The organism is Sphingobium yanoikuyae, from assembly GCF_013001025.1.
Lineage (GTDB): Bacteria > Pseudomonadota > Alphaproteobacteria > Sphingomonadales > Sphingomonadaceae > Sphingobium > Sphingobium yanoikuyae_A.
Genome location: NZ_CP053021.1, coordinates 2,420,086 through 2,476,950, shown reverse-complemented (window position 1 = coordinate 2,476,950; position 56,865 = coordinate 2,420,086). Strand labels below are relative to the sequence as shown.

Here is a 56,865-nt window from a genome sequence, read left to right as displayed (position 1 = left end):
CCGATCAGCGCCAGCAGCGTTGCCGCGATCGCGGACAGGTCTACCGAGTAGGTCGCGAACAAGGCGAGCCGAACGGTCTCGCCGCGCTCTGGCCGCAGTTCGTCGAGATAGGGCTGCCCAGGCCAGGCTGGCGGCCGCTCCTTCACGCGACGCCCTCCAGATCCCGAAGCAGGCGTTTCACATTGCCCCAGCGATAGTGCAGCGGCTCGGCATAGCCATGCTTGTCGGCTTGCCATTCCATGCGCCGATCGACCCCGAACTGGTTGTTGGCGAGGCGGGCCCGGTCGCCCTTGCGACTATATTCGGCCTTCTCATAGACGCCGAGCAATGGGAGGGGATCCTTGGCCTTAGAGCGGACCCACGCATGCGTTTCGCGAAGCGCTGCCTCGACGGGGGCCGGTAGGTGACCGACGTCGTCGAGAAACTGGGCGAAATCGAGGGCGGCGGCCGGGGCGCCCCATTCCGCTATGATTTTGGCGAGATCCTCTCGATGTGCCCTCTCTTGCGGACGCTTGTCACGCTCCTCCTTCAGGGTCTCGACCAAGGCGGCATAAATGGCACGGCCGATCGCTGAGAGTGCGGCGGCCTGTCCTGCGCGCTTCAGGCGTACCGTTTCATTGCCTGCCACGCCGAGGATCTCGTCGTTCCAACAATGTGACACGTCTGAGAGGGGGCGCCCGACCAGCCTGGACAGGAGCGAAGGTTCGCGTGGATCGGTTGGCGAGCGTACCGCGCGCAGCTTGCGCGCCAGGAACTCCCGCTCAGGGTCGGAGAGTTCGAGAGTCAGCTTGCCGGTGCCGTTCCATTCAGGAGGCGCTTCGATCATCCCGGTGATCGGCCACGCCACCGTTTCTAGCGGCTTATCGTCATCGTCGAGGAGGGATTTCTTGGTTCCGGCAGCGAGAAGCCTCGCCATGTCCGACCGGCTCCAGGGGCGCCCGTCGGGCCGCGTGCTGATCAGTCCCCATTTGGCGAGCGCGGTCCAATACACATAGGCCGGTGGCTGGCTGATGGCGCGGGGGAAGACGTCACCACCGATCACACCGTCCGGCTCGCCGGCACCTTCCTTGAATTGAAGGCGGCCGATCAGGGCATGTTCGAGATCGACGAAGGCCTGCGCGAAATCCTTCGGCACGGGTCGCTTGGCGCGCAGGCTTTGATACAGCCAAGGAATGAGGAGCGCGTAGCGCAATCGGGTGTGCAGGACGGACGTGCCTGGAAAAAGATGATCCGAGTAGCGTTGGTGGACGATGAGGAAGCCGACCTCGTCGCGCACACCGGCGTTGGCACCGAACATCATCTGCTCTGCTTGCCCAAGCGCCTTGCGCGATAGGAACGTAAAACCAAAAGACGACAAGCTTACGGTTCCCCCCGGAACGCGACGAATCGGGTCGCTGTTCGACCGCGGTCAGGACGACCAAGCCTACTAGGTACAGTCTGGCCCCCGGAAGGAGGGCCGATCAAGTCCTTCGTCGGAATGGCGCCGCCTAGCCGAGGGCGACGTGGGCTTTGTCCAAGCTCCTCCTGAACCAATCCGTACGCGCAACGGCTGTTTGAGATAGGCAACGGTCCCTAAAATGGGAGGATGATGGCGCTTATTACAAATGTCCCTCAAATTCAGCCGCCATGCTTCCGGGTTTGTCCGCACGCGAATCAGCGTGTGGATCAGCATTAGAGTGGGACCCGGTTCTCACGGAAGCTATTGCGTTGATTGTTAGGCTTAAACTGGCGCATTCCGGGGTCCCGAACGGCGCCTATCGGGACCCCGGCCAACGCCGTTTTTTACGACAATTCAAGATGATAGATCGTCAAAGATAAAGGACCAGCCCCAGCGCCGGTCCACACATCACAGCCAAGCTGATCGGCATCCATCGACAGACCGTAGTGTTGAGGCCGCACCAATGGGCCTCAGGACGTCAGATCTTCGAGGCGCGGGGCTGCATGTCGACCCATTGATTAGCGATGCTGCGCTCAACGATGAGCCAGCCTGTGGGATAACGGCGGCAGGTGTCGCGGTACTGGACGCCGGCGATGATTTCGTCTCGTTCGTCACCCTTTGCGACCTTGTGGTGCGCAACACCATAGCTCCAGACGGTCGCCTGGTCGCCGTTTAGCGCGACGTGCTGGTTCGCTATGAGGTGCTGCGTAGCCTTGAAGCTAGAGGCAACCGCGTACGTTGCTGGCAGGCTTTCATCGACCGGTTCAAGCCCGACCTTCCCCTGAATCTTCGCCTCGTCGGCGAACGCGCTGCGCGCCAAGTCATAGTCGCGCAGGTCCATTCCCAGCGCGTAGATCTTGCAGAGCTGTCCAGCCGCGTAATGATCGGCAAGCTCCTCAGGGGTTAGGGGCAGGGCCGGTCCCCGCCAGCATGCGACATCAAATTCCATTTCTCATTCCTCCCGTGAAGGTAATCGGCCGTTTCAAAAACCCACAAAGCGAACTTGCTGGTCCAAGGGGACGCGAGGCCGTTCGAAGTTGTTGACCGGTGCTGTTCGGTCGGCATGGCCTATGGCGAGCCCGCAGAAGAAGATGTGGGTTTCATCGCTGACGCCGATGTGGTCCTTGATGACCCGGGCGTAGAGCGACAGGAACTCTTGGGGACAGCTATCCAGCCCTTCCTCTCGCAAAAGCAGCATCACGGTTTGGAGCCACATGCCGATGTCCGACCACTGCGGCGGTCCCATGACGCGAGGGAAATAACACAGCAGCAGAACTGGGGCGCCAAACCCGCAGTAATTGCGCATTACCGAAGCCTGACGACCTGCCGCATCGTCCCGGGCAATACCTTCGGCCGTGTACTGTCGATCACCGTTCTCGGCCAGGCGTGCGAGATAGTCGGCGCCGATGTCGGCGGGCTGGATCACGTATTCCACAGGATCCTGCGGCGGCAATTGCCGCATCTTCGCTTGCAGGTCGCCAAGCGCCGCGCCGGTGAGGACGGTCGCTTCCCATGGCTGGAAGTTGCATCCCGACGGCGCAAAGCGGGCCTTTTCCAGCACGCGTTTCAACACATCGAGCGCGACCGGCCGGTTCGTGAACGCGCGGGTAGCGCGCCGGCTCATGACCGCAGCGGTGACGGTCAGGCTTGCCGCAGGCGCCTTTGCGTCGCCCCTCGTTGAGACCGATCGATTTGCCTCAATTTCCTGTTTCATCGCTTATCCTTGATGCCGCGCGGCGCGGCCAAATGAGAGGTCGTGATCCGGGGCGACTTCATGCCGGTTCGCCCGCATCGGCCAACTTGTCCTTCGAGCCGACCCCGGCGAGGTAGGTTTCAAGGCGTTCGAGATAATCGGGGTTCAGCATCAGAGCGCTGTTCGCCATCCGCTCGACATGCGCCGCTGAATCGCGACCCAGCTCGGCAGCAAGTTCGACGGCCACTTTGGCGGCGCCCATTTGCTCGCCGTTTTGCCTTGCGAGGTGCCGGCAGAATTCCATCAGGTCCTGCTCGAACGACTCATCGGGAAAGACCTGGTGGACGAGGCCGATCGTGAGTGCGAGATCCGCGGATGCCGATTTGTTGGCCATGATCAGCCAGCGTGCCCAGTGCGGTCCGCACAGACGCGTCAAGCGGCTTACACCGTTGGATGCGGGAAGAACGCCGAAGAGGCCTTCGGGGAAAGCATAGGACGCGCTCTCCGCCGCGAAACGAAAATCGCATGCCAGCGAGAGCTCCAGTCCGCCGCCGACGCACTTGGCATGATGGCCGATGACGATCGGCTTTTCGATGTGCTCCATCTCATCGTAGATCGCGCGAACGCCATAGACGCCGAGCCGATGATTTTCCCGGATTCCGCGAGCCGTCATCGAGGCCGGCTTCTTCCCGCCCTTGAGATCGGCCCCTGCGCAGAAATAACGTCCGGTCGCCCGGATCAGCATGACCTTCAATTCATCGCTGTCCCGCAGGAGCGTGAGGGCCTCCCGGAAGATGTCCATCATCCCCTGGGTCATTGCATTGAGCTTCTCGGGCCGATTGAGCGTGCAGATGACGATCGGTCCCTGGATCTCGACAAGCATGTGAGGTGCGTCAGCCATGGTCATCTCCCATCAGCGGCTTCGGGGAAGGCCAAGCGCGCGCTCGGCGATCATGCTGCGGTGAACTTCGCTTGTGCCGCCGTAGATGGTCGTGCCGTGGGCATGCCGATAGCTGAGGTTGATGAAGCCGGCCGGTCCGTCCCGTTTGGATAGCGACGCGGGCGCCGTCAGCTCGAGCAGGTCGTTAGCGTCCTCCAGGAACTTCTCGGAAGAGAACATTTTCGCCATCGGCCCCGCACCTGGAATGGGCTGCTTTTCCTCGGTTGCCCACAGCGAGCGCAGGCCCAGCATCTCTGAAATCAGGCAGTGTGCCGTCGCCCGCGCAAGGCGGCGCTGTGCCGAAGGCTCCTGAATCAGCGGGCCACCTTCTGCGCCCTGCAATTCCCGGCATAAAGCCTCTGCCGCGCGCAGGAGTGCGAACTGCGACTTGAAGAAGCCTCCGCCATGCTCAAGCTCAAGACCGGCGCTCATGGTTTTAACCCCGCCGTCGATTTCCCCAAGCCGGTAGCTGTCGGGCACGAAAACGCCGTCGTAGAAGGTGACGTTCGTGCGCTCGTCCTGGAAAGTGAAGACCGGTTGCACGCTCACCCCGTCGCTCTTGAGCGGCAGGATGAACATCGTCAGGCCCTTATGCTTCGCCACCTGCGGGTTGGTGCGCGTCAGCATCAGCACGTAGTCGGACAGATTGGCACCGCTGGTGAACATCTTGGTGCCGTCGATACGCCAACCGTTGCCCTCGGGCACTGCCCGGCATTGTGCGGCAAAGACGTCCGATCCCGACCCCGGTTCCGAATAGCCGAGACTACAGATCACGTCTCCTGCAAGGATCGGCTCCAGCACGTCTCGCTTCAGATCCTCGCTGCCGAAGCGCTCGATGATCGCAGCGACCATCTGCGTTGTCCCTTTGGCATGGCTGGACCAACCATGTTCTTCCCAAACCTGGGCGGCGGCGTGACTGGCATAAGGCGAAACGCCGCGCCCGCCTTTGGCCTTGGGCCATGCTGGGAACAGGAGGTTCGCCTCGGCAAGCTTCTTGTGAACCGCAGGATGATGACCGTCCCACGAGTAATGGGCATGGGCTCTCAGGTCCGGCGTCAAGGTCTCCTGGAAGAACGCATCAAGCTCTGCAGCCAGCTCTGCCGCTTCGGACCCCAGATCGAAATCGATGGAAATCTCGCCCACATCGGGAAGCGCCGAGCCCGTGTTCGCATAAAGCCGCGCCCCAGCCTCGCCAAGCAAGCGATCGGGATCGCCGGCGATGAGCTGCAGCGCCTTTGCGCGCAGGTTGTAGAGATGAATATCGTACTCTGTGGTGAGCCCATACCCGCCGAATGTTCGAAGGCCTTGCACGACGGCCATGGTCGCGACCCGGCCGTTCCACCACAGTGCCAGAGGGATGAGGGCTCCGGCTTTCGGCGTGCGATGAGCCACCTCGTGGAGCACTTTCCAGACGAAATATTTGCCGCCATCGATCTCCGTAATGAAATTGGCGAGGGGATGCGATATCGCCTGAAACGTTCCGATCGGAACGCCGAACGCCTGTCGCTCGCAGGCATAGTCAGCCGCCAGATGCACGGCCTGCCTGGCAAGGCCCGATAACATTGCGCTGGTGAGCAGGCGCCACTCCTCGATGGCGGCGGCAAAGCGAGTGACAGCTTCCTGACCCGATGCGAGATCGACCCGCGCGGCGCGGGAAAGGTCGACCTCGCCGATGCCGTTGGACGCGAGGTTGCCCTCTGCTTTGCGGTTTTCAGGCGTGAGGGACAGCAGGACCACCTCATTACCGTCGCGGGCGATGACAAGGTCTGCGACAGCTCCGCCCGCCAGCCACTGAACAGACCGCTTCGCAATGTCATGGAAGGCCAGAGTCGCGATGCGAGTGCCACCCAGAACTTGCCCCAGCACAGGCTCTGCGCTCGGCTCGCCAAGCTCGCCAAGCAAGGCAGCGGCAACGATCGTCTCGGCAAGTGGACCTGATGCCAGGGTCCGTCCCGCTTCTTCGAGCACCAAGGCGGCATCGAGCGTGCTGAGGCCTAGTCCCCCGGCCGCTTCCGAAACCCGCATGGCGAAAGTGCCAAGGTTTGCGAGGCCCTGCCATAACGCCAGATCGAAGCCGCCGGCTTCCCCGGCTTGCCGCACCCGCGCCATGGAGCTGTGCTCGTCGAAGAAGCGAGCAAAGGTATCGCGCAGCAGCTCCTGCTCATCGTTCAATCCGAAGTTCATCGTCTCAGTCCGGTTATCTGGGATTGGGATGGGCGTCGTGCACCGCATTTATGGCCTTCGCGAGATCCTTGGGGACGGCGAGATCGATCGCGCCCAGATTGCTCTCGAGCTGGGAGACGGAACTCGCTGCCATCAGCACACTGGTCATGAATGGCTGGGAGCGGGCAAATGCCAGAGCCATATGCGCGGGCTCCATACCGTGATCACGCGCCAGCTGCGTGTAAGCGGCGATCGCCTTTTGCCTCTCCGGTGTAAACCGGGACAGGAATGCCGCGGAATCGCTTGAGCGACTGCCCGCTATGGGGCCAGGGTCGCTGCCGTATTTTCCGGTCAACGTGCCGCCGGCCAGCGGCGAGTAAGCGATCAAGCCGAGCTGCTCGCGCATGGAAACTTCGGCCAGTCCCAGCTCGAATGAGCGGTCCAGCAGGCTGTAGCCGTTCTGGATCGATGCGACACGGGGGGCGGCTCCTTGGTCGGCCGCTTTCAGGTAGCGCATCACGCCCCACGGAGATTCATTGCAGACGCCGACCGCGCGAACCTTGCCGGCGCGCACCCATTCGCCAAGCGCATCCAAGGTCTCTTCGATCGAGATCTGTACTGGATCTTCGGCAACCTGCGAGAAACGCGATCGTCCGAGCGTGGTGATCGCGCGCTCGGGCCAATGGACCTGATAAAGATCGATGCAATCGGTTCCGAGGCGCTTCAGACTGGCGTCAATAGCCATAGCTATGTTGGTTCGGTCGAGCCGCCGGTTTGGCCCGCGAAGGTAATCCAGAGACATTCCGGCGCCGTTCGGCCCCGCGACTTTGGTGGCGATAACGACTTTTCCGCGCAGCCCCCGGGTTGCGATCCAACTGCCTAGAATTTCCTCGGATCGCCCCTGCGTCTCAGCTTTGAGCGGTGTCGGGTAATTCTCTGCCGTGTCGAACAAGGTGATGCCCGAAGCGAATGCCAGATCCAGCTGGCGCATGGCATCGTCTTGCGGTGTTTGTCCGCCATAGGTCATCACGCCGAGCCCGAATGCGCTCACCGTAATGCCTGTTGTGCCTAGTTGGCGATATTCCAAACATCCCCCTTCGGGCCAGATCACCCTGAGAACTTGCGAAGCGTGCTCTATTGAGCAGCGCCCAACGTAAATGGCGGCATTCCCTTGGCGACCTGCCGTCGGCCGGCTCGCTTGAGGATGCTGTCAGTCTTTTCGCGCGGATTATAGAACTGGCTGTACCAGATGCGGGATTGTCGGAACGGCCCATCGCCTGGCATCTGCATGACATTGATGGCCGGGCGCTTCGTGGCCCAAACCTCGCCGTCGCGCATCAGCCCGTTGCCCATCGAGGCGCTGAGGCGCCCTCGGGCAATCTCTGCCTGCTCGGCCGTCAGGCCCTGCGGAATCTTCAGCATCGCCGCTTGCCAAAGACGGCATGTGCCGTCTTCGATCGGAGTGACGCAGATAATCTGCTTGGCATCGATCTCGACGAAATGACCGAATGCGATGCCGGGTCCGACGTAACCGGCCAGTGTGGTCAGGGTCGATGCGTAAATGCCTTCGCCCTGCTCGGTCGTGTTCCCGCTTTGACGCTGATGGAGAATATGGCCGTCGTACTCGTTTTCGTACGAAGTGACACTGCCGCCGTGGAGATGATCCAGGTGCGTGACATCCGACATGTTATCGAAAATCTCGATTGGGTGCTGGAGATCGCACAGAAGCTCGAGTTCGGTCCAACTCGCCCAGTCGGGCTGCCCCCATTCGTAAAATTCGGCGATTTCGAAATCGGGCGCCAATCCCTCCGGATCGTGCCAGCAGAAGACGATTCCGTACCGTTCCTCGACCGTCCAGCTGTTTACCCTTGCAGCGGGCGGGATGGGGCCGTCGTGATAGGGAATGTGGTTGCAGACACCGTCGGCACCGAACCTCCAAGCATGAAAGGGACAACGGATGTTGTCGCCCTCCATGAAGGTATCTGACGTGGTCGTCGCTGAATGGGGGCCGCTACCAATATGGGTGCCCATGTGCGGGCAATATGCATCGAGCATGACCACTCGCCCGCTGGTGCCCCGGTAAAGGATCATGTCCTGACCGAAGTAACGGACATTTTTGGGTTTGCGACCGACTTCGGCGCTTTGCGCGACGGCGAACCAACCTCGCGGAAAAGCGTAATCGCCCAGCCGATACTCGGCGCTCGTCGCCATGCTCGCCTCCCATCAAACGGCCCGTTCCGAGCCCGCTTCTCTTGTTAGGTGGCGATGGGTACATGCCACCACTACAATATTCGTGCCCAAGGTATGCCGATCCACTATAGGTCGCTGATGGAACTGCGCCGTCTGACCTATTTCCTGCGGATTGCCGAGGAAGGCTCGCTCAATGCGGCGTCGCGTGCGCTCGGCATTGCGCAGCCGGCCCTCAGCCGACAGATGCAGCTGCTGGAAACCGATCTCGGGGTGCAGCTGTTCAAGCGCGTGGCACGCGGCATGCAGCTTACCGAAGAAGGCGATTATCTGAGGTCCGGCCTCATCCATCCCCTTGAGCAGATCGAAACTGTGCTTGCCAACGCACGATCGTTTTCTACGCGCGTCGAAGCGCATGCGAAGATCGGGCTGCCTCCGGGCTTGGCTGGGCCGATCGGACCGCGCCTTATCACCCGCTTGGCCGCCGAAATGCCAAACCTCAGATTGAGCATTCTCGAGGAAGATTCTGCGGTGCTGGCGAACGAATTGCTGCACGGCCGGATCGATATCGCCCTGCTCAGTGGATTGACGCCTGACGATCGCCTCTTCCATTCCGAGGTTGCCCGCGAGGACCTGATTCTTGTCGGAAGCCCCGGATCACGCCTCGCCGGCCGTTCGGAAGTGACATTTTCGGAGCTTGAGAATTATCCACTCGTGGCGCCGCCGGCTCCGGCAAGCCTCACCGTCATGTTGGAAAAGCTGGCGGCCCGCCGGGCATGCAAAATCAAGATCGCGTTTGATGTCTCATCACGGACGATCAGCAAATCTCTCGTCATCGCGGGGGCCGCGTTTGCGGTGGTCACGCCGCTGAGCGTACAGCGTGAAATTGAGAGCGGGCAACTCGTATATGCGCGGATCGTCGACCCCACGGTCTTCCAGCTCACTCATGTTTCGGTGCAGGCCCATTGGCGAATAGCTCGCAGTACCTACAAACAATTTCACGGGGTGTTCTACAGCGTCCTTTGCCAAACAGTTGACAGCGGGGATTGGCCCGCAACGTGGTTGCTTGACTTGGCAAGTGTCGAAAACGCGATGACCTGAACTGCCCAGGCGCTGGGTCGCTTGGCGAGTTTTCCCTCCGGGAAAGGTATTTCAAGGACGAGCCCATAGTGCATTGAGATTCACCTCTAGCCGCGGGTTGTCGGCAACCCAGTCGTGCTCGGGGAGGACGAAACTCTCGATCTTCATAGCGGTGCTCCTGCTTCGGTGGCCGCTGCTTCCGGCCGGCGGCGACGCTTCGGCTTGTCGGCGAGCGCGACCCAGACTGGTGCGTGATCGCTGGTCTTTTCCCAGCCACGAACGTGCCGGTCGACCTGCGCGTCGACGAGGCGATCGGCAAGCGCCGGACTCAGCAGGAGATGATCAATGCGCAGGCCTGCATTGCGCGCGTAGGCGTTCCGGAAATAGTCGAAGAAGGTGTAGATCACCTGCCCTGGGTGGATCATTCGTAGCGCGTCTATCCAGCCCTGATCGAGCAGACGGAAATAGGCGGCCCGTACCTCGGGCGCGAACAACGCGTCGTCGAGCCAGCGCTCTGGTTTATAGACGTCGAGATCTGTCGGGATGACGTTGAAGTCGCCCGCGAGCATCACCGGAAAGCCGGTTTCCAGCAGACTAGCGGCGTGTTCGATTAGCCGTTCGAACCAGCTCAGCTTATAGTCGAACTTGGGCCCGGGGCGGGGATTGCCGTTCGGCAGATAGAGGCCGCCAATCAGGATTCCATTGACCGCCGCCTCGATATAGCGGCTGTGCGTGTCGTCGGGATCGCCGGGCAAGCCGCGGCGCGTTTCATGGATCTCGCCGACACGGCTGAGGATGGCGACGCCGTTCCAGCTTTTCTGGCCGTGCCAGATCGCATCGTAGCCAAGGTCGCGGATCGCGCTCAGCGGAAATTTCTCCTGCGGCGCCTTCAACTCCTGCAGGACGACAATGTCGGGCTGGCGTTCGGTCAGCCAGCGCAGCAATACCGGCAGGCGGCCATTGACGCCGTTCACATTGTAAGTCGCGATGATCACAGGTCGGGGAGGATCTGATCGGCGCGCCCCCAATGCGCCAGATTCTTCGACGCCGCACGCTTCACCATCTCCGCCCCGTCACCGACATGCCAGTGCGAGGGTTTGTCGAGGTCGCGCAGTTCCTCCCAAGTCAGCGGCACCGCGATCGGCGCATGTTCGCGGGTTCGCGCGCTGTACGGCATCACCGCCGTCGCGCCGCGCTGGTTGCGCAGATAATCGATGAAGATCCGGCCCGTCCGTTTCGCTTTGGCCAGGGCCGCGGTGAAGCGTTCCGGCTCGGCCTGCGCGAGCGCCAGGGCGAAGCGATGGGCGAAGTCCTTCACCACGGGCCATTTGGCCGAGGGTGTGAGCGGCGCGATGACATGGACGCCCTTGCCGCCAGTGACCATCGGGAAGGTGGTGAGGCCCATCTGGGCGAGCACATCCTGAACATGGGAGGCGGCCGAGACGACATCCTGGAAGTCCAGCCCCTCATCGGGATCGAGATCGAAGACGAGCCGATCGGCTTTCTCGACATCCTCGATCCGGGCGCCCCAGCCATGGAACTCGATCGTCCCCATCTGCACGCAGTTGAGCAGCCCTGTCGGCGTGTCGACGAACAGATAGGGTTCGTCATGGCCGTCCTTCTCGCGGATGCCGACCTGTTTCACCTCGTCGCCGAAGCTGCCGGCATCGTGCTTCTGGAAGAAGCATTTCTTCGATCGGCCTTGCGGACAGCGCACGAGGCTGATCGGCCGGCTGCCCGCCCAAGGCAGCATGATGGGCGCGACGATCTCATAATAGTCGGCGAGCTGGCCCTTGGTGAGCTTGCCTTCTGGGAAGATCACGCGCTCGCGATTGCTGATCTTGACGCTGCTGCGCGCGGGGGCGGTCGCGACAGCCACCGGTGTCTCGGTCTCGATCACGACAGCTTCTGGCTTCTTGTCTTCGCGCAGACCAAGATAGCTCGGATGGCGCAGCACGCCCTCATCGGTGAACTCGACATAGGCGATCTCGGCGACAAGCTTGGGCTCGATCCAGTGCGCACCGCGAACGGCGGCGCGCGGCGCGTCGACAGTCGGAGCCTTGCGTTCGAGCGGCGCCATGATCTCCATAAGCCGCTCGATCTCGTCGGCGGTGAAGCCGGTGCCGGCCTTGCCCGCATAGCGCAGCTTGCCGTATTCGTTCACGCCCAGCAGCAGCGAACGGAACCCGCGCTGCTTGTCCGACGTCGTCCAGCCGACGATGACGAACTCCTGACGGCGGATACACTTCGTCTTGAGCCAGGTTCCGGCGCGCGACCCGCTGTACCGTGCATCGACACGCTTCGAGATGATCCCTTCGAGGCCCGCACCGCAGAAGCTGGCAAGAAGCTTCTCGCCATTGCCGATGATATGATCGGAGTAGCGGATACGTCCCTTGGCCTCGCCAATGAGAGTGGCTAATTTCTCCTTCCGCTCGATCAGCGGGAGACGCGTCAGATCTTCGCCGTTGAGCTCGAGCAGGTCGAACGCGAAATAGTCGATGGTTTCGGGACTGCTCTTGAGCGCCGCCTGCAAGGCCTGGAAGCTGGTGCGGCCATCAGGAAGGGTGACGACGGCCTCTCCATCGATCAGCGCGCTGCGGACATTCAGTTTGAGCGCTTCCGCGATCAGCCCGGCAAACCGGTCGGACCAGTCGAGGCCTGAGCGTGTATAGGCGCGCCCCTCGCCGGCACCGAGCGCGATCAGCGTGCGATATCCGTCATATTTAAGTTCGTGCAGCCAGTGATCGCCCGGCGGCACATGATCGACGAGAGCGGCAAGCTGCACCGGCTGAAACGGTGGCAAAATACCCTTCTTTCTCGCGCTGTTTCGCTTCGCACTCGGCGCGATCGAGCCAGGCTTCTCGGAGGGGGACGCCTTGGCGCTCGCCTTGCGTTTGGGCGCGGCCTTGCCAGCGGCGATCTCCTCCATCGTGCGTCCGGTGTCGACGCTGGTGAGATGGGTGCCGACAAGATCGTCGGAGCCGCCGGCAAACGCATCCTGGACCTTGCGCAGGATCCAGTTTTCACCCTTCTCCTTGCCCCGCGGCTTTAGACGAAAAAGGATCCATTCGCCCCGCATACGCCGGCCATGAAGAATGAAGTGAAGATGGCCTTCGGGCAGCGTTTGGCTGGGGTCCTTGCCCGGAATCGATTCCCAGGTGCCATTGTCCCACAGCATCACGGTGCCGCCGCCATATTCGCCCTTGGGGATCGTGCCTTCGAAGCGGGCGTAGTCGAGCGGATGATCCTCAGTGCGGACCGCGAGACGCTTGTCGTCCGGATTGCTGCTCGGTCCGCGCGTGACCGCCCAGCTCACCAGCGTGCCGTCGAGTTCGAGGCGAAAATCATAATGCAGGCGGGAGGCGGCGTGCTTCTGGACGACGAACCCGTTACCATTCGTGGGCTCGGTCGCGCCCGACGGCTCGGCGGTGCGCGCAAAATCGCGCTTGGCGCGATATTTGGCGAGACGCTCCTCTGCCGGACTGCTTTTCGTTATCGAGCCTCGTGCCATGGTGGTTCCGATCGATCGCCTACTTAATCCTCGCCGCCGCGGACTCGTTCCCCGGATGCCTGTTCGCTGATCGTTCGGACGAACCGATAGCTCGCCTGCTCGAACTTCAAAGAGCGGAAGAAATTGTGGCTGTTGTTGATCGTGATATCACTCATCGCCTCGATCTGGCCGCAGCCGGCCTTTGCCAGCGCGGTTTCGGCGGCTTCCAGCATCGCCGTTCCGACGCCCCGGCGACGATGCGCCTTGTCGACGACCAGCGCGGTCAACCGGCCGACGGCGCCACGATGGACAGTCGCGACGACCGCCCACCCGCAACAGCCGACGATCTCACCTAGGTCTGCCACGACCATGCCGGCCCTGGCCTTGCGGGCGCTGGTGAGATTAGCGGCGACGTCGGCGCTCTCCAGAGAGACCCCACCGAGCTGGCTTAGCAGGGCCGCAAGCGCATCGGCATCCTCTGTGGTGGCCGCGCGAACCCGCAGCACCGGTTGGGGTGCGGGCCCGGGTTCGGGCTCCGATTCTGGCTCCGGCGCAGCTTTTGGAACGAGCCGAAGGGACGGTCTTGGTTTGGCTTTCGAGGGAGTCTTAGGTCGCGCCGGCGCCGATTCTTCTTGTTCCCGCCGCGCCGGACGATCCGGCGATATGCGTTTGGCACGGCGGCGGATGGGCTCGTCTTCCTTCTCCGGCTCGGGCGGGCGGGGTGTCTCCTTACGAGCAGGTCGATCGGGCGTCGTATCGGCCGACTGCTTCCACGTGTTTTGCTCGCTGCTGCGCAGATAGTCCTGAATGTCATCGGCGCTCGCGGTCAGGCCATCGGCTCCGATGCCGAGCAGAGCTTCCCCGCCCATATCCGTCAGTCCGTATTTGCCGAAATCGCCCGTGCCGGGCTTGCGCCGCCGCGACTTGACCAGCCTCAGCCCCCGGTGCTGGGCCATCTCGCGAAGCTGTTCGTCGCTGATCCCGGTCATCTCATGATCGACCAGCAACGGGGGCCTCCGCCGATCCGGCAGGGCCGGCTTGGCGTCTCGCGGATTCGGGCTGACGCAACGACCGGAACGACCTGTGATGATACGCGCTTCTCCGGCTATGCGCGCGCAACGCTTCCCGCAATCCTCGATGATAGACCGCATCGGCTATGACGACGCCGGCACGCTGTCGATCTCGTTTCGCGATACCGGCAAATACTTCTATCACGGGGTTCCGGCCGCGCTGTTCGAAGCCTTTTGTCACGCGGCGTCGGCGGGAACCTTCTTCAATGAGCACATCAAGGATCGCTTCCGCTGCGTTCGCGATCCCGAACGGCGGCGCTTCGGTCCGAACGCCTGAGAGGTCAGGCTTCGCCAAGCGCACGATACACCGACATCAGATGACGCGAGGCGACGGCGCGGGCGCGCGGCGACCGGATCGTCTCTTCGTTGGTCTCGTGCAACATGGTGAGCATGTCGAGCACCGCCTGACGGGGTGTGCCTGACTCGCGAAGATGCGTTCCGATCAACGTGAGCAGATTGGCCCACAGCGTGATCGCGCCCTCGGCGAATGCGGCATCGTCGTCGACCAGCGCCGATCCTGGGTCCGATCTGTTGGCCATCGATCAGGCCCGCTTGCGCGCAGCCGGTTTCGGCTTGGTCTCGGTCTTCTTGGCGGCCGTCTTCGCGGCGGTCTTGGTCGTTTTCTTCGCCGCTGTCTTGGACGACCCGCCACCCGATGACCCGAGCGAATTCTTGAGCGCCGCCATCAGGTCGACGACATTGGAGCCGCGCGCATCGCCACCCTTGTCGTCGCTCTCGATATTGAGTGTTTTGCCCTTCTTCTTGCGCTCGATCAGCTCCTTGAGCGCGTCGGCATAGCGATCGTGGAACTCGCTCGCATCAAACTTGCCGGTCTTCTTGTCGATCAGCGTGGTCGCAAGGTCGAGCAGTTCGTCGTCCGGATCCGCGTCGCCGATCTGGCGGAAGTAGCTCGTCGCCTTGTTGACCTCGTCGGCATAGCGCAGCGTCTCCATCACCATCCCGCGTCCGCAGGCCTTGATGCTGACGACATATTCCCGCCCGCGCATAGCGAGCTGGCCGAGACCGATCTTGCGTGTCCGGCGGAGTGCCTCGCGCAGGACGATGAAGGCTTCCTCGGCAAGATCGTCTGCGGGCACGACATAATAGGGCTTCTCGAAATAGATGGCGTCGATATCGTGGCTGTCGACGAACTGGGTCAGCTCGAGCGTTTTCTTACTCTCCAGCTTGACCCCCTCGATCTCGTCATCGTCGAGGAGGACATATTCGCCCTTGGCATACTCGAAGCCCTTGACGATCTCATCGATATCGACCGGACCGATGCCCGGTACAACCTTCTCATATTTGATGCGCTGGCCCGAGGGTTCATGAATCTGGTTGAACGCGATCGTGGCGCCGCTTCTCGTCGCCGAATAGATTTCGACAGGGATAGAGACGAGTGCCAGTCGGATCTGGCCTTTCCAGTAGGGACGCGCAGCCATAGATCTCTCCTTCGCACCGATTGCATTCAATCATCTATCTAGTCGCCGGGAATGACCTTATCTTGCCGTTCACAGCCAGCGCGAAAGATGGCTTCACCACCGCAACAAGAACGCATGAACCCGCTCGATAAAGTCATCGCGATGAAAATGCCTGAACACCATAATAGTTCGCGACTTCCTACATTTTGTGAGATCCAAGAACCAATTCCCCTTGTCGACCGTTCTTGCAGTGCGGCAGTTTGGAGGTCCTCATGGCGTCGGCAATCGAAAACGGAATGACGTTGTGGATGTGGCCACTAATGGCAACGCAGTTGGCCTATGACTGGGTCGAGACGATGACGAGCGCGCAAAGCGTGATCGACGCTCGCATGCCGGTCATTTCGGTGGCATGGGCTAATCCCTTCACGGCCGATTATCGCGAACTGGCGCAGATGGTGACCGAGAAGACAAACGCGTTCGGACAGTCGCAACAAACGATCAGCGCTGCGCAGGGGAAGGTCCGCCGCGCGGGGGAGGCCAATGCGCGGGCGCTCGGCCGACTATCGGGCGGGGGCTGGCTCGGCTGGTCTGAATGGAAGCAGGTCGTTGAACGAAACCTCGAGATCGCGACCACTCTGGCGATGTTGCCGACAACGGCGCTGGCGCCAATCCATTCCAAGGCGACGGCGAACGCCCGCCGCCTCAGCCGGTTTTAGGCCGCCGCCATCCGGATAAGCCTTTCCCGCATGTGCGAAGAGCTTTCTAGTGAGAGCAGGCTTTGGTCGGTACCGAGCAACTCGGGGAGAAATGCCGCGGGCGGGAATGTGATTCGTTGGTCCTCCGAACGGACGATGGTGTCCTAGTCTTTTGCTACCGCTCAGGATTCACGCTTGTTTTTCTGGCGTCGAGGATCTTTGGCAGGCGTGTCTCGATCCAGTCCGCGAGATCAGTCACTTTTTGCGCAGCTTCGCGTCCTATTGGCGTGAGGCTGTACTCGACATGCGGCGGAACAATCTGTCGCGCCGTACGATTGACTAGCCCGTCGTGCTCCAGCCATTGCAAGGTCTGCGAGAGCATCCTTTCGCTTACCCCACCAATCAGCCGGCGAAGTTCGCCGAACCGCAGCGTGCCATCCATCAGAGCAATCAGCACGAGAACCCCCCATCGACTGGTGACGTGTTTAAGCACTTCGCGCGATGGGCATGCCGCCGCCATGAGATCGCCGCGACGCAGTTGTACGGACAGGGGTATACCCGTGGTTTGTGCATCATATTCCATACTAACACAAATGTACGTACTTACGAAAAATAAGCAAGGCGCCTATTGCTGATCTTGATCACCAAAGGAGCGAGGTTTTTATGAATATTGCCGTTACGGGTGCGAGCGGACAGCTTGGGCGCCTTGCAATCGATGTGCTGACAGCCCGGACAGGTCCGGCCGGTATTGTTGCGCTTGCCCGCACCCCGGACAAAGTGGCTGACCTCGGTATCGAAACGCGCGCTTTCGATTATGAACAGGCTGAAACACTGGCAGCCGCGCTTAAAGGCGTGGATACGCTCATCCTCATATCGTCGAGTGAAATCGGCCAACGCGTACGCCAGCATCGCAACGTCATCGATGCCGCCAAGGCGGCTACGGTCAAGCGCATCCTTTACACGAGCCTGCTCCACGCGGACACGTCGGTGGTGTCGCTCGCCGCCGAGCATCGTGAGACCGAGGCAGACCTGAAAGCCTCCGGCGTCGATTTTACGATCCTGCGCAACGGCTGGTACACGGAAAACTATACCTCCTCGATCCACAGTGCCTTGCAAAGCGGTGTCTTCATCGGGAGCGCGGGCCAGGGCAAGTTGGCGTCAGCGACGCGTAAGGATTTTGCCGAGGCGCTAGCCATAGTAGCGATGAGCGATGAGCGATGGCCCTGCGAGCAAGGTCTATGAACTGGCAGGAGACGACGCCTGGACACTCTCAGACCTAGCCGCAGAAATCTCACGGCAGACCGGTAGGACCATTCCCTATCGCGATTTGCCGGCAGCAGAATATGCCGCAGCGTTGGTCACCGCGGGTCTTCCCGAAGGCTTAGCTGACGCGATCGCCGGGTGGGACGTCGCTGCATCGCAGGGGGGTCTATTTGACGATGGCAAGCAGCTTTCAAAGCTAATAGGCCGGCCGACTACACCATTGGCGCAGGCCGTGGCGCACGCGCTGCAATAACTCGCGCTCGCGGTGCAAGGCTTGACGGCCCGATCGACTTCTTGGGGGATGTAGCGTGGCTTCGGCGCTAGCGATGTTCGCATCCGCTTGGTCCAGGGCTGCGCCATAGCGGGGAGATCAATAAAACAGCGCATCGCCTGTCCGGACGGATTGATTGTCCCGGACGCGGACCTCGGTCATCAGGCCGGCTACATCGGGCGTCACGCGAACAACATCGGCGTGGACATGGCCGCCGCTGGTCCGTGAATCTTGCTCATATCGGTGTCAGAGCGCGATAGGACTGCCACTGCGAAAGAAACGATTACGATAATGGTGGTGGTAAACAGGCGGCCAAGAACGGCAGGTGGCGTGTCATGCCAACGTCCAGAGATTCCGCTGATCTGTGCGACTGCGGCGTAGAGCAGGAGGAAGAATGCAAGATCGACGATTGGCCGGAAAATGAGATCGAAATAAGCGGATCTCCGCCTGCAGTCTTGCGGCTGAGGTAGTCGCTGCTTAAATTGCCATCATGCAGCATTCATCTTCGAAACAAAGCAAGGGTCGCCCGCGAGGCTTCGATCCCGAGTGCGCGCTGGAGATTGCGCTCGATACGTTTCGAAGGAAAGGTTACGAGGGCGCATCCGTCGATGATTTGACCGATGCTATGGGTATTTCGAAGCCGAGCATGTACCGGGTTTTCGGCAACAAGGAGGCGCTTTTCAACAAAGCAATGGACCTTTACGAGACCGATATCGTCAGCTTTTCGGTCGTGTCGCTTAGAGAGCCGACCGCGCGAAAGGTAGCGGAAAGTTTCTTGCGAGGCGCGTTGGACGCGCAGACCCGGACAGGGTCAAAAGGTTGTCTGGATGTCTTAGGTTCGATGGCTTATTCTGACGACGCGCACGCGGTGAGGGCAAATGTTTTAGCGAGGCTCGGCGCGGCGCGCGCAGCTCTCGCTAGTCGCCTTGAATTGGCTCGTCAGCTAGGTGATTTACCCGGCAATGACCCGATTGATGGTTTGGTGAGTTTTCTCTACGCCCTCGTTCATGGAATGGCGGTGCAAGCCGCCGCCGGCGTGGATCGAACAGCCCTGGAAGACATAATAGAATTAGGTTTGCGCGCGTGGCCGGCTAGCGGGATCGAGGGCGCTTAATCGGACAAACGGCGTTGGCGAACCAATTGGCGGGCGGGACCAGCCAACCACCGAACCAGTTCAGCCACATATCCCGCACATCCGGCGATGCGCGGCATCGAGCATCGGCAGGGCGTGCCCGGCTCGCTCGGCTGCGTCTCTCGCAGGCTCAGGTCCTTCAGACCCAGCGTCGCCTTGAAGCTCGGTTCATAAGTCTCGCTCGCGATGTTCGCTGAATAGACTTGATAGGAGCGGCTGCCGGACAGAGTACAAAGGATGAGTTTCGAAAACTGATCCCGAGCATGGACGGTGGCTTCGGTCAGCACAACAGTTTCAGCCATTGCCTTGATCGCCATGGTGATCATTATATTGCAGGCAACCTTGGTGGCGACATTCGCCATCGGCCCGTCTGTGCCCATGTCCCAGATCCGCCCGCCGATCACCTCGGCAGAGGCGCGGGTCCTGTCGACCGCCGACGCAGCGCCGCCGACCAGGATGTTGAGTTCGCCCTTAGCAGCCAAGTCGGGACGGCCCAGCACGGGAGCGGAAACAAAAGCAACATCGCACTTTCGTGCAGCTCGGCCAGTTCACGCGCGAAGGCGACCGAGATGGTGGATGCCGCGGCACGAATCAGCCTGATTTTCGCGTTAGCGAACGTGCAAGGGCCGACGCTGCCACCGACTTACCGATCGGCAGTATCGTCGACCAGATGGCGGGGCAGGCTGGCCAGCGTGCTATTTCAGACGTCCAAAATAGGTGGCGCATATGCTGAGGCCGCTCTGCGGATGTCGAAGTCAGATCGACGGCCTTGAGCGGTCTCAGAGTTGGCAAAACCCCCTTCGGATTTGCCGATAACTCCGACGAGGCACTCCGATCAGCTGGATGGACGAGCGCGGATCGCCCGGCGCGTGGGGATATTTCCCGTCGAGGCAGGTGACTTCGCTTTATCCATACGTAGCGAAACCGGAGGGCCGCACTCACTTCGCGGACAAGCACAGCTCCAGCCCTTCCGGCGACGTTCGAAGAGGGCTGGTATCGGGGCTGAGAGCGGTGGACGAAATAGAAAAAAGAGGTCGGCATAAATGCCGACCCCAATTGGGAGAGGATGCCTGAAAGGCGATCGTATTTTCACAGGAAATTGCTGCACCGCGCAATCTCCCAAATTGGAATGTCTCTTATCCGTCGTGGAATGAGTGATATATAGAGGGCGCTTGCCTCGGCGACCTGGACTGTCGTGCTCGGAACATAGGTCTTGCCGGACCGCGCCCGAACTGAGCGCCCAGAACACATTGGAGACAATATCGCCGCGATACTCTCGCGCGGATATGAACGGACAAGAGCAATCGAAAAGACCGACTGATCGGCAGGAAAAGGGGGCAGAAGAGCTTCAGGCCTGGAAGGCATGATCAAGGAGTCGAACCATCGTATCGAGAGCGAGTCTTGCTTGCGGTACCGGTCCGGTGTGCGTGAAGAAATGATCGACGCCCGGAACGATCACATGCTCGAACAATACCCCCGCATCCCGAAGCCGATCGGCAAATGCGTCCCCCTCATCGCGCAATGTATCGAATTCCGCCGTGATGACGAGCGTTGGCGGTAGCAGGGTCATATCGGTAGCGAGCAGCGGCGAAGCCAAAGGGGCGAGGCGCTGTGAACGGTCAGGTATGTAGCTATCGGTGAAAATCCGGGAAAGAAGCGGAGTGATCAGCGGTCTTGGCAACCGCCTGTGCTTCGTCCGAGGATCGGCAGCAAGATCAAGGATCGCATAATCCACGATCAATCCGAGTATCTGAAAAGCTTCATCCTGCGCGGCTCGCAAAGCGAGGCCTGCCGCCAACGCGCCGCCTGCGCTATGGCCACCCACTGCCAGCCTTGCCGCATCGAGATCGAGCTGATCGCCATTGAGCGAGAGCCAGCGCGCCAGGCTGAAACACTGTTCGGGCGCGGTGGGATAGCGGGCCTGCGGCGCGGTATCATAGTTGATGTTGACCACCGCACAGCAGGCCCGATTGGCAAGGTACCGACAAATATGGTCATCCTGATCGGGACAGCCCATTACATAGCCGCCGCCATGAATATTCAAGAATACGGGCAATGGACCTGGAGGCGTGGCCGGGCGATACAGCTTGAACGATATGAGACCGGCATCGGTCGTCGCCCGATGCGCGCTGACGTTGCAGGGAAGGCTGAACTCTTTGCGCACCTCGCCCGCTGGCCTGGTCAGGAGCGGCGCGATCGCTTGGATTACAAAAGCGACGATGTCTGTCAGATAACCCATATCACTCCTTGATCTCTTGCATTTCGATGGTCCGTGACCCTCATCATGACCGGTGAGCTACATTGCCTCGCCGCGCGCCTTGCCGCTGCCATCATTAGACGAACGCAGCCAAGACTTTGTCCCGCGCGGTCGCGGCATTGGCATCTGTTTCCAGGCAGATATGGTTGATCAATAGCGATAGGAAAGGGTCAATCCATAGGTTCGTGGTTGACCGGTGAACCGGATCGCCGCATCGGGCCCTGGCTGACTGACCAGAGTGGCATAGAATTTGTCGGTGAGATTCTTCACATAGGCAGTCAGACGCCAACGGTCGTCTTTCAGCACGACGCCTGCCCGCACGTCGATCAGCGTGTAGGAATCGATCGCAAACTGGGGCAATTCTCCGAGCCCTCCATTCGTGGCAGCCTGGTAGGTTGCGCCGCCGCCGACAAACCCGTTCATGCTGTCGCTTACCGAAAACTGATAGTCGATGTCCGATGTGACCTGCCAGTCGGGCGTCAGAGGAAAGGCTTCGCCGCTCAGGCGTACCTGCTGTGCGAGAGCGTCGAAATTGACGAAATCACCAAGAATCCTGGTTCCGACATAGGTGACGCCGGTATTGATCGTCAGCCCCGAAATTGGTCGCAGCGTTGCCTGGATTTCGCCGCCGGCGACACGTGACTTGGGGACATTGATCAGGGCGCTCTGCGGCCCGATCACGGGATCTACAATCCTTCCGCGAAACTGCTTGTCGCGGTAATCATAGTAGAAGACCGCTCCATTGAGTTGCAGCTTCCTGTCAAAGAGGCCAAGCTTGAATCCGGCCTCATAGGCGGTGAGCGATTCCTGCGTGGCGGGTGTGAGCTGGAGCGCAAACGTTGCTCCAGCCGTCGGAAAGGCACCGTTTTTATAGCCCTTGCTGATGTTCGCATACAGCAGGGTGGTTGGGTTCACTTGCCAGTTCACGCCGCCCCGCCACGATATATTATCCTCGTTCAGCTGGCTGCGGACCTGTGCAGGCTCAAAATTCGCATTGAGCGTGAGGCATGCTCCGGGCGCTATCGTGATGGGGTGTCCGGCGCGCGCTGTAGCGATACGGGATACCACCGCCGAAAAATCGCCGGCACCCGAATCATAGGTGCAGCCGATGAAACGCCGATGCTGGTCGGTATATCTCACGCCGCCCTGGAGCGTCAGGGTATCGGTCAGCTTGTAGTCGAGGCTCGCAAATGCCGCATAGGTATTGATATGTTGATCGGAATGCGCACTCGCCCTTTGAAAGGGAAAGCTCGAGGTCCGTGCAAGGGGGTCCGACTGGTCGAAGACACTTTCCCAAGCGTAATTTAGGCCAACGACATAATGGAGTTGCCCGGAATCGCCTGATAGGCGCAACTCCTGCGAGAAGTCTCGCGAGCGGCCCGGGTTAATCAGCGCATAGGCCTGGATCGCCGTGCCGTCTGCATCGACAGCGCTTAAACGCTTGAGCTTTGAATAGGCCGTAATCGATGTGATCGTAACAGTGTCTGACAGATCATAGTCGGCGCGACCGGAAACCTGGGCGAACCAGGAGTTACGCTTGAATGAAAGGTCAGGGTCAAAATCGGCGGCGCGATTGTCGCGCGGGGGCAGGGGGTATGCGCGCAACACGGCGGGAGACGCGGCTCCCGTAATTGCCGCAAGCTGAGGCGCCTGGCTTTCGGAACGATCGCGCCATCCGTGAACCATGAAACTGAAGCGAAGCCGGTCACTCGGCTTCCAGTCAACGATTGCGCGGCCGGAGAAGATGTTGCCTTCGCCGTTGGTTGCATCGCGTGTGTAACTGCGCTGCCAGTCGTCATTTCGATCAAACCGCGCGGCGATACGGGCGGTCAAGGTGTCGGTGATGGGGCCGCTGACGAACCCTTTCAACTCGACCCGGTTGAATCTGCCATAGGTGAGATCTGCCCCGCTGTGAAAGCTATCTGTAGGCCGTGCCGAGATGTAGTTGATCGCGCCACCCGTTGCATTCTGCCCATAAAGCGTGCCCTGAGGGCCTTTCAATATCTCGACGCGATTGAGATCGAGGGTGGCGCCTAGCGCCATGATCGAAAGCGGTAGCGGGACTTCATCGACATAGACGCTGACGGCCGAGGCTGCGCCGATCGCCGTGTCATAGAATCCGACACCCCGCAGGGTCAGCACGGGCACGCCATAGGCGCTCTGAACAAAATTGAAACCGGGCGTGATCTTGATGAGGTCTGCGGTATCGACCACGCCGCGCTGTTGGAGCGCGTCGCCCTGGACCGCTGTAATCGAAACACCGACCTTGTTGACGTTTTCGGATCGCTTTTGCGCGGTGACGATGATGTCGCCGAGCGATGCAACGGGTTCCGGCACAGAGTCAGCTTGTGGCGGGGGATTGGCCGCATCCGGAGCGTTCTCATTCGTCTGGGCAACGCAAGGCGCTGCTAAGGCCATCAGTGAAGTTGCCGATAGCGCATACGTGATCGTCTTCATATTCCTCTCCCCTTGGATCGCCCTGTTCGAGCTTGTTTGCCTGAACATACTCAAGAGTATGCAATTTACAATATGAGGACCAAATTTTGCAGATTTGGCTAACATCCTGAAAATAAGAGTAATTGGTGAGAAAATTACGCATATTCTCCGCACCGATCCTTCGAATGGTACAAAAACCATTCGAATACGCATGGTGGAATGAGTGCGACGATTCGCTCGATGGGGGTCGTTGGCCTGGAAAAACGCGCTTGCAAAATTAGATACGAATCCATACGGTAAGGTATGGAGAGCCTATCATGACGCACAAAGCCGCCGATTTGGTCGACTGGACGTTCGGAACCGTCGATCGCCGTATTTTCTGGGATCCTGCTATATATGAGCGTGAACTCGAGAGAGTTTTTGCGCGCTCATGGTTGTTCGTCGCGCACGAAAGTCAGGTCGAGCTGCCCGGCAGCTTCATCACCACGTATATGGGCGAGGACTCGGTGATCGTCGCCAGGGCAGGCGCGGGTACGATCAACGTGTTCCTCAATTCCTGCCCGCACCGTGGCAACCGCGTCTGCTTTGCCGATAGCGGAGAAGGTCGCCAGTTTACGTGCAACTATCATGGCTGGGCGTTCGGTCTCGATGGTGCGCTCAAGAAGATGCCCAAAATGGGCCTCTACAAATCCACCCCCGGCTTCCGGATGGAGGATTGGGGGCTGAAGCGCGCCCGTGTGGCAAGCTATAAGGGTCTCGTCTTCGCGACCTTCTGCGAGGAAGCACCTTCACTCGACGAGTGGCTGGGCGACTTCCGCTGGTATCTCGATGCCGTGCTGGACGCGGAAGATGGTGGCACCGAATTCCTTCCCGGCGGCGCGACCCGCTCCGTGATGAAGTGCAACTGGAAGTTTCCGGCCGACAATTTCGTCGGGGATATCTACCACGCCCTGTGGACCCATCTTGGTGGCTCAGAGCCGACATTGGGGCGCCATGGCGGCGTCAAGGTCGACAATGCCGGCAGCTATCAAGTGTCCGTCAATGGCCATGGCTGGGAGTTCAACGACAGCTTCCTCGGCAATGCCGCGACGATGGGCGATCGCGAACTGCTGCGGTACATGCGCTCGCGACAGGATGCGATTACCGCTCGCTTGGGGCGGTTCCGCGCCAACATGTGGGGATCGGTCGCCTCTGCAACCATCTTCCCGAACTTCTCGTTCCTTCCCGGCTATTTCACCTTCCGCACCTTCCAGCCCAAGGGGCCGACGCAGACGGAAATCCATGCCTGGACCCTCGTCCCGAAGAACATGCCCGAGGAGATCAAGGACAGATTCCGGCGCGGCTCGATGCGTACCTTCTCGCCCTCCGGCCTGCTCGAGATGGACGACGGCGAGAATTGGGAGCACTCCACCACGGCCAATGCAGGCTGGGTGACGCGAAACCAGCGGCTGTGCTACGCCATGGCGCCAATCGGTGAGGTCGAGCAGGAAGGTCTCCCCGGTTCTGTCAGTGCGGGCCAGCTTTCCGACGCCAACCAGCGGCTGTTCTACAAGCGCTGGGCGCAAATGATGGATGCCGAGACCTGGGCCGATATTCCGGTAGAGGTTGCCGTAGCGGAGCCGGAGGCAGCGGAATGACCAGTGTGCTCGACCGCAAGCCTGACTATTCGACCTATCCGACGTTGACTCAAGGCGAGGCGCGCGCCGCTGCGGCTCAACTTCTTGCCATGCGGGGGGAGGGCGCTCCCGTTGACGATGCGCTGCTGGCAAAAATCGAGCGATTTGCCAAGCTCGAGGCGCGCCTCCTCGACGAAGAGCGATATGATGACTGGTACGCCCTTCTGGCGGACGATCTGTTTTACTGGATGCCGCTGCGGCAGAATCGCTTCCGTCGTGACGCAAGGCCGGAATTGGATCCCGGCAATATGGCACTGTTCGATGAATCGAAGGCGGACATCGCGGTACGCATCGGGCGAATCCATTCTAATCTGGTGTGGACGGAAGATCCCCCAACTCGCCATGTTTATCTCATCACGAATGTCGAGGCGTTCGAGACGGACGTCTCGGGTGAGTATGAAGTTCATTCTGCCTTCGTCCAGTACCGCAATCGGTCGGAACATGACGAAGCCACTTTGTTCGGACGTCGTCGTGATTTGCTGCGCGTCAGTCCCAATGGCGGTTTCGAGATTGTGCGGCGGATGATCTTGTTGCCCCAGTCGGTGTTGCTGACCAAAAATCTCTCTGTCTTCTTCTGATGGCGCGCCTTGCAGGATATCGCGCGGTCGTGACCGGCGCCGGTTCCGGTATCGGGCGTGCCGTCGTGCGCCGCTACCTGGCCGAGGGCGCGCATGTCGTTGCGGTCGTTCGCCGCGATTCTGATGTTGCCGCGCTCGAAAGCGAGGGCGCGGTCGTCGTCGTTGGCGACGTTGCCCACTTCACCACCGCGGAGCGTGCAGTCGCCGCGGTGGTGGAGCGCTGGGGCGGTCTTGACGTCTATGTCGCCAACGCGGGCCTGTGGGACTTCCACAAGCGTCTGGAAAAGCAGGAACCGGCGGAAATCGACAGGGGGTTCGAGGAGATCTTCGGCGTCAACGTCAAGGGGGCTCTACACGGCGCGCGCGCCAGCCTGGCGGCCTTGCGCATGAGCCGGGGCAGCATCATCGCGACCGGATCGAACGCCTGCTTTCTCGCTGGCGGGGGAGGGGTGCTCTACACGGCCTCGAAGTTCGCTTTGCGCGGTCTTGTCATGCAGCTCGCCAAGGAGTTTGCGCCGGAGGTTCGTGTGAATGGGGTTGCTCCCGGCGCGACGGACACCGGCATCTCCGGCCCCGCTGCACTGGGACAGGGGGAGCGGGCGATGAATGCGGATGCCGACCGCATGGCCGAAATGCAACGCCATATGCTGCTTGGGCGTGTATCGACCCCTGAGGATCATGCATCCCTTTATGTCCTGCTCGCAAGCCGCGAGGAGAGCGCGTACGTCACCGGGGCGATGCTTCTGTCGGACGGCGGGCTCACTATTTCCGTTTGAGGTCCGAAATGCCGACACTTACAGTCATTAATCGTGCGGGAAACGCGCAACAACTTGAGGCGGGATCAGGGCTCTCTGTCATGGAGGTCATCCGTGACGCCGGATATGATGAGCTGCTTGCGCTTTGCGGCGGATGCTGCAGTTGCGCGACCTGCCACGTCTACGTCGAAGGCGATGTCGATCCGGGCGTGCCCGGCAACGATGAAAATGACCTTCTCGATAGTTCCGATCACCGTACCGAACGATCTCGCCTGGCGTGCCAAATAAGGTTCGCTGACGATCTTGCGGGACTGACGATACGGATCGCGCCGGAAGACTGAAAAAAAGTTGGAGGGGAGTTTATGATAGCGAGTGATTTGAAAGTTGCAGCGGTCGATGTGCAAGCAGAGCGCCGTAGCGATGGCTCTATCCTGCTCAGCAACGGAATCGCCCTGCCGCCCGTGAACGGCACGATCCCGCAGAGGCTTGCGTATTGGGCAAATATTCAGCCCCAAGCCTTGTTTCTGACCCAGGGTGACCGGGAACTTACTTACGCCCAGGCCGAGGCCGAGCGCCGTCGGATTGCCGCGCGATTGCTAGCGATGCCGCTTTCGCTGGAACGCCCGCTGATGCTCCTTGGGCAGAACAGTATCGAACATGCGCTGGTCGTTTTGGCAGCCACCAGCGTCGGCATTCCTGTGGCAATCGTTTCGCCGACCTACGCCGCGCCTGAAGCGCGCCCCTGGGCAAAGCTGCTGCGCGTCATTGGCGAGATCGATCCTGGTCTTGTCATCGCGGACCACACCGATCTTGCCGTGTCCATGCTTGCGGAAAGCGGGCGTCCCGGGCTTGAGGTGCGCTCGCTCAAGGATCTTGGCTGGATCGATGCCGTGCAGCCCATAAACGATACAATAATCGATGCCATGGAGGCCGACGTCGGTCTCGACACGGTGGCAAAGCTTTTGTTCACGTCCGGATCGACGGGCCATCCCAAGGCGGTTGCAAATACTCAGCGCATGATGGTGTCGAACATGCTGGGTTTGTCGGCAATCTGGCCATTCCTCAATGACCGTCCCCCCGTTTCCGTCGATTGGCTGCCCTGGAACCATACATTTGGCGGCAATTGCTGCTTCAATACGACCCTCTGGTTCGGTGGCCATTCGCATATCGACGACGGTCGACCGACGCTCAAATCGATCGCGAAAACGGTAGACGCCTTGCGTCGTTGGAGACCGACACTTTTCTACAACGTGCCGGTTGGTTTCGAGGCCCTCCTGCCGTTTCTGGAAAGTGATCCCGTCTTCGCCCGTCATTTCTTCGGCGATCTGGACTTCATCTTCAATGGCGGTGCACCGCTGCCTACGGCCCTGAGGAAGAGGGTGGAAGCCGCCGCCCTTGGCAGCGTCGGGCGGGTGCCAATGATCGTCGCTGGCTGGGGTTCCACTGAAACTGCCCCCTTCTCGAGCATCCTGTATTTCGATCAGCCCTATGCCAATAATCTGGGCGCGCCAATGCCCGGCACGACGATCAAGATGATGCCGAATGAAGATCGCTACGAGCTGCGCGTGCGTGGACCCAATGTCATGCCGGGCTATTGGCGGGATCCCACGACCACGGCCAATGCGTTTGACGAAGAGGGGTTCTACAAGATCGGCGACGCGGCCAAGTTCGCGGACCCCAATGACCCATCGGCTGGAATATTGTTCGATGGTCGCGTCGCGGAGAATTTCAAGCTTACCTCTGGAACCTGGGTCAATGTCGGGGCTCTGCGCCTAGCCATCGTCAACGCCGGGGAGAAACTTATCTCCGATGTGGTTATTACAGGGCATGGTCGCGGCGAGGTCGGAATTCTGTTGTTTCCGAACCAGGAAGCCTGTCGCGCGCTGCTGGGCGAGGACATGAGCGCGATGTTCGGTACGGAAGCCATTGCCGAACATCCCCTCATACGTGAACGGCTAAGTGCGATTCTTCGCAGGCACAATGATCGGCAGATGGGGTCGAGCACCCGAATCGCGCGTTTCATGGTGCTTGCTGAACCGCCAAGTGCCCATCATGACGAAATTACCGAGAAGGGGAATGTCAATCAGCGCCGTATCCTCGAGCGCCGAGCGGACCTTGTCGAACGTCTTTATGAAGATGCGTACGCGCTATGATATCCTGCGGGGCGCCTTCCAGGCATGATATCCTCATCGTCGGCGGGGGCCATGCGGGCGCGCAAGCCGCTGTGACGCTGCGACAGCGCGGATTTTCCGGTACGATCGGCCTCCTTAACGGAGAGCCTGAACTGCCCTACGAGCGACCACCTCTGTCGAAGGAATATCTTTCAGGCGAGAAATCGTTCGATCGCATCCTCATCCGTCCTGCCACATTCTGGGCCGAAAAGCAGATCGATGTGATGCCTGGACATGTGGTGACCGCGGTGGATGCAGCCGCGCACTACGTGATGTTGGCTGACGGCAGGGTGCATGGCTATGGCACGCTGATTTGGGCGGCCGGCGGCAATCCGCGCCGTCTCAGTTGCCCAGGGAATGCGCTCGGCGGCGTCCATTCGGTGCGGACCCGCGCCGATGTAGACAAGATGTTGCTCGAGCTGGCTGACGATCCTCAAATCGTGGTCATTGGTGGCGGATTTATAGGCCTGGAAGCAGCAGCCGTGCTGACCAAGCGGGGGCTGGCGGTGACCTTGCTCGAAGCCCTTCCGCGCGTTCTTGCGCGTGTGGCCGGCGAGGATATTTCCCGCTTCTACGAGGCAGTCCATCGAGGTCATGGCGTTGACCTGCGCATGGGCGTGGTGGTCGCCTGCCTGGAAGGGCGGACCCGCGTGACCGGTGTGCGGCTGTCTGACGGAACGCGCATTCCAGCCGATATGGTGATTGCAGGCATTGGTATCCTTCCGGCGGTCGAAGCCCTTTTGGCGGCCGGCGCGGAAGGCGGAAATGGGGTGGCAGTTGATGCCTATTGCCGGACGAGCCTGCCGGACATCTATGCCATCGGCGATTGCGCCCTGCATGCTAACCCCTATGCCGATGGCGCTTTGATACGGCTGGAATCGGTTCAGAACGCGCATGATCAGGCGATGGTTGCGGTTTGTTCGATCATGGGCGATCCGATTCCATACGATGCCGTACCCTGGTTCTGGTCCAATCAGTACGACCTTAAATTGCAAACCGTGGGCCTTTCGATCGGATATGACGATGTCATCATCCGGGGTGATCCGGCCAGCCGAAGCTTTTCGGCGATCTATCTCAAGAATGGTCGGGTCATCGCACTCGACTGCGTCAATGCCATGCGCGACTATGTGCAGGGCAAGGCCCTGGTGACTGCCCGCATCTGTCCCGACCCCGTGCGGCTGGCTTGTACCGATGTCCCGCTCAAGACGCTTGTTCAACAGACGGCCTGATGCCGATCAGAAGTGCCTCGCATCTGTCCATCGTTTCGCGCGCTTCGGTTGCGACGAGAGTCGCTGCGACCCGCATATAGGAATAAGCGAGAATAGCGCGTGCTTCAGCTTCCGGAGCATCGGCGCCGCACTGCATCATCAGCCCGGAAATATAGCGAAGGCGCAGCTGATCAATCTCTTCAAGTGCCGCCTGCGCGCGCGGCTCGCGCCGCCCCCAGAGACGTACCGCGAGCTCGACGTCGGCTGCCCGCGCCGAGCGTTGCCCCATGATGGGCAAGCGCAAAAGTCGTCGCAGCCTCGCTTCGGGCGAGGCCTCACCGCGGTCCAGGCGCTCGATCAGCGCCAGCGTTGCGCTCTTGCGCCATTGTTCGAGCATCGCCTGGTGCAAGGCATCGCGATCCTTGAAATGCCAGTAGAAGCTGCCCTTCGTCACTTCCAGCCGCTTGGCCAGGAGTTCGATCCGAACGCCGTCGATGCCGTTCGATGCCAGAAGTTCCAATGCGGCGTCCGTCCAGGCCGCAGCGTCCAGTCGTATCGCTTCCGTGCTGCGCGTTTTTGTTGTGGTCTTCATGAGAGCACTTCTTGCCGAGAGACGTCATTTGTCAATCGAACTATGAAACGCCGCCGCAAACAGGTATCAACCATACGCTACCGTATTGACATTCGCGCGTAACCCGTTCACCACGGTTCGCAGCAATGAGAGGATTGTGATGTCTGAAATCGCCGAAATTGGACGCGGAAAATCGGTTGCCGCGCTTGGCCTCGAAACGAATGTCCACGACATGGGTGAGGGGCGGCCGGTGGTGCTTCTTCATGGTTCCGGGCCGGGCGTTTCGGCATGGACCAATTGGAAGCGGGTCATGCCCGTGCTGGCGTCCGACTTTCGTGTGGTCGCTCCCGATATGGCCGGTTTTGGTTACACCGAGCGCAATCCCGATCTCTCCTACGACATCAAGCTTTGGGTGAAGCATCTCGTCGCTATCCTCGATGTGCTCGAGATCGAGAAGGCCAGCCTTGTAGGGAATAGCTTCGGTGGCTCCCTCGCGCTTGCGGCCGCCGCGCGTCATCCCGCCCGGTTCGACCGACTCGTGCTGATGGGCACACCTTGCGACAAGTTTACGATGACGCCCGGCTTGCGCGCTGGCTGGGATTATACGCCCAGCCGCGAGGCAATGCGCGCGGCGATGACGCATTTCCCCTATGATCCCACGTTCATCACCGACGAACTGGTCGAGGATCGCTTTCAGGCAAGCCTGATTCCTGGCGCTCAGGAGGGATTGCGCAAGCTCCTCGTCAAACCGAACGATGAGGGGGACACCCCCCTTTCGGGTATGCCCGAGGGCGTGGTTTCGGGCATCGAGCATCAAACGCTCGTTCTGCATGGCCGGGAGGACAAGGTCATTCCCGTCGAGATGGGGCTGCGCCTGGGACGTGCGATGCCGAACGCGGAATTCCATATGTTCGGTCGCTGTGGACACTGGGTCCAGGCCGAGCGCTTCGACGCCTTCGTAGCACTCTCGCGTCGTCACCTGGGGGCGGGTGCATGAGCAGCGAAGTCGAGGCGCTCGGTTATATCGGGCTCGAGGTTTCGGATCTGGCGGCCTGGCGCGTCTTTGCGAAGGAGGAGCTTGGGCTTCAATGGGTGCCGCGCGATGATGGCACCATCGATCTGCGGACCGATCAATATGCCACGCGAATTCGCCTTCATGTCGGGCCGCGGGATGATCTGGCCTATGCCGGATGGGAAGTGAAGGATGGCGCGGCCTTGGCAGCGCTTGCTGCGCGACTGGAGGGGGTCGGCGTTACGGTCGATCGTGCAGACGCCGCGGTTGCGGCGGACCGGCGCGTACATTCGCTGATTCGTTTCACGGATCCTGAGGGCAATGCGCATGAGGCCTTTTTCGGCCCCTTGCAGAAGACCAATGATCCATTCGTCAGCCCGACCGGAACGCGTTTTAAGACAGGGCGACAGGGCCTGGGGCATCTTGTGCTCGCATGCCGCCAAAAAGCCACGATGATGGAATTTTTTACAGAAACCCTGGGGTTCCGTTTGTCCGATCATATCAACACCGAAGTCGTGCCCGGGCGCCCGATCGAGATCAGTTTCCTGCGCTGCAACGGTCGCCATCACTCGCTCGCCCTCGCGCCTGTCCCCATCCCCAAAAAGATCGTGCATCTCATGGTCGAGGTGACGACGATCGACGATGTGGGGCGCGCGCTCGATCGTTGCATGAAAGGCGGCAGGCATTTGACCTTCACGCTGGGGCGCCATTCGAACGATGAGATGCTGAGCTTCTATCCGCTGACCCCGTCCGGGTTCGACGTCGAATATGGCTGGGGCGGTCTCGAGGTGGACGACGAGAGTTGGCATGTCCTGACGCATGACACCAACTCGGCCTGGGGCCACATCTATCAGCGCCCCCCGAAACCCGCCAAGCTGGAGTCCGTCGCGTGAGCAATTATGAGGATGTGGCGGCGCGGCTGCGCGCCGCTTATGCGGGACCTGCCCTGGACCCGCTCCGGGATGTGCTCGATCCAACCGATGCGGACGGCGCTTACGCCGTTCAGGCGATCAACACCGGCTTCTGGGCGAACCAGGGGCGCCGCATCGTCGGCCGCAAGGTCGGGCTGACCGCCAAGGCAGTGCAAGCGCAACTGGGTGTCGATCAGCCGGATTTCGGCGTGCTGTTCGATGACATGGCAATCGACAATGATGGCCTGCTTTCGCCCGAACAGGTCCTGCAGCCAAAGGCCGAAGCCGAAGTCGCCATCGTGCTCGCCGCGGATTTAGACCTTCCCGATGCGACGGCCGCTGACGTGGCGGCCGCAACCGCCCATGCGATTGCGGCCATCGAGATCGTCGACAGCCGCATAGCCGACTGGAAGATCAGCTTTGCCGATACGGTCGCCGACAATGGGTCTTCCGCCTTTTTCGTGCTGGGCGAGACCAGGAAGCCGCTCGATGGGCTCGACCTTTACACCTGCGGGATGGCGCTCGAAGTGAACGGGCAGCTTGCTTCGCTCGGCGCGGGAGCAGCCTGCCTTGGCCATCCGCTTGAGGCGGCCGCGTGGCTCGCCCGCACATTGGCGGCGGCCGGTGATCCGCTTCGTGCCGGCGACATTGTCTTGACCGGGGCACTTGGCCCCATGGTGGCTCTCAAGCCCGGCGACCGGGTGGAAGCGAAAATCGGCGGCCTTGGCAGGGTTGCATTCAGGTATGGGAATTAATGATGGCCAAGGTGAAGGCAGCAATCATTGGATCGGGCAATATCGGTACCGACCTGATGATCAAGATCATGCGCAATTCCGACGTCCTTGAAATCGGCGCGTTCGTCGGAATCGATCCGGAGTCCGACGGTCTCAAGCGAGCCGCTCGGATGGGCGTCGCAACGACAGCGGAAGGAATCGACGGCCTGGTCGCGCTTCCTGTGTGGCCTGAAATTGGCGTCGTTTTTGACGCAACTTCGGCGGGAGCCCATAAGCGCCATAGCGACATCGTCACCGGTGCCGGCAAGGTCATGATCGACCTGACCCCGGCGGCCATTGGTCCTTATGTCATACCGGTGGTCAATGGTGACGCCCATCTCGATGCTTCGAACGTCAATATGGTCACTTGTGGGGGGCAAGCGACGATTCCGATCGTTGCTGCGGTATCATCGGTCGCCACGGTTCATTATGGCGAGATCGTCGCATCGATTTCGTCGAAGAGCGCGGGCCCCGGGACGCGTGCCAATATCGACGAGTTCACCGAGACCACCAGTCGCGGTATCGAGGAAGTCGGCGGTGCAGCCAAGGGCAAAGCGATCATCATCCTCAATCCCGCCGAGCCACCACTGCTCATGCGCGATACCGTTTTCACTCTGTCCTCCGGCGCGGACGAGACGGAAATCGAAGCTGCGATCCTCGCAATGGTTGCGAAGGTCCAATCCTATGTGCCGGGTTATCGCCTCAAACAGAAAGTGCAATTCGAGCGCTTCGGGTCCAACAATCCCGTCAAGATTCCCGGTCTCGGTAGTTTCGAGGGGATCAAGACGAGCGTCTATCTAGAGGTGGAAGGCGCTGCACACTACCTGCCTGCCTATGCGGGCAATCTTGATATCATGACGTCGGCGGGCCTCAAGACAGCCGAGAAGATCGCAACCCGACGCTTGCAAAAGGAGGCTGCATGATGGGCTTCGATCCGTGCACCACAAAGCTCTACATTCAGGACGTCACGCTGCGCGACGGCATGCACGCCATTCGCCATCAATATGGCATCGACCATGTCCAGAAGATCGCCAAGGCCCTTGACGAGGCGAAAGTCGACGCGATCGAGGTCGCCCATGGCGACGGTCTCAATGGTTCGTCTTTCAACTATGGTTTTGGCGCGCATACTGACTGGGAATGGCTCGAGGCAGTTGCCGATGTGCTCGAGCATAGCGTCCTGACCACTTTGCTGATCCCTGGGATCGGGACCATCGAGGAGCTGAAGCACGCCTACAAGCTCGGGGTGCGTTCAGTGCGCGTCGCGACGCACTGCACCGAGGCCGACATTTCCAGGCAGCATATCGAGGCAGCCCGCAATCTCGGCATGGACGTTTCGGGCTTCCTCATGATGAGCCATATGAGCGAGCCGGACGCGCTGGCCCGGCAGGCCAAGCTGATGGAAGATTATGGCGCCCACTGCGTCTATGTGACCGACAGCGGCGGCGCGATGGACATGGACGATTATCGCGCGCGGTGCGAAGCGTATGACAGGGTGCTCAAGCCCGAAACTCAGCGTGGCATTCATGCGCATCACAATCTCAGCCTTGGTGTCGCGAATTCGATTGTCGGCGTTCAGTCGGGCGCGATCAGGATTGATGCGAGCCTGGCCGGCATGGGCGCAGGCGCGGGCAATGCGCCGCTCGAGGTGTTCATCGCCGCGGCTGAGCGCAAGGGGTGGCTGCACGGCTGTGATCTCTACAAGCTGATGGATGCAGCAGAAGAACTGGTCCGCCCTCTGCAGGATCGGCCTGTCCGCGTGGATCGTGAGACATTGTCCCTTGGCTATGCCGGCGTCTATTCCTCCTTCCTGCGTCATGCGGAGAAGGCGAGCGCAGACTATGGTGTCGATACGCGCGCCATCCTCGTCGAGCTTGGTCGTCGACGGATGGTCGGTGGCCAGGAGGATATGATCGTCGACGTGGCGCTGGATATGGTTCAGGCCGATGGCTGACCGCTCTCTCGTCGATACGCTCTATGGCGAACTTCGCCTTCCTGTGTTCGCTGCGCCGATGTTCCTCATCTCCGGCCCCGATCTTGTCATCGCGGCAGGCAAAGCAGGCATCATAGGCGCCTTTCCGGCGCCCAATGCACGGACGATCGAGGATCTCGCCGCCTGGCTCCCGCGTATCACGTCGGAGCTCAAGGCAGCCGGTCGCGAGGGGATGTGGGCCATCAATATGATCGTGCATCCGACCTACGAGCGGTTCGATGCCGAACTGGACCTGATCTGCGAATATAAGCCGCGCATAGTCGTCACCGCCCTGGGTAGCCCTGGACGCCCCCTGGAACGGGTTCATGCCTATGGTGGGGCGGTGTTCTCGGACGTCATTACGCCTGATCAGGCGCGCAAGGCGGTGGATGCGGGGGCCGACGGATTGATCTTGGTGGCGAGCGGTGCCGGCGGCCATACCGGCCACTATAGCCCGTTTGCCTTCGTAGAGGAGGTGCGCAGCTTCTGGGATGGTCCTCTGATTCTGGGCGGTGCGATCGGCGGGGCTCGCGCAATTCGCGCTGCGCTCACCATCGGGGCTGATTTTGCCTATATGGGTACGCGCTTCATCGCGACGCGCGAGAGTCTCGTTTCGGACGACAATCGTGAGATGCTGGTGCGCGCCACCATGCGTGATATTGTTACGACCACAGCGGTAACGGGCATCCCATCGAACTGGATGCGCGAGAGCCTCGATGCTGCCGGCTTCACCCCGGATATGCTGGAGATCAAAAAGAAGATCGACTTCTCCAATCTTCATGGTGATTCCAAAGCCTGGAAGAACATCTGGGGAGCGGGGCATTCGGTCGGTCGCACGCGCGCAGTTCAGAGTGTTGCCGAATTGGTCGACGAACTCGTGGAAGAATATCGTCTGACCAGCTCAGACCTCACGCGGATCACCGATTGGCCGCACGACATCGAGGCGGCCCGAGCGGATTTGGTTGCGGGGTGACGAGCGGGGCCATTTGGCATGGGGGGCATGTCGATCTTGCCGGGCTCAATCGTCTCGGTGAAGGGTCCTTAAATTCCCATGTTGGAATCGAATTCGTCGAGGCGGGGCCAGACTGGCTCACAGCCCGCATGCCGGTTGATCGACGCACGGTGCAGCCTTTGGGGCGCCTGCATGGAGGCGCATCCGTGGTGTTGGCTGAAACAACAGCCTCTGTGGCCGGCCTGCTGACGCTGGATCCCGCGCGTGAAACCGCGGTGGGCATGGAGATAAACGCCAATCACATGCGGCCGGTTGCCGATGGCTGGGTGACGGCGACGGCGAGGCCAGAGGCTCGTCAGCGGATAACCCAGGTCTGGACGGTTCGCATCACTGACGATGCCGGCCGTCTGGTCTGCATATCCCGCGTGACGCTTGCAGTTATTCCGCTTGAGCGCGGAGCGCCTGCGAACAAAGGGTGAGATCGAGGACTGGCGAAGTCGGCCGCTTTCTCACGCCTTCCGCTTCGCTGCGAATGCTCATGCAAATGAAACCGCAGTGTCCCGGACAGCGCTTGGCGTCGTCCCGAATTCCGCGCGAAAGGCCCGGCTGAGCGCTGCCCCATCATTGAGGCCTGCGCGCAACGCGATCTCGCCGAGGCTGAGATCGCGTTGACTGTCGTCCATCAGACATCGACGGGCAGATTCCAGGCGCACCAGGCGGATGAGCTTGGCGGGACTTTCTCCTTCCGCTGCCAAGGCGGCATATAGTGCACGGCGAGACATTCCCATATCGCGGGCAAGATCGTTTGGAGTGTAGCGATCGGCGAGATGTGCCTCGATATGATGTCGCGCCCGCCGGGCATAACGTCTTTCGGCAACCGTCCCCAATCTGTTCGACAGGGGGCCACGGATCAGATCGAAAGCCGCTTGAAGGAGATGCGGACCACAGCTCTCCTGGTCGTCATCGTCGAAAAGGCAGCTCACAACGGCGCCGGCGGCTTTCATCGCGCTGTTGCCGGTTATTAAGCGTATGTCACGGCCGGAAGGAAGCGAGGCGAGTATCGTATGGCGCTCAGGTATCACGAGCATGACAGCCCGATAGCCCGTCAGAACATCCAGGGAATAAGCTTCGCCCAGCGGTACATGGAGTGCGTCACCCGCCGAAAGGCATACCTGCTGCTGGTCGTTCGTAAAAACCGAACTCCCCTCCATCTGCCAGACGATCTTGCAGCGGGCCTCCAGCCGGGTAGAGCGCTTCCGGCTTGCACGACCGAGCAGAGCCGGGCTCTCGATACGAATGGCATCCATTCCGGCGAGGCGGCGCTGAACGACGTTCCCTGCGAGATCGACATCATCGGCGATGTCGATCTCGAGGTTGGGAAAAATTCTGTCGCACTCACGCAGAAAGAGGTTGGATGCCACTGGATTCACCTTTTCCATACGGTAGCGTATCTTGAAGGCGGCGGCAAGATTTGCGTCGAACAGCTCTGCGTTCGACGCTGATCTTTGTCTCAAGAGAACCGGTTTGCTAAAAATTCACCTGCAGCCCCGCGTTCACGACGAGCGGGTCGAGCGCGACACGGGCAGTGCCAGGGACCAAACCGCCCGGTGTTGGCAGATTGTAACGCGAATTTGTAGACACCCATGCCTTAGACACTGAACCGAATAGGCTGAAACGCTGATTGAATGGCACCTCGACGCCAGCGACGAGGGCGGGTCCGAAGGTATTGGATGTTTTGAAGTTTTGCAGCGCACGATCGTCCGTATCGAAAATGATCGTCCAGTTTACTCCGGCGCCGACATACGGTCTGATCGGACCATTGGGATTGAGGTGGTAGCGCACCGTGTAGACCCCAGGGCCGTATGTCACCGTTCCCAGGTCGCCGGCCGAACTCAACGTGCCCGCGCCCCTGAGCGTGGTCTTGGGGGGCAAGCCTATGGTCGCCGCAACGGATATGTTCGGCAATATGAAATAGCCCACCTCCAGCGAGGGTGGCGTGTTGTCCTCGACCGTCGCGTTGCCTCCCGCGACAGGCGCGCCGCCCAGCTTGATCTTTGCATTTTCGTTAAAGAAGAAATGGGCGACGCTGACACGGACATAGGCACGCCCCTTGGCACCATGGGGATCAGCATTTTGCGCGCCGGCTGCAGTGGAGCCCAAGCTGAGGACAAGCGCAGACGCGATCATTGATAGTCTTTTCAATATTCCTCTCCTTCTATGATTCTTCTTGTTGTCAGTGCCCCTTGAGCAGTGCCTCCTCCAGAAACTGGCGGGTCTGCTCACCATAAGGCGCGCGCATCAGCATCACGGCTTCGGTGGCTTTGCTTTGTCGATAGATGGAACGTGCGTGGCTGAAGGTTCGGAAACCGACATTGCCGTGATAAGCGCCCATACCGGAAGGGCCGACCCCGCCAAATGGCAGACCTTCGGCAAACACATGGGCCATAACGTCGTTGATCGTCACACCACCCGAGGCGGTGCCATCGACGACTTCACGCGCGGTCGCGTCGTCCTCGCCGAAATAATAGAGCGCGAGGGGGGAGGGGCCGGAGCGGATCTTCGCGATGACCGCGTCGAGTGAATCATAGCCTATCACCGGCAAGACCGGGCCGAAGATCTCCTCTTGCATCACCATCATGTCATCGTTCACGCCGACCAATATCGTTGGCGTCATCCGGCGATCATTGGCCTCGGGTGCCGTTGCGAGCACTTCGACCACCTCGGCACCCTTCTGTCGGGCATCTTCCACGATGTGTTGAAGGCGGGCAAAGTGCCGTTCGCTGATGATCGCGGTATAATCGTCCGAGAGCGTGCCATCAGGGTACATTGTCCGCGTGGCAGCTACGCATGCATCAACAAACGCCCGCTCCCTACCGCGCGGGACATAGACATGGTCCGGTGCGAGACAGATCTGCCCTGCATTGTAGGTCTTGACTGTCATCACACGCGCAGCCGCCTCGGCCATGTCGAACTGGTCCGTCAGGATCACTGGGGATTTTCCGCCAAGTTCCAGCGTCACAGGCGTGAGATTGGCCGCCGCCGCGCGCATGACGTGCCGGCCGACCGTGGTTGACCCGGTGAAAATCAGGTGATCCCATTTGGCGCCGGAGAATGTCTCTCCCTCCTCCGGACCGCCTTCAATCACGGCGACTTCCTCCGGGGCGAAGTAGCGGGCGATCAGATCGCCCATCAGCGCGGACGATTTCGGCGTGAATTCCGAGGGCTTTACGACAGCGCGGTTGCCCGCGGCAAGAATGCCGGCGAGGGGCGAGAAAACCAGATTATATGGAAAGTTCCAGGGGCCGATAATGCCGACCACACCGAGCGGATGATATTCAACCCGGGCTTCGGCATCGTGAGCGAGACTCTCGTAGAACTCCGGTTGCATCCATCGTTCGACTTGAGCACTTGCGAGCCGTAGCGAGCCAACAGCGGCAAAGACGTCAGCGATGATCGTCTGGATCGTGCTTCTGTGGCCGAAATCCTCTGACAGGGCGGCGGCAATCGCATCCCTGTTTTCCACAAGGAGCGCTATGGCGCGGCTCAGGCGATCGATCCTGATGGCGGCGGAGGGAAATCCATCGGCGATATAGGAGTGTCGCTGGCGGTTGATGATGGTTTCGAGCCGGCTCTTGAAGTCCATGTTCGGGGCCTTTTCGGTCATGCCGGTGGTTCTCGGCAGATGTGGAGAGATCACAGCGCGCCGATGCGGAGCACGGGTTTCAGCGTCTTGCCGCTTTCGCTATCGGCAACGGCTTCATTGATCTGGCTGAACTCATAAAAGCGGATCAGCTTGTCGAAGGGGAATTTCCCTTGCTTCCACAGCGCGATCATGTGCGGGATGAAGGTCTTTGGCGTGGCCTCACCCTCAAGCGCGCCGCCGATCGACTTGCCGAAGAGCATGTCCATGGCCGAAAGAGTGAATTCGGCACCAGGTTTTGGCACCCCAACCAGCATCGCGCGCCCCCGCATCTTGAGGACATCGACGCTCTGACGGATCACCGCAGGCACAGCGGTCGTATCCAGCGTATAGTCGACGCCCCCCGCCGATAGTTCGCGGATGGTCTCCACCGTATCAGCTCCGGCTTTCACCACATGGTTCGCCCCGACCTGCCTCGCGAGATCAAGCCGATTGTCATGCAGGTCGACAGCGATGATCGTCGTGCAGCCCACCGCGGACGCTGCCATGATAGCGGCAAGCCCGACCGCTCCGGCGCCGAAGACCGCGATCGAGCTGCCCACCTCCGGCCGGAGCACGTTGATGACTGTCCCGGCGCCCGTCTGGATACCGCAACCCAGAGGGCCGAGCAGCGCGAGATCGACGTCCTTGACCACCTTCACCGCATTGCGTTCACTGGCGAGGGCATATGTTGCAAAGGACGATTGGCCGAAGAAGCTTCCGCTGATCGCTTCTCCGTGACAGGTGATGGTTGGGCTGCCATCGAGCCGACGGCCACTGAAATTCAGGGGCATGACATTGTCACAATAGACGGTGTGTCCAGTCACGCAGTTGGAGCATTTGCCGCAATGGGTCATGGTGAGAACGACATGATCGCCAACCGCCAGCGTCGTCACATCCGGCCCGATCTGTTCAATCACGCCAGCGCCTTCATGGCCCAGCACGGCTGGGAGAGGTGTGGGGAGATCCTGGGCGCGCACGCTCATGTCCGTATGGCAAACACCCGTCGCCACAATCCGGATGAGCACTTCGTCGCCCCGAGGGGCGTCCAGTTCAGCAGAGGCCATTTCCCATGCGCCACCATGGCACGGCGTCAATGCTGCAACGATATCGGTCACTCGATCTTCTCCCATTTGATCAATTTTTGTCTAATATCGGCTCCATGACGCTATCGAGCGAAGTCCGATCACGGCATGCGGCGGCGCTTGTCGCGGTGCCTGAATTACGTCACCAAAGTCCAATTGCTGATCGGGCCAGGACCCTCGATGTACCGACCCTGTCGTGAAACACGCGATTGCGGATAGATTGCGCGTCCGATCCCGACAGGCCATGCTGTCGTCAGCAACAGAAATATTGGTTGAGCTGGCATTGCCAGCATCCTCTCAAACTGCTTCATGTCGTTGACCTGAACATCACGGTGACGGCGCGCTCGGTCCCCTGTCCATCAGCTTAAGAGCGCCCCTCAGCTTAGCGCTTCTATTGATGGCGCGTTTGCGCCTGCGTGCAGACAATTGCGGATGCGTGCTCTTCTTTCCGGGTGGAAGACCGAAATGATCCTGCCGTTTCCGGATGCGAGGAAGGAGTGACACGAGTTGGGGATTGTCCCGAAGCAAAAGGGTCGAAGATCAGATTGTAATGCAACTGACCTCCGCCGTGCTGATTGGGCCACGAAGAGGAATGGCTCGATCCTGTCACGGGAAAGAGTCTGGGCCTCAATATTCGTACGATGAAGGTGGTTCGACGATCGACAGGCTGAATTGGCCCGCCGGAGACGAGATGCAAAATACCCGATGCCTCTCGGGACTGGACAACCGATGTCGTCGATCGGTATGATATTTTATGTGCGGTCGAAACCTCTGCGGTGTCACTCCGTCAGATTCCATTGCGTCTGCACAGGTGCCGGCCCTCTGGGGTGGAGGCGGCAAGCGCACGGTGCCGATAACGATCCGTTTGCGCAAGGCCCACTCCGGCACGAAAGCTTGCCGAACAGGTTGCTGCTTTCCCCGAGAGATATCATCGAGACGCCGACGGGTCGGACAAGCCTACCCCAGGAAGGGCTGCGGCTCGTGCTGCGTTAACTGCTATGTCGCTGCCCACACCGCCTAGCTGGGCAGGCCCTTCAGAAAAAGATCGACGACCATGTCGGCAAGCTGGTCTCCATTGATTTCTCCCGCAGGGTCAAACCAGGTATGAGTCCAATTGATCATGCCAAAATACAGCATGGTCAAAGCTCGTCGCTTTCCCTTGTTCTTGCCCAGTGTGGTGGCGCGATCGACAATAATACCGTCAACAATATCGAGAAGCCTTCTCTCGGCCTCTATGATGGCCGATCTCCGCTCGACGGGTAGCTTGTCGAGATCATTGATGAGAACCTTGTGCCGATAGGATGCGTTGGCGTAGAGCTTCATGAAGCCATGGGTCAGGGCCTTTAAACGATCGGCGGAATCCGGCAGGTCAGAAACCTCATCGGCGGAGGCGCGCAGCGCTTCGACATGCCCGATCATGATCTCGAACAGTATATCCTCCTTGGAGGAAAAATAATGATACAATAACGACTTCGAGATACCTGATGCTTTAGCAAGATCTGCGATAGAGCTTCCCAGAAATCCAGTTTCACCGTACAGCCGCGCGGCTATTTCGACGATCGCTTCGCGCCGGTCGTCATAGTCTGCCGCCTGTGTCCTCGCCACGCATATATCTCCAAAGCCAGATTCTTCATCGGCTATGCCAGAGGGCGCGCGCGAGGCCAAGCAGATGCTCAGGCGTCGAAGTCCACCGAGACGTCATCGGTCAACGGCATGGCCTGACAGGTAAGGATGTAGCCCTGAGCGATTTCGTCAGCCGAGAGGCCGTAGTTCGCCTCCATATGCACATCTCCGGTCACAAGCTTGGCCCGGCATGTCGCGCAGACACCTGCTTTACAGGCATAGGGGGCGGACATGCCGGCCGCGCGGGCATTTTCCAGGATGCTGCCGCGCGCGCTGTCGAAGCTGATCGAGCGCCTGCGTCCATCAAGCGTGACGCTGACCTTGCGACCCTGTGACTGGCGCTCCAACGCTGCCCGCTGTTCCGCGTTGCCAGCGGGCCTGTCGGCCGTAAAACGCTCGGCCAAAATGGAGGATGAGGGCACATCCTTGGCGAGGAGCGCGGCCTGGGCTGCATCCATCATAGCGCCAGGTCCGCACAGAAATGCTGCCTCGATCGTCGAGGGATCAACCAACCGCTCGAAAATATCACCTAGTTTCTCAGCTTCAAGACGACCGTTGAAGAGTTCGATATCCTCTTCCTCGCCGCTCAGGAAATGATGGACCTGAAGTCGCCCCATATTGCGGTTCTTGAGGGCAGAAAGCGTCTCGAGAAACATCACTGAGCCGCTGTGCCGATTGCCATAAAGCAAGGTGAAACGGCTCTCAGGCTCTTGCGCCAGCATCGTCTTGATGAGTGACAGGATCGGCGTGATGCCCGAGCCCGCCGCAATACCAAGATAATGTGCGCGGCGCGCAGGCGTGAATTTCCAGGTAAAGCTGCCATGGGGAGACATTGCCTCCAGGCGGTCACCCTGCTTGAGTTCGCTGTTCGCCCAGGATGAGAACTGCCCGCCGGGAACCTGCTTGATCGCGACCCATAGCGCGCCTTCGTCTGGCGATGCACAAATCGAATAATTTCGCCGTACATCGTCGTTTTCGAACAAGCGTCGAAGGGTCAGGTGTTGTCCAGGACTGAAAGCGAACGCATCGCCGCAGTCTTCCGGCAAAGCGAGGCGAACCGCGACGGCGTCGTCGGTCTCGCGCCGAACCTCGGCGACGGTCAGTTCGTGAAAAGCGACGGACAAGGGTCTCTCCTTAATGACATTTGAAGCGGTCGAACGGCTCCAGGCAGTCTTCGCACTGCCAGAGCGCCTTGCATGGCGTCGATCCGAAACGGCTGACTTCATGGGTCGCGGCGGATCCGCATCGGGGACACGCTGCTGCCTCCCTATTGCGCAGCGACGACATCGAAGCGCCGTGTGGCGGCGGCGCAATGCCATAAGCCTTGAGTTTTTCACGGCCCGCGTCGCTGATCCAATCGGTCGTCCATGGCGGCGAGAGTACCGTCCGGATGCCGACTTCACCGAATCCGGCGTGATCCAGAGCGTGCCGCACGGCCTGCTCGATCACAAGAGTGGCGGGACAGCCGCTATAGGTCGGGGTGAGCAGGACAGTTGGGGGTGAGCGTTCTATAGCCCTGACGATTCCCAACTCGACCACAGAGATTGCGGGGATCTCAGGGTCGGGCACATCGCACAGGACATCGCGCACCCGGTCCTCGAAGCTGGGCGAAGAGATGTCACCAGCGTGCATCGGGAAAACTGCGTGGGATATGCTGCATCACTGCAAGCAGGTGACCGAGATGTTCGCTGTGCTTGCCCTGGCGGCCGCCGGTGACAGGCCGGTGCTGTGCAGGCAGGTCCAGCGTCGCTTCAGCAAGTGATTGCGCGACGATGAGGTCGAAAGGCTCGCGAAGTTTGGCGCGGTCGATGCCGATGCGAGTCTCGATCATCGCTTCGTCCACCGCATCATTGACGAACAGTTCGTCGATGAACCGCCAATTCCATTCCAGGCCATCGATCATGCGCCGACGGCTTTCCTCGGTGCCATCGCCCAAGCGGATTACCCACTCGCGCGCGAGGCCTGCATGATATTCGGTTTCCTTGACGGCTTTCGCGGCGATTGCTGCAAGTTCGGAATCCGACGATGCCATCAGCGCCCCATAGAGCAGGTTCTGGAACGTCGAGAAAAAAAATTGCCGCGCCATTGTGCGGGCGAAATCGCCATTGGGTTGCTCGACCAGCAGGCAATTGCGAAAGTCGAGTTCGTCCCGGTGAAAGGCGAGGGCGTCAGCATCCCGGCCGCCATTTTCGATCTCAGCGGCATGCGCCAGCAGCAGCGTCCCCTGGCCAATCAGGTCGAGCCCAAGATTGGCAAGCGACAAATCGACTTCGACCGAGGGCGCGTGTCCGCACCATTCGGACAGGCGCTGACCCAGGATCAGAGCGTCGTCGCCCAATCCGATCAGATAGGCCACATGCGCCTCGCGGACGATCACAGCATTGTCCATCACATATGCCTCACGGCGTCGGGCAGGTCATAGAAGGTCGGATGCCGATAGACCTTGTCCTCGGCCGGCGCGAAAAGAGGGCCGGCTTGTGCAGGATCGGACGCAACGATGTCGGCCGAGCGTACTGTCCAGATGCTCACCCCCTCCATGCGGCGGGTATAGGTGTCCCGAGCATGGCGAAGCGCCAGTTCGGCGTCGGGCGCGTGGACAGAGCCGACATGCTTGTGGGACAGTCCGCCGCGCGCGCGGACGAAAACCTCCCAGAGAGGCCAATCATTACTCATCGTCGTGTTCCAATCAGGCTGCGAGGCGCTGGCGCCGCTTCATTTCATAGGCATCGGCAGCTTCACGCACCCAGGCGCCATCTTCCCATGCCTTGCGTCGTGCCTCGATCCGCTCCCTGGCGCAGGGACCTTCACCACGAACGACGGCAAAGAACTCCTCCCATTCGATGGCGCCGAAATCATAACCGCCGCGCGCCTCGTTCCAGCGTAGGTCGGGATCCGGGATCGTAAGACCAAGCAATTCCGCCTGCGGCACGGTTGCGTCGACGAATTTCTGGCGCAACTCATCATTGGTGTCGCGCTTGATACGCCAGCGCATCGATTGTTCGGAATTGGGCGACTGGTCGTCAGGCGGACCGAACATCATCAGGGCAGGCCACCACCAGCGGTCCAGCGCATCCTGTGCCATGCGGCGCTGCGCCGACGTGCCGGCCGCCAACGTCATCATGATTTCATATCCCTGGCGCTGGTGGAAGCTCTCCTCCTTGCACACCCGTACCATGGCCCGTGCATAGGGGCCGTAGGACGTCCGCTGGAGGGGCACCTGGTTCATGATGGCCGCACCGTCCACCAGCCAGCCGATCGCGCCGATGTCAGCCCAGGTCGGGGTCGGATAGTTGAAGATCGTGCTGTACTTGGCTTTGCCCGCATGTAGTGCATCGATCATCTCGGCGCGGCTCGCCCCGAGTGTCTCGGCGGCCGAATAGAGATAGAGACCGTGGCCACCTTCGTCCTGCACCTTGGCGAGGAGGATGGCTTTGCGGCGGAGGGAAGGTGCGCGGGTGATCCAGTTACCTTCAGGAAGCATGCCGACGATTTCGCTGTGGGCGTGTTGCGAGATCTGCCGGATCAGCGTCCGGCGGTAAGCTTCGGGCATCCAGTCCTTGGGCTCGATGAATTCGTCCGCGGCGACGCGCGCCTCGAACGCCGCGACAAGATCAGCCGGCTCGACGCTGCGGACCCCAGGGTCGGCCTTTTGCAATTCGGTCGTGTACATGGCTCAAAATCTCCTCGAACATGGTGATATTATTAATCGACCGCTCGGTCAACTAATAACTGCGATCAAGGTTGCGCGAGCAGCATGGCGATGCCCTGTCCGACCCCGATGCACATCGTGCATAGTGCGTAACGCGCGCCCCTATCCGCCATTTCGATGGCCGCCGACTGCGCAAGACGCGCGCCCGACATGCCCAGTGGATGCCCAAGAGCAATCGCACCGCCATTTGCATTCACATGGTCCGCGTTGTCGGGAAGGCCGAGTTGGCGCAGGACAGCGAGGCCTTGCGAAGCGAATGCCTCGTTGAGCTCGATGACGTCGATGTCCTTGAGTGCGACACCGATCCGCTCGAGAAGTCGCTGTGTAGCCGGTGCAGGCCCGATCCCCATGATCCGGGGCGGGACGCCGGCGACGGCCATGCCAACGATCCGCGCGATCGGATTAAGGTTATATTTCTCGACACTGGCCTGCGATGCGATCAGCAGGGCTGCAGCGCCGTCATTAACGCCGCTGGCATTGCCCGCGGTGACACTACCGTCAGGGCGAACGATCGGCCTGAGTTTCGCGAGCGCTTCCATGCTGGTTGCGCGTGGATGCTCGTCGCGATCGACGACGATCGGATCGCCCTTCTTCTGCGGGATGGTGACGGGCACGATCTCGCGCGCGAGGCGGCCGTTCTCCTGAGCCCGCGCCGCGCGCGCCTGACTTTCTACGGCGAAGCGATCCTGATCCTCGCGCGAGATCTGGAAGTCGTCCGCGACGTTCTGGGCGGTCTCCGGCATCGAATCGACGCCATATTGCGCCTTCATCAGTGGGTTAACGAAGCGCCAGCCGATGGTCGTGTCGAATATCTGTGCTTCGCGCGCAAAGGCGCTTTGCGCCTTTCCGGTCACGAACGGAGCGCGCGTCATGCTCTCGACGCCACCCGCAACCATCAGATCCGCATCACCCGACCGGATCGCGCGGGCGGCGTAAGCCACCGCATCCAGGCCCGACCCGCACAGTCGATTGAGCGTGGTGCCGGGAGCGCCCTCGCCAAGGCCGGCAAGTAGGGCGGCCATTCTGGCAACGTCGCGATTGTCCTCGCCCGCCTGGTTGGCACAGCCGAGCACGACATCGTCGATGCCGTTCCAGTCGATCTGGGGATGGCGTTCCTTGAGCGCGCGAATTGGAATGGCGGCCAAGTCGTCCGCGCGCACTTGCGCCAATGCTCCGCCATAGCGTCCGATTGGCGTCCGGGCGGCGTCACAGATAAATGCTTCAGGCATCTGATTGAAGTCCTTCGATTACAGGCCTGCCGAGCGATCGGCTCAGGCCTTGCATGGTAGCGACGACACGGCCGTCCTCGCCAAATACAGTGATTGCGTAGCTGCCTGTCCTTCCACGCACGGCCAACTCGCGTGCTTCCGCCACCAGCCGTTCCCCTGGGTGGCCGGCGTCTATGAACGCAATCGCACAGCTCTGAGCGACGGCAGCGACGTTGCGGGAGTTGCAGGCGTAGGCGAATGCCGAGTCGGCAAGCGCGAAGATCATCCCGCCATGAGCAGTGCCATGGCCGTTCGTCATTGCCGACGTCAGTCGCATCGACACGCGGCTCATTCCTGCATCCGCCGCTTCCAGGGTCAGGGCCCACGCGGTCCCGGTTCCCTCTTTCGACAGCAGGTCAATGGCGACCCGCCAGGCGAGATGCTCGCTGGGAGACCGGGAGAGATTTCTGTGGTTCAACATCATTCCACCTTAGCCGCACGATTAGGACTTGCCAATAATAGTTCGACCGGTCATTCTGCGAATTAAGGGCAGCATGTCCGCCGGAGGATGCATGGCATATCAAACGATAGTTTTCGAAGCGCAGGACGGCGTTGCGCGACTCACGCTGAACCGGCCCGACCGCCTCAACAGCTTCACGGTACAGATGCACGAGGAGGTTGCCGAAGCGCTCGGTCGCGTGGCGGGCGACTCATCAATCCGTGCGCTTTTGCTCACGGGTGCGGGTAGGGGGTTTTGCGCCGGGCAGGATCTGGGCGACCGTGCGGTTGCACCGGGCGCCGAGCCGGTTGACCTCGGAGACTCGGTGGAGCGCTATTATGCGCCCTTGATCCGCAGTCTTACGTCGCTGCCGATGCCGGTCATCTGTGCTGTGAACGGCGTCGCGGCGGGGGCAGGAGCCAATATCGCACTTGCCTGTGACATCGTTCTTGCCGCTCGCAGTGCGAAATTTATCCAGTCTTTCGCCAATATCGGCCTCATCCCGGATTCCGGCGGGACATGGGTGTTGCCACGTTTGATCGGACAAGCGCGAGCGCTCGGCTTAGCGCTGACAGGTGATCCCTTGCCTGCGGAACAGGCGGAAGCCTGGGGCCTCATCTGGCGCTGTGTCGATGATGACGTCCTTGCCGGTGAAGCTGCCGCTCTGGCGTCGCGTTTTGCGAACGGGCCCACTTCCGGGCTCGCCGCGACCAAGCAGGCCTTGCGGGAATCCTCATTGAAGTCACTCGACGCTGCGCTCGACAACGAACGCGATCTCATGCGCAGGCTCGGTCGAAGTGCCGACTATGCAGAGGGCGTTGCCGCCTTCTCGGCGAAACGCAAGCCAGCATTTACGGGCCGTTGACGGCCAAGAAGGAGTTCATCTCATGGCCGTTCGTGCCGTTCAAAGTTACACCGAAGGACATTGGTACACGAGTTCGGGCGGCCGTGAGGCCGTTGCGTCGGCGGTCACCGGTGAGATCATCGCCGAGATTGGCAGTGATGGGATTGATTTCGGCGCGATGTTGCGCTTCGCACGGGCGACCGGCGGACCCGCGCTGCGAGCGATGACCTTTCACGAGCGCGCGTTGATGCTCAAGGCGCTGGCGCAGGCCGTGATGGCGCGAAAGGAGGAGCTTTACGAGCTTTCCTACCCCAGCGGTGCGACGCGTTCGGACAGTTGGATCGACATTGAGGGCGGAGCGGGGACGCTCTTCGCCTATGCATCGAAGGGGCGGCGCGAACTGCCCAACGAGCGGCTATTGATCGACGGCGACACCGAATTGCTGGGCCGTGCCGGCACCTTTGTCGGGCAGCATGTCTACACGTCGTTGCAGGGCGTCGCCGTTCACATCAACGCTTTCAATTTTCCGATCTGGGGAATGCTCGAAAAACTCGGGCCCACCCTGCTCGCGGGCGTGCCGGCCGTCGTCAAACCCGCACAGTCAACCGGCTACATCGCCGAGGCCGCTTTCCGGATCATGATCGAATCCGGCGTACTCCCGGCAGGTGCGCTGCAACTTGTGTCGGGCAAGACGGGAGATCTTTTCGATCATCTGACTGCCCAGGATGTCGTGGCCTTCACCGGCTCTGCTCGCACAGCCATGCTGTTGCAAAACCATCCGGTCATTGCGCGCGAATCGGTTCGGTTCACGGCGGAACGCGACTCGCTCAATGCGTCAATTCTCGGGCCGGATGCGACGCCCGACACGCCCGAGTTCGATCTGTTCGTCAAGGAAGTGGCGAAGGAGATGACGGTGAAGGCCGGGCAGAAATGCACTGCCATTCGCCGCGCGCTCGTGCCTGCCAACCTGATCGACGCCGCGCAGGAGGCGCTGTCGGCCCGTCTCGCCAAGATCAAGGTCGGTGACCCGCGCGACGAAAGCGTGCGCATGGGAGCACTTGCCAGTCGCAGCCAGTTGTTGGACGTCCGTTCAAGGATCACCGAGCTCGCAAAGGTAGCGCCGATCGTCTTCGGAAGCCCGGACGATGTTCCTCTTACGGGCGAAGGCCTAAGCGGAGGCGCTTTCATGTCGCCCATCCTGCTGCGGACCGACACGCCATGGAAGGCGACGGCAATCCACGAGGTCGAGGCCTTCGGTCCGGTATCGACGCTAATGCCCTATGACGGCATCGATGATGCAATTGCGCTCGCGAACCGCGGCATGGGGTCACTCGCGCTATCGGTCGTGACACACGACCCGGACGTTGCGCGTGACGTGATCCTCACAGGCGGCGCCTGGCATGGTCGCATCCTCTTCCTCGACCGCGACTGCGCCAAGGAGTCGACGGGTCATGGCTCGCCACTGCCGGTCCTCATTCATGGCGGGCCGGGTCGCGCTGGCGGCGGCGAGGAAATGGGAGGTATCCGCGGCGTGAAACATTATATGCAGCGCACCGCGCTGCAGGGTGGTCCAGCATTACTGTCAAAGGCCGTGCATCAGCAGTTGCCGGGCGCCCCGACTGCCGAAGGCGACCGCCATCCATTTCGACTGACATTCGGGGAAATTGAACCCGGCTACGGCATCCGTACCGCGGCAAGGACCGTTACACTCGAAGACATCGAGCATTTCGCGCACTTCACCGGCGACACATTCTATGCGCATATGGACGAAGAAGCGGCGTCAAAGAGTCCGATCTTCGGCGGCCGCGTAGCCCATGGCTATCTGATCCTGTCGTTCGCTGCCGGCCTGTTCGTCGATCCCGCGCCCGGACCAGTGCTCGCCAATTACGGTCTTGAAGGACTGCGCTTCGTCAAGCCTTTGAAGCCAGGAGACAGCATGAAGGCGGTCCTGACCGCTAAATCGAAGTCCCTCAAGACTCCGGAAATGGGCGAAGTTCGCTGGCATGTCGATGTCAGCAACCAGGACGATGAGCTTGTTGCCACCTATGATCTGCTGACGATGAACGCGGTCTGAGAGCCGGGAAAGAGGAGAGGAAAATGGCTACCGCGCTTGCACTTGAACCCATTGAGACAGCTTCGGTCGACGAACTTCGCGCGCTTCAGCTCGAGCGGCTTCGTTGGTCCATACGTCACGCCTATGAAGGCAATCCCCGCTATCGTGCGAAGTTCGATGCGGCGGGCGTACACCCGGATGACCTTCGAACGCTTGCGGACCTGGCCCGCTTTCCATTTACGACGAAGGCCGATCTGCGAGACGCCTATCCGTTCGGCTTCTTCGCCGTCCCGCAAGAGAAACTTTCGCGCATCCACGCATCGTCGGGAACTACCGGAAGGCCCACCGTCGTCGGCTATACCAGGAAGGATATCGAAACCTGGTCAGGTGTGGTCGCACGATCCATCCACGCGGCGGGCGGGCGCCCGGGAATGAAGGTCCATATCGCCTATGGCTATGGCCTCTTCACCGGCGGCCTTGGCGCCCATTATGGTGCAGAGGCGCTCGGATGCGCGGTCATTCCGATGTCTGGAGGGCAAACCGAAAAGCAGGTCCAACTGATCGGCGACTTCCGGCCCGAACTGATCATGGTCACGCCCAGCTATATGCTGTCGATACTCGACGAATTCCGGCGACAGGGCATCGATCCGGCCACCACCTCGCTCACGACAGGCATCTTCGGCGCAGAACCGTGGACAGAAGCCATGCGCGCCGAGATCGAACAGGCATTCAACATCAGCGCCGTCGACATCTACGGCCTCTCTGAAATCATGGGCCCCGGTGTGGCGCAGGAATGCGCTGAATCCAAGGACGGGCCGACCATCTGGGAAGATCATTTCTACCCTGAGATCATCGATCCTGTGACCGGCGAGGTCGTGCCCGAGGGCGAGGAGGGCGAGCTTGTGTTCACCTCGCTCACCAAGGAGGCAATGCCAGTCATTCGCTACCGTACCCGCGATCTGACCAGACTACTGCCGGGTACGTCACGGACCATGCGTCGCATGGCAAAGATCACTGGCCGCTCGGACGACATGATGATCATTCGTGGGGTGAATGTCTTTCCGACCCAGATTGAGGAACATATCCTCGGCTGCACTGCGCTCGCGCCGCATTATCTGATCGAGATCACGCGCCCGAGCCGGATGGATCAGGTGAAACTGCTTGTCGAAGGGCGGGCGGGCATCGGCGACAACGAATGCGTGCGTGATGGCAAGCGGCTCGCCGAACGGATCAAGACCATGATCGGCATCACGGTCGCGGTCGATATCCAACCGGCAGGTTCGCTCGTGCGATCCGGTGGCAAGGCTACACGGGTGCTCGACTTGCGGCCCAAGGCGTAATTTCCCCAGGAGAATCCGGACCATGCATAAGCTGATGGCGCTCTATAAAATTCCGGCCGATGAGACAGCTTTCTTCGCCCACTATAATTCCGTCCATCTGCCGTTGGTCGAGAAGATACCGGGGCTGTTGAAGACCGAAGTCACGCGGATTGACCGCACATTGATGGGCGAGGAGGGCAATTTTCTCTTGGCTGAGCTTTATTTCGCTGATGTGGATAGCTTCAAAACCGCCATGAAAAGCGATGAAAATGTCGCAGTTGGCGCCGACGCGGTGGCCTTTGCGCCTGGCATTTTGACGGTCATGACCGGTCACACCCTAGGCGATTGAACGGACCATGCCCATCCATCAGGAAATCGTCGGCAGGATCCTTCTGCTCAGAGTCGACAATCCCCCGGTCAATGCCTTGTCCAGGGTCGAGCGCCGCGGCCTGATCGATGGGATTGTGCGCGGGGCCGATGAGGATATCGATGCAGTCGTCATCATCGGTACCGGCGCGAGCTTCATCGCAGGCGCGGACATCCGGGAGTTCGGCCAGCCGCCCGAGCCGCCACATCTTCCCGAAGTCGTCGAGGCGATCGAGGCTTCTACAAAGCCGGTCGTTGCGGCGATCTCCGGCCAGGCGCTCGGAGGCGGGCTGGAAGTCGCCCTAGCATGCCACTATCGGCTGGCAAGCGCAGACGCCAGGCTCGGGCTTCCTGAAACGACCCTGGGACTCATTCCGGGCGCGGGCGGGACGCAACGCTTGCCCCGTCTTGTCGATCCCCTTGTCGCCGCAGACATGGTTGCCACCGGTAAGCCACGCAATGCGACAAGCGCGCTGCAGATCGGGCTGATCGACTGGATCGCTGAAAGGCCGCTAGAGATCGAAGCTGTAGAGCGGGCGCGAGATGTCGCCAGGCAGTCGCTCGACGGGCGACGTCTGTCTGAAGGGAATGTCGCGACATCGACCGCCACAATTGAAGCGCTCGCCCACCTGAAGGCGGACACGGTCAGAAAATCGCGGGGCGCACTCGCTCCCGGCATCGCCATAGACCTCATCCGTTTGGCGCTACAAAGTCCCTATGATGCCGGTGTGGCCGAGGAACGGGCCCGTTTTCTTGAATTACGATCGAGCCCGCAAGCCGCCGCCCTGCGGCACATCTTCTTTGCGGAACGGGAAGCCGCGAAAGGACAGGGCGGGGCCGCGCGCAGTGTTGCACGCGTCGGCGTCATAGGCGCGGGCACGATGGGCGCGGGGATCGCGATGAGCGTGGCGGACGCAGGCTTTCCGGTCACCCTCATCGAACAAAATGAAGCGGCGCTTGCCGCCGGGCTCGATCGTATCGCGCGAGCCTATGGCGATGGGGTCGCGCGAAAAAGACTGACCAGCGAAGTAGCGGCCGAGCGCCGTGCCAATATCACCGGCGCAACCGATTATGAGGCGTTGGCGCAAGCGGATCTCATTATCGAGGCCGCCTTCGAAACCATGGAGGTCAAGGATTCGATCTTCAGGCGTCTCGACGCGGTCGCGCGGCCCGAGGCGATCCTGGCGACGAACACCTCCTATCTCGACATCGACGCAATCGCGGCCGTAACCGACCGACCCGGCCAGGTGGTGGGGCTCCATTATTTCAGCCCGGCCAATGTCATGAAGCTCCTGGAGATCGTGCGCGGGCGCAAAACCGATCCGGCGGTGCTGGCGACCGCGCTCGCTTTCGCCCGCCGAACCGGCAAGATACCGGTCGTCGCTGGCGTTTGCCACGGTTTCATCGGCAACCGGATGCTGCGTGCCTACAACCGGGAGGCGGGGCTATTGTTGCTCGAAGGCGCGACACCCTCGCGGGTCGACAAGGCTTTGACGGACTTCGGCATGGCCATGGGACCCTTTGCCGTGGCGGACCTCTCCGGGATCGACATCGGTCACAAGGGACGGATGGTCATGGAACCGGGATCCTATGAGCCTGCTGCTTTCCGCGTCCACGACACGCTGGTTTCGCGTGGATTTCACGGTCGCAAGACTGGCGCTGGTTTTTATCTCTATTGTGACGGGAAGGTCGAGGGCGACAACCCCGAAGTGGCAGACATCGTGGCGGCGGCGCGCGAGAATTTTGGCGTCGAAGCTCGAAACATCGATACCCACGAAATCGTGGAGCGGTGCATCTTTGCGGCTGCCGCCGAAGGACTGCAGATCGTGAAAGAAGGGATCGCGGCGCGGCCAGGCGACGTCGATGTGGTTTTCGTGAACGGCTATGGCTTCCCTCGCCACCGTGGAGGACCGATCTTCCATCTGAACCAGGCCGGCGATGTCGGTGTCGCGGCGCTTCGTGGCTATGCGCAAGGCCCATTCGGCCGCTGGTGGCCAGCTGCCGATCCGCATGACAGCAACGTCGAGACGCACCCTCGAGGCCAATCAACACAAGATGCCGCTTAAGGAGAGACGACATGGCAACGGCGCAATCCTATGTAACCCCGCTCAGCGCGGTCTCCACTTTCATCGGGCATGATCATGGGCTCTTCATCGATGGCGACTGGCGCGCTGCGAAGGGTACCGAACGACTTGACGTCTTCGATCCCTCGACCGGAGAACCCATCGCGAGCGTCGCCAATGCGTCGCCCGACGATGTCGATCATGCCGTGCGCGCTGCCCACAAGGCGTTCGAGAGCGGCGTCTGGAGCGGCATTGCCCCCGCCGAGAGGGAACGCCTGCTCCTCAAGTTTGCCGATCTGGTCGAAGCCAATGCGGAGGAACTGGCGCAGATCGAAACGCTCAACCAGGGCAAGTCGATCAACATCTCGCGTTTCGTCGATGTCGGTGGCGCACCGGCTTACATGCGTTACGTCGCTGGCCTCACGACGAAGATCACCGGGGAAACGTTCGACGTCTCGATCGGCGCGATTCCAGGTGCACGTTTCACGGCCTCGACGCGCCGCGAACCTATCGGCGTCGTGGGCGCGATCGCACCGTGGAACTTCCCGATGATGATCGGGCTGTGGAAAATCATGCCGGCGCTTGCAGCTGGCTGCACCGTCGTCCTTAAGCCATCCGAAGTCACGCCGCTTACCAGCTTGCGGCTTGCGAGTCTGGCGAAGGAGGCGGGGCTTCCCGCGGGTGTTCTCAACGTGATCACCGGTGACGGCAAGGCAGGCAAAGCGCTGGTCGATCATCCGCTCGTGGCGAAGATCACGTTCACCGGTTCGACCGCAACCGGCAAGGCGATCGCGCGATCTGCATCGGACCGGCTTTTGCGCACCTCGCTCGAACTTGGCGGCAAGAACCCCGCCATCTTCCTTGCCGACGCGCCCATCGAACAGGCGGTCCAGGGTGCAATCCTCGGCGGCTTCTTCAACAACGGTCAGGTCTGCGCGGCCTCCTCGCGGCTCTATGTCGCGCGCGCCATCTATGATCCCTTCATCAAGGCTCTTGCCCACGCGGTCGATGGTATGACCATGGGCCCAGGGCTGGACACGGCCGCGCAGATCAATCCCGTGGTTTCAGCACAGCACCGCGCGAAGATTCTTGAACATGTAGCGCGCGCGCGTCAGGATGGCGCCGAGATTGTCGCGGGAGGTGAAAGTCCCGACCGCGCTGGCTACTATGTCCGGCCGACCGTTGTAGTCGGCGCGGGAGCGCAGCTTGCCATATCCCGGCAGGAGGTCTTCGGGCCGCTGGTCACCGTCACCCCCTTCGACGATGAGGACGAAGCGATCAACCTTGCCAATGATACCGAAATGGGCCTGACGGCCTCGTTGTGGACTAACGATCTCAAGAAAACGATGGACCTCGTTCCCCGGATCAAGGCCGGCACGGTCTGGGTCAATTGCCACAATTTGATCGATCCCAATATGCCGTTTGGAGGCTATAAGGAATCCGGGATCGGCCGCGACTTCGGCATCCATTCGCTGGACGGCTATAGCGAGGTAAAGTCCGTGTGCATCGCGCACTAAGCATCAGCGGTCGGCTTGACCGCCGTTGGTCTCGGTTCCGCTAGCTACGGACGGAAAGGATCGACGGACCGGAGCGCGGTCGCGGGGCTGGCTCGCGACCGCGGTGGCAATGTGGTCGATGAAACTGCGTGCACGTCGCGACAGGAAGCGGGTCTGCGGATAGATCACCGTTACCGTTATCGGGGGCAGATAATAATCCGGCAGTAGACGCCTGATCTTCTTGTCGCGGACGTCATCGTCGATCAGCCAGGATGGCACAATGGCTATCCCGTCGCCCGCCACCGCAGCCTGATAGGCGGCCTCGTCGCTGTTGGTACACAGACGACCCGATAGTTGCACGACCTGTCGGCCATTTTCCGAATCGAACTCCAGACGGCCGCTTGCGTTTCGGGTGGAACGCACGATCTCATGGGCTTCCAAATCGATCGCGCTCTCAGGCGCGCCGTGGGCTGCGAGATAGGCCGGAGAGGCCACGACCGCCCATTCAAATACGCGAAGGGTTCGGGTAATCAAGGATCCTTCCGTCGGCGCGGCCGTGGTAATAGCAAGCTCCAAGCCTTCCGCGACAATGTCCTTAACATTGTCGCTCAGCACCGCATCGAGGCTGATCAAAGGATGGGCAGCCATGAACGAGCGCACCAGAGGGAAGAGGAGGGTGCGGCCGAGCGATTCGGGCAACGCCAGCCGCAAAAGTCCGGCGGCCTCGGGTTGCTGGCCTTTGACGAGAGCGTGGGCGGTCTCAACGGCATCAAGCATATGTTGCACATGTTCGTAGATTCGGGAGGCCTCCG

General features: G+C 60.8%; 56 protein-coding genes and 1 pseudogene (2 of these 57 cut by a window edge). 24 read left to right on the top strand and 33 right to left on the bottom strand.

Annotation, left to right across the window (positions count from 1 at the left end; all coding sequences use genetic code 11):
* The 8 genes from HH800_RS12240 to HH800_RS12205 form a co-directional block, all read right to left on the bottom strand.
* A protein-coding gene (locus tag HH800_RS12240; RefSeq protein ID WP_169861241.1) for a phospholipase D family protein crosses the window boundary here: on the bottom strand, positions 1-146 show its beginning. It extends 1,663 nt beyond the left edge of the window; the window shows 146 of its 1,809 coding nt (coding positions 1-146); its start codon is at positions 144-146; its stop codon lies off the left edge, out of view.
* Positions 143-1,300, bottom strand: coding sequence for a DUF6361 family protein (locus tag HH800_RS12235; protein ID WP_169861240.1), 1,158 nt, complete (start codon positions 1,298-1,300; stop codon positions 143-145). Before HH800_RS12235 ends, HH800_RS12240 begins: the two co-directional genes overlap by 4 nt.
* Positions 1,301-1,916: 616 nt before the next feature.
* Positions 1,917-2,387, bottom strand: coding sequence for a nuclear transport factor 2 family protein (locus tag HH800_RS12230; protein ID WP_169861239.1), 471 nt, complete (start codon positions 2,385-2,387; stop codon positions 1,917-1,919).
* A gap of 33 nt (positions 2,388-2,420) precedes the next feature.
* A complete protein-coding gene (locus tag HH800_RS12225) occupies positions 2,421-3,152 on the bottom strand; it encodes a nitroreductase (RefSeq protein WP_169861238.1) in 732 nt (243 codons plus the stop codon).
* A gap of 58 nt (positions 3,153-3,210) precedes the next feature.
* A complete protein-coding gene (locus HH800_RS12220; protein ID WP_235682103.1) occupies positions 3,211-4,032 on the bottom strand; it encodes an enoyl-CoA hydratase/isomerase family protein in 822 nt (273 codons plus the stop codon).
* A 12-nt stretch (positions 4,033-4,044) separates the two neighbouring features.
* Complete coding sequence (locus HH800_RS12215) at positions 4,045-6,255, bottom strand: acyl-CoA dehydrogenase (RefSeq protein WP_169861236.1); 2,211 nt, start codon at positions 6,253-6,255, stop codon at positions 4,045-4,047.
* A 13-nt stretch (positions 6,256-6,268) separates the two neighbouring features.
* A complete protein-coding gene (locus HH800_RS12210; RefSeq protein WP_169861235.1) occupies positions 6,269-7,321 on the bottom strand; it encodes an aldo/keto reductase in 1,053 nt (350 codons plus the stop codon).
* A gap of 47 nt (positions 7,322-7,368) precedes the next feature.
* On the bottom strand, positions 7,369-8,445 hold the full coding sequence (locus tag HH800_RS12205; RefSeq protein WP_039570625.1) for a Rieske 2Fe-2S domain-containing protein: 1,077 nt from the start codon (positions 8,443-8,445) through the stop codon (positions 7,369-7,371).
* A gap of 117 nt (positions 8,446-8,562) precedes the next feature.
* Between HH800_RS12205 and HH800_RS12200 the strand changes: the two genes are divergently transcribed.
* A complete protein-coding gene (locus HH800_RS12200) occupies positions 8,563-9,522 on the top strand; it encodes a LysR family transcriptional regulator (RefSeq protein WP_169861234.1) in 960 nt (319 codons plus the stop codon).
* Between the two features lie 143 nt (positions 9,523-9,665).
* On the opposite strand, the gene xth is transcribed toward HH800_RS12200, so the two are convergent.
* From xth to HH800_RS12185, 3 genes are read right to left on the bottom strand one after another with little or no spacing between them, the layout of a single operon-like run.
* Positions 9,666-10,496, bottom strand: a complete 831-nt coding sequence (gene xth, locus HH800_RS12195; protein WP_169861233.1) for an exodeoxyribonuclease III — start codon at positions 10,494-10,496, stop codon at positions 9,666-9,668.
* Entirely contained in the window at positions 10,493-13,012 is a 2,520-nt protein-coding gene (ligD, locus tag HH800_RS12190) for a DNA ligase D (protein WP_169861232.1), read from the bottom strand. The genes xth and ligD overlap by 4 nt, the downstream gene beginning before the upstream one ends.
* A gap of 23 nt (positions 13,013-13,035) precedes the next feature.
* Positions 13,036-13,998 carry a GNAT family N-acetyltransferase gene (locus HH800_RS12185; RefSeq protein ID WP_235682102.1) on the bottom strand — a complete coding sequence of 321 codons (963 nt, stop codon included), beginning with the start codon at positions 13,996-13,998 and terminating at the stop codon, positions 13,036-13,038.
* A 130-nt stretch (positions 13,999-14,128) separates the two neighbouring features.
* Here HH800_RS12185 and HH800_RS12180 point away from each other — a divergent pair, with 130 nt between their 5' ends.
* Positions 14,129-14,338, top strand: a complete 210-nt coding sequence (locus HH800_RS12180; protein WP_169861231.1) for a KTSC domain-containing protein — start codon at positions 14,129-14,131, stop codon at positions 14,336-14,338.
* A gap of 4 nt (positions 14,339-14,342) precedes the next feature.
* Here the strand turns inward: HH800_RS12180 and HH800_RS12175 are convergent, their stop codons facing one another.
* Both HH800_RS12175 and HH800_RS12170 read right to left on the bottom strand, forming a co-directional pair.
* On the bottom strand, positions 14,343-14,600 hold the full coding sequence (locus tag HH800_RS12175; RefSeq protein ID WP_169861230.1) for a hypothetical protein: 258 nt from the start codon (positions 14,598-14,600) through the stop codon (positions 14,343-14,345).
* Positions 14,601-14,603: 3 nt separating this feature from the next.
* On the bottom strand, positions 14,604-15,500 hold the full coding sequence (locus tag HH800_RS12170) for a Ku protein (RefSeq protein WP_169861229.1): 897 nt from the start codon (positions 15,498-15,500) through the stop codon (positions 14,604-14,606).
* Between the two features lie 251 nt (positions 15,501-15,751).
* Here HH800_RS12170 and HH800_RS12165 point away from each other — a divergent pair, with 251 nt between their 5' ends.
* Entirely contained in the window at positions 15,752-16,195 is a 444-nt protein-coding gene (locus HH800_RS12165) for a hypothetical protein (protein WP_169861228.1), read from the top strand.
* A gap of 154 nt (positions 16,196-16,349) precedes the next feature.
* Here the strand turns inward: HH800_RS12165 and HH800_RS12160 are convergent, their stop codons facing one another.
* Complete coding sequence (locus HH800_RS12160) at positions 16,350-16,757, bottom strand: winged helix-turn-helix transcriptional regulator (RefSeq protein ID WP_039570632.1); 408 nt, start codon at positions 16,755-16,757, stop codon at positions 16,350-16,352.
* Between the two features lie 80 nt (positions 16,758-16,837).
* Between HH800_RS12160 and HH800_RS12155 the strand changes: the two genes are divergently transcribed.
* A complete protein-coding gene (locus tag HH800_RS12155) occupies positions 16,838-17,416 on the top strand; it encodes an NAD(P)H-binding protein (protein ID WP_328805865.1) in 579 nt (192 codons plus the stop codon).
* A gap of 391 nt (positions 17,417-17,807) precedes the next feature.
* On the opposite strand, the gene HH800_RS29075 is transcribed toward HH800_RS12155, so the two are convergent.
* A complete protein-coding gene (locus HH800_RS29075) occupies positions 17,808-17,870 on the bottom strand; it encodes a biotin/lipoyl-binding protein (RefSeq protein ID WP_231726382.1) in 63 nt (20 codons plus the stop codon).
* Between the two features lie 328 nt (positions 17,871-18,198).
* Between HH800_RS29075 and HH800_RS12145 the strand changes: the two genes are divergently transcribed.
* Entirely contained in the window at positions 18,199-18,822 is a 624-nt protein-coding gene (locus HH800_RS12145; protein WP_169861227.1) for a TetR/AcrR family transcriptional regulator, read from the top strand.
* Here the strand turns inward: HH800_RS12145 and HH800_RS12140 are convergent.
* The 4 genes and pseudogenes from HH800_RS12140 to HH800_RS12130 all read right to left on the bottom strand — a co-directional run bounded on the left by HH800_RS12140 (position 18,819) and on the right by HH800_RS12130 (position 23,554).
* On the bottom strand, positions 18,819-19,244 hold the full coding sequence (locus HH800_RS12140) for an NAD-binding protein (RefSeq protein ID WP_419248228.1): 426 nt from the start codon (positions 19,242-19,244) through the stop codon (positions 18,819-18,821). The genes HH800_RS12145 and HH800_RS12140 overlap by 4 nt on opposite strands.
* Positions 19,236-19,367, bottom strand: a pseudogene (locus HH800_RS29365) (NAD(P)-binding domain-containing protein); the annotation flags it as partial. The gene HH800_RS12140 and the pseudogene HH800_RS29365, both read right to left, overlap by 9 nt.
* An 821-nt stretch (positions 19,368-20,188) precedes the next feature.
* On the bottom strand, positions 20,189-21,079 hold the full coding sequence (locus tag HH800_RS12135) for an alpha/beta hydrolase (RefSeq protein ID WP_169861226.1): 891 nt from the start codon (positions 21,077-21,079) through the stop codon (positions 20,189-20,191).
* Between the two features lie 168 nt (positions 21,080-21,247).
* On the bottom strand, positions 21,248-23,554 hold the full coding sequence (locus HH800_RS12130; protein ID WP_169861225.1) for a TonB-dependent receptor: 2,307 nt from the start codon (positions 23,552-23,554) through the stop codon (positions 21,248-21,250).
* Positions 23,555-23,850: 296 nt separating this feature from the next.
* Between HH800_RS12130 and HH800_RS12125 the strand changes: the two genes are divergently transcribed.
* From HH800_RS12125 to HH800_RS12100, 6 genes are read left to right on the top strand one after another with little or no spacing between them, the layout of a single operon-like run.
* Positions 23,851-25,170 carry an aromatic ring-hydroxylating oxygenase subunit alpha gene (locus tag HH800_RS12125; protein WP_169861224.1) on the top strand — a complete coding sequence of 440 codons (1,320 nt, stop codon included), beginning with the start codon at positions 23,851-23,853 and terminating at the stop codon, positions 25,168-25,170.
* A complete protein-coding gene (locus HH800_RS12120; protein ID WP_066043601.1) occupies positions 25,167-25,787 on the top strand; it encodes a 3-phenylpropionate/cinnamic acid dioxygenase subunit beta in 621 nt (206 codons plus the stop codon). The genes HH800_RS12125 and HH800_RS12120 overlap by 4 nt, the downstream gene beginning before the upstream one ends.
* Entirely contained in the window at positions 25,787-26,563 is a 777-nt protein-coding gene (locus HH800_RS12115) for an SDR family NAD(P)-dependent oxidoreductase (RefSeq protein WP_039570652.1), read from the top strand. The genes HH800_RS12120 and HH800_RS12115 overlap by 1 nt, the downstream gene beginning before the upstream one ends.
* Before the next feature lie 8 nt (positions 26,564-26,571).
* Positions 26,572-26,883: a 2Fe-2S iron-sulfur cluster-binding protein gene (locus tag HH800_RS12110; protein ID WP_081997139.1), complete on the top strand. Its 312-nt coding sequence runs from the start codon at positions 26,572-26,574 to the stop codon at positions 26,881-26,883.
* Between the two features lie 57 nt (positions 26,884-26,940).
* Positions 26,941-28,695, top strand: a complete 1,755-nt coding sequence (locus HH800_RS12105) for an AMP-binding protein (RefSeq protein WP_235682124.1) — start codon at positions 26,941-26,943, stop codon at positions 28,693-28,695.
* Entirely contained in the window at positions 28,692-29,942 is a 1,251-nt protein-coding gene (locus HH800_RS12100; RefSeq protein WP_169861222.1) for an NAD(P)/FAD-dependent oxidoreductase, read from the top strand. Before HH800_RS12105 ends, HH800_RS12100 begins: the two co-directional genes overlap by 4 nt.
* Here HH800_RS12100 and HH800_RS12095 read toward each other — a convergent pair.
* Positions 29,914-30,513: a TetR/AcrR family transcriptional regulator gene (locus tag HH800_RS12095; protein ID WP_052207688.1), complete on the bottom strand. Its 600-nt coding sequence runs from the start codon at positions 30,511-30,513 to the stop codon at positions 29,914-29,916. The two genes, HH800_RS12100 and HH800_RS12095, sit on opposite strands and share 29 nt — an antisense overlap.
* Before the next feature lie 139 nt (positions 30,514-30,652).
* Between HH800_RS12095 and HH800_RS12090 the strand changes: the two genes are divergently transcribed.
* Genes HH800_RS12090 through HH800_RS12060 form a run of 7 tightly spaced genes read left to right on the top strand, consistent with a single transcriptional unit; the run spans position 30,653 to position 36,588 of the window.
* Positions 30,653-31,489, top strand: a complete 837-nt coding sequence (locus HH800_RS12090) for an alpha/beta fold hydrolase (RefSeq protein ID WP_169861221.1) — start codon at positions 30,653-30,655, stop codon at positions 31,487-31,489.
* Positions 31,486-32,397 carry a VOC family protein gene (locus HH800_RS12085; protein WP_039570667.1) on the top strand — a complete coding sequence of 304 codons (912 nt, stop codon included), beginning with the start codon at positions 31,486-31,488 and terminating at the stop codon, positions 32,395-32,397. The genes HH800_RS12090 and HH800_RS12085 overlap by 4 nt, the downstream gene beginning before the upstream one ends.
* Positions 32,394-33,170: a 2-keto-4-pentenoate hydratase gene (locus HH800_RS12080; RefSeq protein ID WP_066043592.1), complete on the top strand. Its 777-nt coding sequence runs from the start codon at positions 32,394-32,396 to the stop codon at positions 33,168-33,170. Before HH800_RS12085 ends, HH800_RS12080 begins: the two co-directional genes overlap by 4 nt.
* A 2-nt stretch (positions 33,171-33,172) precedes the next feature.
* Complete coding sequence (locus tag HH800_RS12075; protein ID WP_169863316.1) at positions 33,173-34,111, top strand: acetaldehyde dehydrogenase (acetylating); 939 nt, start codon at positions 33,173-33,175, stop codon at positions 34,109-34,111.
* Positions 34,111-35,139, top strand: coding sequence for a 4-hydroxy-2-oxovalerate aldolase (dmpG, locus tag HH800_RS12070; protein ID WP_039570676.1), 1,029 nt, complete (start codon positions 34,111-34,113; stop codon positions 35,137-35,139). Before HH800_RS12075 ends, dmpG begins: the two co-directional genes overlap by 1 nt.
* On the top strand, positions 35,132-36,130 hold the full coding sequence (locus HH800_RS12065) for an NAD(P)H-dependent flavin oxidoreductase (RefSeq protein ID WP_052207689.1): 999 nt from the start codon (positions 35,132-35,134) through the stop codon (positions 36,128-36,130). Before dmpG ends, HH800_RS12065 begins: the two co-directional genes overlap by 8 nt.
* A complete protein-coding gene (locus tag HH800_RS12060; protein ID WP_081997140.1) occupies positions 36,127-36,588 on the top strand; it encodes a hotdog fold thioesterase in 462 nt (153 codons plus the stop codon). The genes HH800_RS12065 and HH800_RS12060 overlap by 4 nt, the downstream gene beginning before the upstream one ends.
* A gap of 57 nt (positions 36,589-36,645) precedes the next feature.
* On the opposite strand, the gene HH800_RS12055 is transcribed toward HH800_RS12060, so the two are convergent.
* The 12 genes from HH800_RS12055 to paaI all read right to left on the bottom strand — a co-directional run bounded on the left by HH800_RS12055 (position 36,646) and on the right by paaI (position 47,897).
* Positions 36,646-37,548, bottom strand: coding sequence for an AraC family transcriptional regulator (locus HH800_RS12055; protein WP_169861220.1), 903 nt, complete (start codon positions 37,546-37,548; stop codon positions 36,646-36,648).
* A gap of 88 nt (positions 37,549-37,636) precedes the next feature.
* Positions 37,637-38,296 (bottom strand): OmpW/AlkL family protein, encoded by a 660-nt coding sequence (locus HH800_RS12050; protein ID WP_052207691.1) that lies wholly within the window; start codon positions 38,294-38,296, stop codon positions 37,637-37,639.
* A gap of 46 nt (positions 38,297-38,342) precedes the next feature.
* The gene (locus HH800_RS12045; RefSeq protein WP_169861219.1) at positions 38,343-39,773 is read right to left on the bottom strand and encodes a coniferyl aldehyde dehydrogenase; all 1,431 of its coding nucleotides are present in this window, start codon (positions 39,771-39,773) and stop codon (positions 38,343-38,345) included.
* A gap of 29 nt (positions 39,774-39,802) precedes the next feature.
* A complete protein-coding gene (locus HH800_RS12040) occupies positions 39,803-40,906 on the bottom strand; it encodes an NAD(P)-dependent alcohol dehydrogenase (protein WP_235682101.1) in 1,104 nt (367 codons plus the stop codon).
* Positions 40,907-41,890: 984 nt separating this feature from the next.
* Positions 41,891-42,478 (bottom strand): TetR/AcrR family transcriptional regulator, encoded by a 588-nt coding sequence (locus HH800_RS12035; protein ID WP_039570686.1) that lies wholly within the window; start codon positions 42,476-42,478, stop codon positions 41,891-41,893.
* Positions 42,479-42,546: 68 nt separating this feature from the next.
* Positions 42,547-43,620 carry a 1,2-phenylacetyl-CoA epoxidase subunit PaaE gene (paaE, locus tag HH800_RS12030; RefSeq protein ID WP_039570690.1) on the bottom strand — a complete coding sequence of 358 codons (1,074 nt, stop codon included), beginning with the start codon at positions 43,618-43,620 and terminating at the stop codon, positions 42,547-42,549.
* A 10-nt stretch (positions 43,621-43,630) separates the two neighbouring features.
* Complete coding sequence (gene paaD, locus HH800_RS12025; RefSeq protein WP_066043571.1) at positions 43,631-44,128, bottom strand: 1,2-phenylacetyl-CoA epoxidase subunit PaaD; 498 nt, start codon at positions 44,126-44,128, stop codon at positions 43,631-43,633.
* Positions 44,115-44,885, bottom strand: a complete 771-nt coding sequence (gene paaC / locus HH800_RS12020) for a 1,2-phenylacetyl-CoA epoxidase subunit PaaC (RefSeq protein WP_066043570.1) — start codon at positions 44,883-44,885, stop codon at positions 44,115-44,117. The genes paaD and paaC overlap by 14 nt, the downstream gene beginning before the upstream one ends.
* A complete protein-coding gene (gene paaB / locus HH800_RS12015) occupies positions 44,885-45,169 on the bottom strand; it encodes a 1,2-phenylacetyl-CoA epoxidase subunit PaaB (protein WP_066043567.1) in 285 nt (94 codons plus the stop codon). The genes paaC and paaB overlap by 1 nt, the downstream gene beginning before the upstream one ends.
* A gap of 13 nt (positions 45,170-45,182) precedes the next feature.
* Entirely contained in the window at positions 45,183-46,166 is a 984-nt protein-coding gene (paaA, locus tag HH800_RS12010) for a 1,2-phenylacetyl-CoA epoxidase subunit PaaA (RefSeq protein WP_039570697.1), read from the bottom strand.
* A gap of 65 nt (positions 46,167-46,231) precedes the next feature.
* Complete coding sequence (gene pcaF / locus HH800_RS12005) at positions 46,232-47,434, bottom strand: 3-oxoadipyl-CoA thiolase (protein ID WP_169861217.1); 1,203 nt, start codon at positions 47,432-47,434, stop codon at positions 46,232-46,234.
* The gene (gene paaI / locus HH800_RS12000) at positions 47,427-47,897 is read right to left on the bottom strand and encodes a hydroxyphenylacetyl-CoA thioesterase PaaI (protein WP_228383772.1); all 471 of its coding nucleotides are present in this window, start codon (positions 47,895-47,897) and stop codon (positions 47,427-47,429) included. The genes pcaF and paaI overlap by 8 nt, the downstream gene beginning before the upstream one ends.
* Before the next feature lie 88 nt (positions 47,898-47,985).
* Here paaI and paaG point away from each other — a divergent pair, with 88 nt between their 5' ends.
* The 6 genes from paaG to HH800_RS11970 are packed head-to-tail and all read left to right on the top strand — an operon-like array spanning position 47,986 to position 56,074.
* A complete protein-coding gene (paaG, locus tag HH800_RS11995) occupies positions 47,986-48,777 on the top strand; it encodes a 2-(1,2-epoxy-1,2-dihydrophenyl)acetyl-CoA isomerase PaaG (RefSeq protein ID WP_039570702.1) in 792 nt (263 codons plus the stop codon).
* Positions 48,778-48,799: 22 nt separating this feature from the next.
* Entirely contained in the window at positions 48,800-50,830 is a 2,031-nt protein-coding gene (gene paaZ, locus HH800_RS11990) for a phenylacetic acid degradation bifunctional protein PaaZ (protein ID WP_093084504.1), read from the top strand.
* 23 nt (positions 50,831-50,853) lie between these two features.
* Positions 50,854-52,149, top strand: a complete 1,296-nt coding sequence (gene paaK / locus HH800_RS11985) for a phenylacetate--CoA ligase PaaK (RefSeq protein ID WP_039570708.1) — start codon at positions 50,854-50,856, stop codon at positions 52,147-52,149.
* Between the two features lie 22 nt (positions 52,150-52,171).
* Positions 52,172-52,477 (top strand): EthD family reductase, encoded by a 306-nt coding sequence (locus HH800_RS11980; protein ID WP_066043554.1) that lies wholly within the window; start codon positions 52,172-52,174, stop codon positions 52,475-52,477.
* Positions 52,478-52,484: 7 nt separating this feature from the next.
* Positions 52,485-54,560, top strand: coding sequence for a 3-hydroxyacyl-CoA dehydrogenase NAD-binding domain-containing protein (locus tag HH800_RS11975; protein ID WP_169861216.1), 2,076 nt, complete (start codon positions 52,485-52,487; stop codon positions 54,558-54,560).
* Positions 54,561-54,571: 11 nt separating this feature from the next.
* Entirely contained in the window at positions 54,572-56,074 is a 1,503-nt protein-coding gene (locus tag HH800_RS11970; protein WP_169861215.1) for an aldehyde dehydrogenase family protein, read from the top strand.
* 3 nt (positions 56,075-56,077) lie between these two features.
* On the opposite strand, the gene HH800_RS11965 is transcribed toward HH800_RS11970, so the two are convergent.
* A protein-coding gene (locus HH800_RS11965) for a LysR family transcriptional regulator (protein ID WP_169861214.1) crosses the window boundary here: on the bottom strand, positions 56,078-56,865 show its 3' portion. The gene runs 181 nt beyond the window's last position; the window shows 788 of its 969 coding nt (coding positions 182-969); its start codon lies off the right edge, out of view — the gene reads right to left on this strand; its stop codon occupies positions 56,078-56,080.

Excerpts from the sequence above, each read along its gene's own strand:
- HH800_RS11975 (WP_169861216.1), top strand. The coding sequence starts at position 52,485 with ATGCCCATCCATCAGGAAATCGTCGGCAGGATCCTTCTGCTCAGAGTC.
- HH800_RS12050 (WP_052207691.1), bottom strand. The coding sequence starts at position 38,296 with ATGATCGCGTCTGCGCTTGTCCTCAGCTTGGGCTCCACTGCAGCCGGC.
- ligD (WP_169861232.1), bottom strand. The coding sequence starts at position 13,012 with ATGGCACGAGGCTCGATAACGAAAAGCAGTCCGGCAGAGGAGCGTCTC.
- pcaF (WP_169861217.1), bottom strand. The coding sequence starts at position 47,434 with ATGCCTGAAGCATTTATCTGTGACGCCGCCCGGACGCCAATCGGACGC.
- HH800_RS12125 (WP_169861224.1), top strand. The coding sequence starts at position 23,851 with ATGACGCACAAAGCCGCCGATTTGGTCGACTGGACGTTCGGAACCGTC.
- HH800_RS12075 (WP_169863316.1), top strand. The coding sequence starts at position 33,173 with ATGGCCAAGGTGAAGGCAGCAATCATTGGATCGGGCAATATCGGTACC.
- HH800_RS12120 (WP_066043601.1), top strand. The coding sequence starts at position 25,167 with ATGACCAGTGTGCTCGACCGCAAGCCTGACTATTCGACCTATCCGACG.
- HH800_RS12180 (WP_169861231.1), top strand. The coding sequence starts at position 14,129 with ATGATAGACCGCATCGGCTATGACGACGCCGGCACGCTGTCGATCTCG.
- paaA (WP_039570697.1), bottom strand. The coding sequence starts at position 46,166 with ATGTACACGACCGAATTGCAAAAGGCCGACCCTGGGGTCCGCAGCGTC.
- HH800_RS12220 (WP_235682103.1), bottom strand. The coding sequence starts at position 4,032 with ATGGCTGACGCACCTCACATGCTTGTCGAGATCCAGGGACCGATCGTC.
- HH800_RS12165 (WP_169861228.1), top strand. The coding sequence starts at position 15,752 with ATGGCGTCGGCAATCGAAAACGGAATGACGTTGTGGATGTGGCCACTA.
- HH800_RS12135 (WP_169861226.1), bottom strand. The coding sequence starts at position 21,079 with ATGGGTTATCTGACAGACATCGTCGCTTTTGTAATCCAAGCGATCGCG.
- paaK (WP_039570708.1), top strand. The coding sequence starts at position 50,854 with ATGGCTACCGCGCTTGCACTTGAACCCATTGAGACAGCTTCGGTCGAC.
- HH800_RS12215 (WP_169861236.1), bottom strand. The coding sequence starts at position 6,255 with ATGAACTTCGGATTGAACGATGAGCAGGAGCTGCTGCGCGATACCTTT.
- HH800_RS12065 (WP_052207689.1), top strand. The coding sequence starts at position 35,132 with ATGGCTGACCGCTCTCTCGTCGATACGCTCTATGGCGAACTTCGCCTT.
- HH800_RS12155 (WP_328805865.1), top strand. The coding sequence starts at position 16,838 with ATGAATATTGCCGTTACGGGTGCGAGCGGACAGCTTGGGCGCCTTGCA.
- HH800_RS11980 (WP_066043554.1), top strand. The coding sequence starts at position 52,172 with ATGCATAAGCTGATGGCGCTCTATAAAATTCCGGCCGATGAGACAGCT.
- paaG (WP_039570702.1), top strand. The coding sequence starts at position 47,986 with ATGGCATATCAAACGATAGTTTTCGAAGCGCAGGACGGCGTTGCGCGA.
- HH800_RS12110 (WP_081997139.1), top strand. The coding sequence starts at position 26,572 with ATGCCGACACTTACAGTCATTAATCGTGCGGGAAACGCGCAACAACTT.
- HH800_RS11970 (WP_169861215.1), top strand. The coding sequence starts at position 54,572 with ATGGCAACGGCGCAATCCTATGTAACCCCGCTCAGCGCGGTCTCCACT.
- HH800_RS12205 (WP_039570625.1), bottom strand. The coding sequence starts at position 8,445 with ATGGCGACGAGCGCCGAGTATCGGCTGGGCGATTACGCTTTTCCGCGA.
- HH800_RS12085 (WP_039570667.1), top strand. The coding sequence starts at position 31,486 with ATGAGCAGCGAAGTCGAGGCGCTCGGTTATATCGGGCTCGAGGTTTCG.
- HH800_RS12045 (WP_169861219.1), bottom strand. The coding sequence starts at position 39,773 with ATGACCGAAAAGGCCCCGAACATGGACTTCAAGAGCCGGCTCGAAACC.
- paaZ (WP_093084504.1), top strand. The coding sequence starts at position 48,800 with ATGGCCGTTCGTGCCGTTCAAAGTTACACCGAAGGACATTGGTACACG.
- paaI (WP_228383772.1), bottom strand. The coding sequence starts at position 47,897 with ATGATGTTGAACCACAGAAATCTCTCCCGGTCTCCCAGCGAGCATCTC.
- paaB (WP_066043567.1), bottom strand. The coding sequence starts at position 45,169 with ATGAGTAATGATTGGCCTCTCTGGGAGGTTTTCGTCCGCGCGCGCGGC.
- HH800_RS12115 (WP_039570652.1), top strand. The coding sequence starts at position 25,787 with ATGGCGCGCCTTGCAGGATATCGCGCGGTCGTGACCGGCGCCGGTTCC.
- HH800_RS12230 (WP_169861239.1), bottom strand. The coding sequence starts at position 2,387 with ATGGAATTTGATGTCGCATGCTGGCGGGGACCGGCCCTGCCCCTAACC.
- dmpG (WP_039570676.1), top strand. The coding sequence starts at position 34,111 with ATGGGCTTCGATCCGTGCACCACAAAGCTCTACATTCAGGACGTCACG.
- HH800_RS12100 (WP_169861222.1), top strand. The coding sequence starts at position 28,692 with ATGATATCCTGCGGGGCGCCTTCCAGGCATGATATCCTCATCGTCGGC.
- HH800_RS12145 (WP_169861227.1), top strand. The coding sequence starts at position 18,199 with ATGCAGCATTCATCTTCGAAACAAAGCAAGGGTCGCCCGCGAGGCTTC.
- HH800_RS12225 (WP_169861238.1), bottom strand. The coding sequence starts at position 3,152 with ATGAAACAGGAAATTGAGGCAAATCGATCGGTCTCAACGAGGGGCGAC.
- paaD (WP_066043571.1), bottom strand. The coding sequence starts at position 44,128 with ATGCACGCTGGTGACATCTCTTCGCCCAGCTTCGAGGACCGGGTGCGC.
- HH800_RS12055 (WP_169861220.1), bottom strand. The coding sequence starts at position 37,548 with ATGGAAAAGGTGAATCCAGTGGCATCCAACCTCTTTCTGCGTGAGTGC.
- paaC (WP_066043570.1), bottom strand. The coding sequence starts at position 44,885 with ATGGACAATGCTGTGATCGTCCGCGAGGCGCATGTGGCCTATCTGATC.
- HH800_RS12200 (WP_169861234.1), top strand. The coding sequence starts at position 8,563 with ATGGAACTGCGCCGTCTGACCTATTTCCTGCGGATTGCCGAGGAAGGC.
- HH800_RS12090 (WP_169861221.1), top strand. The coding sequence starts at position 30,653 with ATGTCTGAAATCGCCGAAATTGGACGCGGAAAATCGGTTGCCGCGCTT.
- HH800_RS12130 (WP_169861225.1), bottom strand. The coding sequence starts at position 23,554 with ATGAAGACGATCACGTATGCGCTATCGGCAACTTCACTGATGGCCTTA.
- HH800_RS12160 (WP_039570632.1), bottom strand. The coding sequence starts at position 16,757 with ATGGAATATGATGCACAAACCACGGGTATACCCCTGTCCGTACAACTG.
- HH800_RS12095 (WP_052207688.1), bottom strand. The coding sequence starts at position 30,513 with ATGAAGACCACAACAAAAACGCGCAGCACGGAAGCGATACGACTGGAC.
- HH800_RS12175 (WP_169861230.1), bottom strand. The coding sequence starts at position 14,600 with ATGGCCAACAGATCGGACCCAGGATCGGCGCTGGTCGACGACGATGCC.
- HH800_RS12235 (WP_169861240.1), bottom strand. The coding sequence starts at position 1,300 with ATGATGTTCGGTGCCAACGCCGGTGTGCGCGACGAGGTCGGCTTCCTC.
- HH800_RS12170 (WP_169861229.1), bottom strand. The coding sequence starts at position 15,500 with ATGGCTGCGCGTCCCTACTGGAAAGGCCAGATCCGACTGGCACTCGTC.